General features: G+C 67.3%; 48 protein-coding genes and 1 tRNA gene (1 of these 49 running past the window's edge). 25 read left to right on the forward strand and 24 right to left on the reverse strand.

The window, feature by feature from the left end; genetic code table 11:
- Window positions 1–215 precede the first annotated feature (215 nt).
- Entirely contained in the window at window positions 216–803 is a 588-nt protein-coding gene (locus ACFE7F_RS02465) for a TetR/AcrR family transcriptional regulator (RefSeq protein ID WP_375402256.1), read from the reverse strand.
- 222 nt (window positions 804–1025) lie between these two features.
- On the opposite strand from ACFE7F_RS02465, the gene ACFE7F_RS02470 reads away from it, so the two are divergent.
- The 5 genes from ACFE7F_RS02470 (at window position 1026) to ACFE7F_RS02490 (ending at window position 6453) form a co-directional block, all read left to right on the forward strand.
- A complete protein-coding gene (locus ACFE7F_RS02470) occupies window positions 1026–3497 on the forward strand; it encodes a TonB-dependent receptor (protein WP_375402257.1) in 2472 nt (823 codons plus the stop codon).
- Window positions 3498–3762: 265 nt separating this feature from the next.
- Window positions 3763–3969: a dodecin gene (locus tag ACFE7F_RS02475; protein ID WP_375402258.1), complete on the forward strand. Its 207-nt coding sequence runs from the start codon at window positions 3763–3765 to the stop codon at window positions 3967–3969.
- 36 nt (window positions 3970–4005) lie between these two features.
- Entirely contained in the window at window positions 4006–4866 is an 861-nt protein-coding gene (locus ACFE7F_RS02480) for a fumarylacetoacetate hydrolase family protein (RefSeq protein WP_375402259.1), read from the forward strand.
- Window positions 4867–4878: 12 nt separating this feature from the next.
- Complete coding sequence (locus tag ACFE7F_RS02485; RefSeq protein WP_375402260.1) at window positions 4879–5826, forward strand: VOC family protein; 948 nt, start codon at window positions 4879–4881, stop codon at window positions 5824–5826.
- Window positions 5827–5868: 42 nt separating this feature from the next.
- Window positions 5869–6453, forward strand: coding sequence for a malonic semialdehyde reductase (locus tag ACFE7F_RS02490; RefSeq protein ID WP_375402261.1), 585 nt, complete (start codon window positions 5869–5871; stop codon window positions 6451–6453).
- Window positions 6454–7339: 886 nt separating this feature from the next.
- On the opposite strand, the gene ACFE7F_RS02495 is transcribed toward ACFE7F_RS02490, so the two are convergent.
- A protein-coding gene (locus tag ACFE7F_RS02495; RefSeq protein WP_375402262.1) for an IS3 family transposase occupies window positions 7340–8514 on the reverse strand; the annotation gives its coding sequence in 2 pieces (ribosomal slippage) (window positions 7340–8226 and window positions 8226–8514; 1176 coding nt in all).
- 137 nt (window positions 8515–8651) lie between these two features.
- Window positions 8652–8738, reverse strand: a tRNA-Leu gene (locus ACFE7F_RS02500).
- A gap of 108 nt (window positions 8739–8846) precedes the next feature.
- Between ACFE7F_RS02500 and ACFE7F_RS02505 the strand changes: the two genes are divergently transcribed.
- The 6 genes from ACFE7F_RS02505 to gltB all read left to right on the forward strand — a co-directional run bounded on the left by ACFE7F_RS02505 (window position 8847) and on the right by gltB (window position 17522).
- Window positions 8847–9800: a complex I NDUFA9 subunit family protein gene (locus ACFE7F_RS02505; protein WP_375402335.1), complete on the forward strand. Its 954-nt coding sequence runs from the start codon at window positions 8847–8849 to the stop codon at window positions 9798–9800.
- A 37-nt stretch (window positions 9801–9837) separates the two neighbouring features.
- Entirely contained in the window at window positions 9838–10638 is an 801-nt protein-coding gene (locus ACFE7F_RS02510) for an undecaprenyl-diphosphate phosphatase (protein ID WP_375402263.1), read from the forward strand.
- Between the two features lie 153 nt (window positions 10639–10791).
- Window positions 10792–12234, forward strand: a complete 1443-nt coding sequence (locus tag ACFE7F_RS02515; RefSeq protein WP_375402264.1) for an NAD(P)-dependent oxidoreductase — start codon at window positions 10792–10794, stop codon at window positions 12232–12234.
- Window positions 12231–12527: a hypothetical protein gene (locus tag ACFE7F_RS02520; RefSeq protein WP_375402265.1), complete on the forward strand. Its 297-nt coding sequence runs from the start codon at window positions 12231–12233 to the stop codon at window positions 12525–12527. The genes ACFE7F_RS02515 and ACFE7F_RS02520 overlap by 4 nt, the downstream gene beginning before the upstream one ends.
- Window positions 12524–13015 (forward strand): hypothetical protein, encoded by a 492-nt coding sequence (locus ACFE7F_RS02525; protein WP_375402266.1) that lies wholly within the window; start codon window positions 12524–12526, stop codon window positions 13013–13015. The genes ACFE7F_RS02520 and ACFE7F_RS02525 overlap by 4 nt, the downstream gene beginning before the upstream one ends.
- Window positions 13002–17522 carry a glutamate synthase large subunit gene (gene gltB, locus ACFE7F_RS02530; protein WP_375402267.1) on the forward strand — a complete coding sequence of 1507 codons (4521 nt, stop codon included), beginning with the start codon at window positions 13002–13004 and terminating at the stop codon, window positions 17520–17522. The genes ACFE7F_RS02525 and gltB overlap by 14 nt, the downstream gene beginning before the upstream one ends.
- Window positions 17523–17571: 49 nt before the next feature.
- Here gltB and ACFE7F_RS02535 read toward each other — a convergent pair whose 3' ends face one another.
- The 5 genes from ACFE7F_RS02535 to ACFE7F_RS02555 form a co-directional block, all read right to left on the reverse strand.
- Window positions 17572–17862: a hypothetical protein gene (locus ACFE7F_RS02535; protein ID WP_375402268.1), complete on the reverse strand. Its 291-nt coding sequence runs from the start codon at window positions 17860–17862 to the stop codon at window positions 17572–17574.
- Window positions 17863–18515: 653 nt separating this feature from the next.
- A complete protein-coding gene (locus tag ACFE7F_RS02540) occupies window positions 18516–20066 on the reverse strand; it encodes a hypothetical protein (RefSeq protein ID WP_375402269.1) in 1551 nt (516 codons plus the stop codon).
- Complete coding sequence (locus ACFE7F_RS02545; protein WP_375402270.1) at window positions 20063–20698, reverse strand: class I SAM-dependent methyltransferase; 636 nt, start codon at window positions 20696–20698, stop codon at window positions 20063–20065. The genes ACFE7F_RS02540 and ACFE7F_RS02545 overlap by 4 nt, the downstream gene beginning before the upstream one ends.
- Window positions 20695–21648, reverse strand: coding sequence for a glycosyltransferase (locus ACFE7F_RS02550; protein ID WP_375402271.1), 954 nt, complete (start codon window positions 21646–21648; stop codon window positions 20695–20697). The genes ACFE7F_RS02545 and ACFE7F_RS02550 overlap by 4 nt, the downstream gene beginning before the upstream one ends.
- A 177-nt stretch (window positions 21649–21825) precedes the next feature.
- On the reverse strand, window positions 21826–22359 hold the full coding sequence (locus ACFE7F_RS02555) for a hypothetical protein (RefSeq protein WP_375402272.1): 534 nt from the start codon (window positions 22357–22359) through the stop codon (window positions 21826–21828).
- A 74-nt stretch (window positions 22360–22433) separates the two neighbouring features.
- Between ACFE7F_RS02555 and ACFE7F_RS02560 the strand changes: the two genes are divergently transcribed.
- On the forward strand, window positions 22434–23102 hold the full coding sequence (locus ACFE7F_RS02560; protein WP_375402273.1) for a glutathione S-transferase family protein: 669 nt from the start codon (window positions 22434–22436) through the stop codon (window positions 23100–23102).
- A gap of 71 nt (window positions 23103–23173) precedes the next feature.
- Here the strand turns inward: ACFE7F_RS02560 and pepN are convergent, their stop codons facing one another.
- Window positions 23174–25762 (reverse strand): aminopeptidase N, encoded by a 2589-nt coding sequence (gene pepN, locus ACFE7F_RS02565; RefSeq protein ID WP_375402336.1) that lies wholly within the window; start codon window positions 25760–25762, stop codon window positions 23174–23176.
- A 95-nt stretch (window positions 25763–25857) separates the two neighbouring features.
- Between pepN and ACFE7F_RS02570 the strand changes: the two genes are divergently transcribed.
- The 3 genes from ACFE7F_RS02570 to ACFE7F_RS02580 are packed head-to-tail and all read left to right on the forward strand — an operon-like array spanning window position 25858 to window position 29991.
- Complete coding sequence (locus ACFE7F_RS02570; protein WP_375402274.1) at window positions 25858–27549, forward strand: M28 family metallopeptidase; 1692 nt, start codon at window positions 25858–25860, stop codon at window positions 27547–27549.
- Between the two features lie 2 nt (window positions 27550–27551).
- Window positions 27552–29150 (forward strand): M20/M25/M40 family metallo-hydrolase, encoded by a 1599-nt coding sequence (locus ACFE7F_RS02575; RefSeq protein WP_375402275.1) that lies wholly within the window; start codon window positions 27552–27554, stop codon window positions 29148–29150.
- A 4-nt stretch (window positions 29151–29154) separates the two neighbouring features.
- A complete protein-coding gene (locus ACFE7F_RS02580) occupies window positions 29155–29991 on the forward strand; it encodes an NAD(P)-dependent oxidoreductase (RefSeq protein WP_375402276.1) in 837 nt (278 codons plus the stop codon).
- Here ACFE7F_RS02580 and ACFE7F_RS02585 read toward each other — a convergent pair.
- Genes ACFE7F_RS02585 through ACFE7F_RS02595 form a run of 3 tightly spaced genes read right to left on the reverse strand, consistent with a single transcriptional unit; the run spans window position 29901 to window position 33980 of the window.
- Window positions 29901–30815 (reverse strand): DMT family transporter, encoded by a 915-nt coding sequence (locus ACFE7F_RS02585; RefSeq protein ID WP_375402277.1) that lies wholly within the window; start codon window positions 30813–30815, stop codon window positions 29901–29903. The genes ACFE7F_RS02580 and ACFE7F_RS02585 overlap by 91 nt on opposite strands.
- Window positions 30812–31813 carry a threonine aldolase family protein gene (locus ACFE7F_RS02590; RefSeq protein ID WP_375402337.1) on the reverse strand — a complete coding sequence of 334 codons (1002 nt, stop codon included), beginning with the start codon at window positions 31811–31813 and terminating at the stop codon, window positions 30812–30814. Before ACFE7F_RS02590 ends, ACFE7F_RS02585 begins: the two co-directional genes overlap by 4 nt.
- A gap of 40 nt (window positions 31814–31853) precedes the next feature.
- Window positions 31854–33980 (reverse strand): transglycosylase domain-containing protein, encoded by a 2127-nt coding sequence (locus ACFE7F_RS02595; protein ID WP_375402278.1) that lies wholly within the window; start codon window positions 33978–33980, stop codon window positions 31854–31856.
- Window positions 33981–34085: 105 nt separating this feature from the next.
- Here ACFE7F_RS02595 and ACFE7F_RS02600 point away from each other — a divergent pair, with 105 nt between their 5' ends.
- Window positions 34086–34688: an NADPH-dependent FMN reductase gene (locus ACFE7F_RS02600; RefSeq protein WP_375402279.1), complete on the forward strand. Its 603-nt coding sequence runs from the start codon at window positions 34086–34088 to the stop codon at window positions 34686–34688.
- On the opposite strand, the gene ACFE7F_RS02605 is transcribed toward ACFE7F_RS02600, so the two are convergent.
- Entirely contained in the window at window positions 34685–36082 is a 1398-nt protein-coding gene (locus ACFE7F_RS02605) for a glutamate ligase domain-containing protein (RefSeq protein ID WP_375402338.1), read from the reverse strand. The two genes, ACFE7F_RS02600 and ACFE7F_RS02605, sit on opposite strands and share 4 nt — an antisense overlap.
- Before the next feature lie 103 nt (window positions 36083–36185).
- On the opposite strand from ACFE7F_RS02605, the gene ACFE7F_RS02610 reads away from it, so the two are divergent.
- From ACFE7F_RS02610 to infC, 3 genes are all read left to right on the forward strand, one after another.
- Entirely contained in the window at window positions 36186–37001 is an 816-nt protein-coding gene (locus ACFE7F_RS02610; protein WP_375402280.1) for an LD-carboxypeptidase, read from the forward strand.
- A gap of 82 nt (window positions 37002–37083) precedes the next feature.
- Window positions 37084–39078 carry a threonine--tRNA ligase gene (thrS, locus tag ACFE7F_RS02615; RefSeq protein WP_375402281.1) on the forward strand — a complete coding sequence of 665 codons (1995 nt, stop codon included), beginning with the start codon at window positions 37084–37086 and terminating at the stop codon, window positions 39076–39078.
- Between the two features lie 63 nt (window positions 39079–39141).
- Window positions 39142–39672: a translation initiation factor IF-3 gene (infC, locus tag ACFE7F_RS02620; RefSeq protein WP_375402282.1), complete on the forward strand. Its 531-nt coding sequence runs from the start codon at window positions 39142–39144 to the stop codon at window positions 39670–39672.
- Between the two features lie 13 nt (window positions 39673–39685).
- Here the strand turns inward: infC and ACFE7F_RS02625 are convergent, their stop codons facing one another.
- Complete coding sequence (locus ACFE7F_RS02625; protein WP_375402283.1) at window positions 39686–42439, reverse strand: [protein-PII] uridylyltransferase; 2754 nt, start codon at window positions 42437–42439, stop codon at window positions 39686–39688.
- A gap of 221 nt (window positions 42440–42660) precedes the next feature.
- Here ACFE7F_RS02625 and ACFE7F_RS02630 point away from each other — a divergent pair, with 221 nt between their 5' ends.
- Window positions 42661–43584, forward strand: coding sequence for a manganese catalase family protein (locus ACFE7F_RS02630; RefSeq protein ID WP_375402284.1), 924 nt, complete (start codon window positions 42661–42663; stop codon window positions 43582–43584).
- Window positions 43585–43741: 157 nt separating this feature from the next.
- Here the strand turns inward: ACFE7F_RS02630 and mutS are convergent, their stop codons facing one another.
- The 7 genes from mutS to ACFE7F_RS02665 all read right to left on the reverse strand — a co-directional run bounded on the left by mutS (window position 43742) and on the right by ACFE7F_RS02665 (window position 49176).
- The gene (gene mutS / locus ACFE7F_RS02635; RefSeq protein ID WP_375402339.1) at window positions 43742–46318 is read right to left on the reverse strand and encodes a DNA mismatch repair protein MutS; all 2577 of its coding nucleotides are present in this window, start codon (window positions 46316–46318) and stop codon (window positions 43742–43744) included.
- A 34-nt stretch (window positions 46319–46352) separates the two neighbouring features.
- Window positions 46353–46631: a type II toxin-antitoxin system RelE/ParE family toxin gene (locus tag ACFE7F_RS02640; protein ID WP_375402285.1), complete on the reverse strand. Its 279-nt coding sequence runs from the start codon at window positions 46629–46631 to the stop codon at window positions 46353–46355.
- Window positions 46619–46798, reverse strand: coding sequence for an antitoxin (locus tag ACFE7F_RS02645; protein ID WP_375402286.1), 180 nt, complete (start codon window positions 46796–46798; stop codon window positions 46619–46621). Before ACFE7F_RS02645 ends, ACFE7F_RS02640 begins: the two co-directional genes overlap by 13 nt.
- Before the next feature lie 33 nt (window positions 46799–46831).
- Complete coding sequence (locus tag ACFE7F_RS02650) at window positions 46832–46981, reverse strand: hypothetical protein (protein ID WP_375402287.1); 150 nt, start codon at window positions 46979–46981, stop codon at window positions 46832–46834.
- Between the two features lie 119 nt (window positions 46982–47100).
- Window positions 47101–47994, reverse strand: coding sequence for a PEPxxWA-CTERM sorting domain-containing protein (locus tag ACFE7F_RS02655; protein ID WP_375402288.1), 894 nt, complete (start codon window positions 47992–47994; stop codon window positions 47101–47103).
- A 63-nt stretch (window positions 47995–48057) separates the two neighbouring features.
- A complete protein-coding gene (locus tag ACFE7F_RS02660; RefSeq protein WP_375402289.1) occupies window positions 48058–48351 on the reverse strand; it encodes a helix-turn-helix transcriptional regulator in 294 nt (97 codons plus the stop codon).
- A 285-nt stretch (window positions 48352–48636) separates the two neighbouring features.
- Complete coding sequence (locus ACFE7F_RS02665; protein ID WP_375402290.1) at window positions 48637–49176, reverse strand: hypothetical protein; 540 nt, start codon at window positions 49174–49176, stop codon at window positions 48637–48639.
- A 101-nt stretch (window positions 49177–49277) separates the two neighbouring features.
- Between ACFE7F_RS02665 and ACFE7F_RS02670 the strand changes: the two genes are divergently transcribed.
- Both ACFE7F_RS02670 and ACFE7F_RS02675 read left to right on the forward strand, forming a co-directional pair.
- Window positions 49278–51539, forward strand: a complete 2262-nt coding sequence (locus ACFE7F_RS02670; protein WP_375402291.1) for an NADP-dependent malic enzyme — start codon at window positions 49278–49280, stop codon at window positions 51537–51539.
- A gap of 5 nt (window positions 51540–51544) precedes the next feature.
- A complete protein-coding gene (locus ACFE7F_RS02675; RefSeq protein ID WP_375402292.1) occupies window positions 51545–52186 on the forward strand; it encodes a peptidylprolyl isomerase in 642 nt (213 codons plus the stop codon).
- Here ACFE7F_RS02675 and ACFE7F_RS02680 read toward each other — a convergent pair.
- Together ACFE7F_RS02680 and ACFE7F_RS02685 are read right to left on the reverse strand one after the other, a co-directional pair.
- Window positions 52183–52971: an SDR family oxidoreductase gene (locus ACFE7F_RS02680; protein ID WP_375402293.1), complete on the reverse strand. Its 789-nt coding sequence runs from the start codon at window positions 52969–52971 to the stop codon at window positions 52183–52185. The genes ACFE7F_RS02675 and ACFE7F_RS02680 overlap by 4 nt on opposite strands.
- 177 nt (window positions 52972–53148) lie before the next feature.
- Window positions 53149–54294, reverse strand: coding sequence for an acyl-CoA dehydrogenase family protein (locus tag ACFE7F_RS02685; RefSeq protein WP_375402294.1), 1146 nt, complete (start codon window positions 54292–54294; stop codon window positions 53149–53151).
- A gap of 150 nt (window positions 54295–54444) precedes the next feature.
- Between ACFE7F_RS02685 and ACFE7F_RS02690 the strand changes: the two genes are divergently transcribed.
- From ACFE7F_RS02690 to ACFE7F_RS02700, 3 genes are all read left to right on the forward strand, one after another.
- Window positions 54445–55272 (forward strand): SDR family NAD(P)-dependent oxidoreductase, encoded by an 828-nt coding sequence (locus ACFE7F_RS02690; protein WP_375402340.1) that lies wholly within the window; start codon window positions 54445–54447, stop codon window positions 55270–55272.
- Window positions 55269–56687, forward strand: a complete 1419-nt coding sequence (locus ACFE7F_RS02695) for an MFS transporter (protein ID WP_375402295.1) — start codon at window positions 55269–55271, stop codon at window positions 56685–56687. Before ACFE7F_RS02690 ends, ACFE7F_RS02695 begins: the two co-directional genes overlap by 4 nt.
- A 120-nt stretch (window positions 56688–56807) precedes the next feature.
- Complete coding sequence (locus tag ACFE7F_RS02700) at window positions 56808–57350, forward strand: CHAP domain-containing protein (protein ID WP_375402296.1); 543 nt, start codon at window positions 56808–56810, stop codon at window positions 57348–57350.
- Window positions 57351–57363: 13 nt separating this feature from the next.
- Here the strand turns inward: ACFE7F_RS02700 and msrB are convergent, their stop codons facing one another.
- Window positions 57364–57671, reverse strand: the 3' portion of a protein-coding gene (msrB, locus tag ACFE7F_RS02705) for a peptide-methionine (R)-S-oxide reductase MsrB (protein ID WP_375402297.1). It continues 184 nt past the right edge of the window; only the last 308 of its 492 coding nucleotides appear in the window; its start codon lies off the right edge, out of view — the gene reads right to left on this strand; the stop codon is at window positions 57364–57366.

Raw genomic sequence — 57671 nt, forward strand, 5'->3', positions numbered from 1 at the left:
CATGGTTGTGACGGACCTGGCCGTGTTCAGCCGTCCCGACCACCAATCGCCGTTCGAGCTGATCGAACTCGCGCCGGGCGTTTCGACATCCGACATCGCCGCGAGGACAACCGCGCATTTCCAGATGAACGGACATATCGGTCTTGCCTAACAGAGTGCGCGCAAGCGCAGCCCCAGCTGATCGATCTCATGAGTTCGCCAGGTTCGGCGCCGACCTACGCTGCATAGGCGCGCATGAAAGCGGCAATCCCCTCAGCGGTCGCCTTGTCGGAGATCGTCGCCGCCCCGTACAAGGCCTCTTCCAGCACACCCGCTTCGATCAGCCCCTTGAAGTGACGGGCGACCTGCTCGGGAGGTGCTTCGCGCAACTTACCTCGTTCCACCATGTCCGCAAAGAAGTTGCTCAGCTTTGACAGCGCGCGGCCGGGACCTTGATCAAACAGGTGCGGGCCGAGCGAGGAGCCAGCGCCCTCGTGGATCGCCGTTCGAGTGATCCTGAGAACCTCATCGCTCTGGATGAAGCCGCGATAAGCTGCGGCGAATTTGCAAAGCATGGCCCCGACGTCCTTCGCCTTGGGATCGAGCAGGTCCATGATCTGATCCCCGGGACCTTCGCTCGCGGTCTTCATCGTGGTTTCGAACAAGTCCTCCTTCGACTTGAAGTAGCCGTAGAGCGTGCCCTTCGAGCCACCGAGCCGACGAGAGATCATCGCCATGCTCGATCGCTCGAAACCATGTTCGCGGAAGACCCCGAGCGCGACCTCGATGATCGCCTGGCGTCGGTCCTCGGTCCTGACTCGCAACGTATTCTCCCAATGCAGGTGGACAGGCCTGTACGGTTTTACACTGATTCCGACAACCGACGTGCAGGCTGAAACCGTACGGCGCGGTTGATCAACGGACGCCGGCACTCCCCGGATGGAAGAAGGCGCGATGTGTCATAATCGGTCTCGGACCCGCATGTACGGTTTTTGCTTGACTAGGCGCGGATCACTCCTTTAGCACACCATACAGTACGGTTAAAAATGACCTGGATCACCGGGCAGATAATCGGAGAGGAATGTATGCGCGCTGCTTTGATGATTGGAGTCGCCTGGGGTGCAATCGCGCTCGTGTCTTCGCCGAGCTATGGTCAGCAGACCACGTCGCCTGATCCTTCCACGACCAGCCCGTCGACCGAGCCGAAGGTCGACTCTGCGGCGGCCGACACGGCCCAGGAAGTGCCTGCCAGCGGCCTCGGGGACATCATCGTCACGGCGCAGCGCCGGGAGGAGAACCTGCAACGCGCTGCCGTACCCGTCGATGTCATATCGCCATCGGCCCTGCTGAGGAGTGGCATCAGCAATCCAACCGCGCTTGGCTCGCTCGTGCCATCGTTGAGCGTCACCCCGGCGGGGGGTGGTCGTCCAAACATCTTCCTGCGCGGCGTCGGCAACTTCACGGCCAATCCGCTTTTCGACTCCTCGATCGCCTTCAACTACGACAACGTCTATTTAGGACGTCCCGGTTCGACGTCTGGGTTCTTCTACGATCTCGAACGGATCGAGGTCTTGAAAGGCCCGCAGGGCACCCTCTACGGCCGCAATGCCACAGGCGGTGCCATCAACGTGATCCCGGTGCGACCGAAAGCGGGTAAACTGTCCGGCTACCTGACCGCCAGCTACGGCAACTACGACTCGGTGACGGCCGAGGGCGCGATCAACCTGCCGCTCGGGCCGAATGGCGCGTTGCGCGTCTCAGGGAGCGTCATCGACCATGACGGATACCTCTCCGACGGCACCAGCGATGAGGAGACGCACGCGTTCCGCGTCCAGCTCTTGGGCGAGCTGACGCCCGATCTCACTGTTCGCGTGAGCGGCGATTACGAGAGTCTCGGCGGCCGTGGCGTAGGTGCCTACTATGTCAGCTCGTACCGCTTCAACCCGACGGCAGGGCAATATGTCGTGACGCCAAGCGGATTGGGGCCGAATGTCGGGCTGTTCGATCCCAGGGCTCAGGCATTCCGGCGCACCCTGTTCGGTGGCCCTGCGGGCCGAAGGCTGACCGACCTCCAGGACCTCAGCTATGTCGACAACGAATATTTCGGGGTCAATGCCGAGATCGCCTATCAGACCAGGTTCGGTACGCTCACGATCATTCCCGCCTGGCGCTCCGATACACAGGACAACACTAACAACACCCAGGGATTTCTGGCGAACGTCTTCCAGAAAGACGAGCAGTTCAGCACCGAGGCACGTTTCGCGGGCGATCGCGTCGGACCAATCGACTATACGCTCGGCGCGCTGTACTTTTGGGAACGGAACAAGGCGCGCTTCGCGGTCGGCCAACAGGCTCTCGCGAACTTCCAGGACAATCTCCAGAAGACGGAGTCGAAAGCGGTCTTCGCAAGGCTGACCGCGCACCTGACTGACGCGTTCCGGCTGGTCGGTGGCGTGCGCTACACGCATGATAGCAAGGATTTCAGCGGCACCGCCGATGGCTTCACCGTGGTCTGTGCCGCTCCGGCGTGCCCGACCGCGCCTCTGCTGCCGCAAGTGTCCTTCCCCACCCAATTCGGCCTGCCGCTTCCGGCATTCGGCGCGGTCGTCCCGCTGATCGGGACCGGGGCCCTTCTTGCACGCGGTCCGTTGATCGCGGTGGACAACACGCAGACCATGGACCGGATCACCTACCGCGGCGCGATCGAGGTCAACATCGCGCTGCAATCGCTGCTGTACGCCAGTGTGGAGACCGGTTTCCGGTCCGGCGGCCAGCAGCCGGTACGTGGGTTCGAGCAATACCAGCCGGAATACATCACCGCTTGGACCGCCGGCAGCAAGAACCGCTTCTTCGACAATCGACTGCAGCTTAACGTCGAGGCATTTCTGTGGAAGTACCGGAACCAGCAGCTCGCCTCGATCGGCGTGGATAGCACCGGACGCCAGAACTTCTTCGTCCGCAATATCGGTCGGTCGACCAATTACGGAGCGGAGGCGGAAGCGAGGCTGCTCGCCACGCCCACGACCATCCTCAACGCGCAGGTCCAGTATCTGCATACCAATTACGATCGGTTCACCTACGTCGTCCCGACCGGAAACGCGCCTCCCTTCACCGGCTGCGCCGCCGCGATCTCGCCGATGGCACCGACGACGCGGATCGTCGACTGCTCCGGCCGACCGGCGTTCAATTCGCCCAAATGGACGGTCAATCTCGGGGTCGACCAGACGTTCGAGATCGGCGACTACAAGCTGGTCGCCTCGGCGAACACGCAATACCGATCGAGCCGTTATGTCGGGTTCGACTTCGTGGCCGATCAGCTGGTCGGCTCGACCTGGCAGAGCGACGCGCAGGTGACGTTCGCGCCCGCGGACGACCGCTGGTCGGTGGCCGGCTTCGTGCGCAATATCGAGAATGACCGCTTTCTCCTCAACGCCAACACGCTCGCGATCGGCAGCGCCGTGGTGGCCCTTCCCAACGTTCCGCGCACCTATGGCGTGCGCGGATCCGTGAAGTTCTGAAGGCGGTGACCGCTTCCCCGCTCCCGCTTGACCTCTGCCGTCGGAGCGTCATCCCGACGTTCGGCGACGAGAGCGCGCCGATGATCCGGCAGGCTGCGGCAGAGGTGAACGGTCGACCGGCCTCATGGGGCGCCATTCCCTTCTCGGGCGATCGGACCCAGACGCGGTATCGGCGCGTAGGGAGGAGGCGAGGCCGTGCCGCCGCAGGCCGGCAACGCAACCGTGGGTCGCATGGGTTTCCAGCAGCATGACAGGAGAGAAAACCATGCCCGGGCACACGTACAAAGTGGTAGAGATCGTCGGCTCGTCCGAGATTTCGATCGAAGACGCCATCCAGGGCGCGGTCGGCAAGGCCGCCGAGACGGTGCGCAATCTTGATTGGTTCGAGGTGGTCGAGACCCGAGGACATATCGTCGACGGGAAAGTGCAACATTTCCAGGTGACACTGAAGGTTGGGTTCACGCTCGAATAGCAGGCTCTCACCCATCAGCAGCTAGGTCGAATTGTCATGAAACTTCTCCGCTACGATATCGACGGAATCGCCCGGATCGGTGCGCTAAAGGGTACGGGCGTGATCGACCTGATCGCCGCCGGAAGCCGCTGGACCACGATCCAAGCTATCGCCGGGGCCGGGCCGCAGGCCTTGGCCGAGCTGCGCGAGCGGGTCGAACGGGCGGAGCCGGCCCATGAACTCGCCGAGTTGAGGCTGCTCGCTCCGATCGAACGGCCCGGCAAATACCTCGCGATCGGAATGAACTACGCCAAGCATCTGGAGGAGGCCGACAGGCTGGGCGTTGCGCGCGCCAAGCACCAGACCTGGTTCAACAAGCAGACGACCTGCATCGCCGGCCCGTATGACGACATCGATCCCGGCGTGACCGAGAAGCTGGATTATGAGGTCGAGCTGGGGGCGGTCATCGGCGAGCCCGCCAAGCGGGTCGTGGAAGCCGAAGCCAAGAACCACATCTTCGGCTATTTCGTCGCCAACGACGTCTCCGCCCGCGACTGGCAGTTCCACACGCCCACATTCACGATGGGCAAATCCTTCGACACGCACGGGCCGATCGGTCCCTGGATCGTCACGGCCGACGAGGTCGGCGACCCGCACGATCTAAGCTTGCGGGCCTGGGTCAACGGCGAGCTTCGGCAACAGAACAACACGGGCAACATGATCCATAGTCTGTGGGCGCAGATCGCCTATCTATCCCAGGCGTTCACGCTCGAGACCGGCGACCTGATCGCGACCGGTACGCCGGAGGGCGTCGGGGTCGGTATGGAACCACAAACTTTCCTTCAGCCGGGCGACTTGGTCCGGTGTGAAATCGACGGCATCGGCGCGATCGAAAACCGCGTCGCCGCCGCTAGCTAGGAGTACAGACTGATGGCCGTTCTGAGCGCGATGTCCCTTACGCTGGAGGTTCCCGACCTCGATGTGGGCATCAAATTCTACACTGATGCGGGCTTGGTCGCGACCGTGGAAGGAGACGTGGCCCATTTGCGCTGTGACGGGCAGGACCGCGATTCGGTGCTGCTCTTAGGCGGCTTCCCGCAAAAGCGGCTGCACCATATATCGTTGCGTGCGGACGATCTCGACGGGATCGCGGCGGCGGTGCCTTCGGCGGGCGGGACCTTGGTCGCGGCGCCGGAGGGCTTTGAGGACAACGGGCTGTGGGTCGAGGACCCGAACGGGATGCTGATCCACCTGAGCGAGCATCCGAGCGACCCCGAACTCACCGCGGCCGAGACGCCGTTCGCGATCAACGCGCCGGGACATGTCGTGCGCTCCCGCCGCTCGGCGATGCTGCCGCAGCGTCAATATCCGCCGGCAAAGCCGCTCCGGCTCGGCCACATCCTGGTCTTCAGCCCGGACGTGATGGGGAGCGTCGAGTTCTTCACCACGGCATTGGGGATGGGGCTGGCCGACCACGCCCAGGACGTGATCGCCTTTACCTGCGCCACGAAGAACAGCGATCACCATGTCGTCGCCTTCGCCAAGTCGCCGGGCGTCGGCTTTCACCATGTGAGCTTCCAGGTCCACGACCCCGACGAGGTCGGTCGCGGCGGCCGTGCGCTGCTCGCCAAGTCGCAGCGCGGCGACTGGGGTTTCGGCCGGCACACCATCGGGTCAAACTTCTTCCACTACATCCAGGATCCCTGGGGCTCCTGGTTCGAGTACTTCTCCGACATGGACCATATCGACGATCATTCGCTCTGGACGCCAACGAACTATGGCATGGAAGACAGCCTGGCTTCGTGGGGTCCCGAAGTTCCGAAAGACTTCGTCCATAATTACGAAGTGGATCGCGAAGGCTCGTTCGCGCGCGCCTGAACGAACCATTCTGACATTGATCGAGACTGACGGGGGATGAAGATGCTGGACGAGGCCACGCTGGCGGCGCTGTTCACCGATGCGCGTTCGCAGAACGGGTGGCTTCCCGATCCGGTGAGCGACGAGGAACTGCGCGCCGCTTACGATATCGCGAAATGGGGGCCCACTTCCATGAACACGCAGCCGATGCGGCTCGTGTTCCTTCGCTCGGAGGAGGGGAGGGAGCGGCTGAAACCGGCACTGTCGCCGACCAACATCGACAAGGTCATGACCGCGCCGGTGGTGGCGATCATCGCCTTCGACGCGGAGTTCTACACACTGCTGCCCCGGGTGTTCCCGCATAATCCCAACGCAGCGTCCTATTTCACCGGCAACCCCGCCATCATCCAGCCGACCGCGTTCCGCAACGGCTCGATGCAGGCGGCCTATTACATGCTGGCGTTGCGAGCGGTAGGCCTCGATGTCGGCCCCATGTCGGGGCTCCATCCAGGCAAGGTCGATGCCGAGTTCTTCGCCAACTCGAGCTGGCGGACGAATCTGGTTTGCGGCATCGGCCACGGGGATCCAAATAAGGTCTTCGGTCGCTCGCCTCGGCTGGATTTTGGCGAGGTGGCGCAGATCATCTGAGAAGAAAGGCGAACGGGTGCCGATTGCGGTTAAGCCGGCAGGGCGGAAGCCCCGTAGTCGCACTGGTTCTTTCAACAGACTTGGTCCGGGTAGATGAACGACGCGGGACAACCCACTTGGACGCACGCGCTCCCGCATCCGCTGGACGATCGGGTACGCCCGCTCTGGGCCGACAGTGGAACATGGCGTGGATTTCTAGTCGCTGTGAAAGCTGGCCGGATCCGCACGCAGTTGCGGGCCATCCGCTCCGGCGTCGATCTGCTCGATGGGAGTGATCCGGTCCAAGCCGACGTTGCGAGGTCCTTTGTAACGGTGCCGGTCGTGTCGCGGTCAGCGGCGAGACGGCTACCGCCATTGAGAGGCCGGTAAAGGACCGCGCCTCCGGGGACCGTTGCGCAGGGGAGATCGCAAAGTGCTCGCGATCGGCAGAGCGCCGCCGTGCACGAGCCGCTCGCCAACCCACACCCCGATGCATGACGACTGCAGTCCCGCTATGACGATATGGAATTGCCGAGCCCCTTTCGGAATTGTTCGCCGAGATCGCGGCCCCCACGGGGTGTTTGAAACCGCCATGCGCTCCGCACCCCGGCGGCCGACGACATATCGCTTCCGACGGCACGCCCGGAACAACGGGCGTTATGGGGGTTCTGGCAATCGCTCAGCATCAGAGCGGATTGCAGTCTGACCATGCGGCGTCACGCGCCTTTCGCACAGACTCGCATGGCGCGTTTTGAAGGCGTACGATGCCGTTTGTGAACACACGAGTAAATTGTTGGTGCAGGACAGGTAAGGTGAGCAAGCAGGCGCGTCGACGGTCCGGTGGCCGGCCGCCCGATCCGACAAAGGATGCAGCGATTGATGTTCCCCCGATTTCGTGGACACGGGTTTAGGCCATGTGTCGTTTGGCCTGTTCCGGGGTCCTGTAGCCAAGGGCGGAATGGATCCTCCGGCGATTATAGTAGCCCTCGATATACGCGAACAGATCGCGTCTGGCATCCTCGCGCGTCGCCCATCGTCGCTGGTGGACGAGCTCGACCTTGAGCGTGTGGAAGAAGCTTTCCATGGGCGCATTGTCGTAGCAGCAAGCGGTCCGGCTCATCGACGGTTTGGCCTTCATCGCAATGAGTTGCTTGCCGTACGCCTCCGAGGCGTATTGGCTGCCGCGGTCGGAATGACAGATGAGGCCTTCGGCCGGTCGTTGCCGCTGCGCGGCCATCATCAAGGCGGCCAGCGGCAGCTCGGTACGCATGTGGTCGCGCATCGACCAGCCGACGATCCTGCGGGTCGCCAGGTCGAGCACGGCCGCAAGATACAGCCATCCTTCGCGGGTCGCGATGTAGGTGATGTCGGCCAACCAGACGCGGTTGGGTGCCGAGGCAACGAACTCCTGGTTCAGCAGGTTGGGCGCGATCGGCAGATGGTGGCGGCTGTCGGTGGTGCACGGCCTGAACCGGCGACCAGCTAATGCGCGGATGCCGTGGCACCGCATCAGGCGCGCGACGCGGCCACGACTGGCCGTCCTGCCTTCCGCGCGAAGCGCGGCATGCATCCTGGGGCTGCCGTAACGGCCATGATGCTCGGCATGGAGGCGACGTACATCGGCAAGCAGCGTCCAATTCGCCGCCGCGCGGGCGCTCTCCGGGCGATTACGCCAAGCATAATAGCCGCTGGCCGACACCTCGAGGACCCGGCACATTAGCCGGACCGGCCACCGGCCGGCATGATCGCGGATGAGTCGGAAGCTCATCTCGGCACCTCCGCGACAATGCCGATCGCTTTTTTTAGCATGTCGCGCTCCATGCGCGTACGGTCCAGCTCGCGCTTCAACCGCGTGATCTCCGACGCCTGGTCCGCCGGCGACGGCAGCGGCGACAACCCCGGTGACGACGCCGCCCGCGAACGCGCGCTCCCGCCGCGAACCACCGATCGCCAGTTCCGCAACATCGATGGCGAGATACCCACCTCGGTCGCCACCTGCATCAGCGGTCGACCGCTGCTCTCCAGCAGGGCAACCGTCTCCCGTTTAAACTCGGGAGAAAACTCCCTCCTCGTCTTCGGCATTGCACACCTCCATGCCCTCACGGGCTTAGCAAAGGTGTCCACGAGAACGGGGGAACATCAGTGGGAACTGGTGTGGGTTCTACGGGCGCACTGCCGCCTAACACAATAATGCAATCAACAACTTAATCGTTGGTTGCTGGTGCCCGGAAGAGGACTCGAACCTCCACGACCTTGCGATCGCCAGCACCTGAAGCTGGTGCGTCTACCAATTCCGCCATCCGGGCACGGGGTAGGGGGCGGGCCTTACGGGCGGCCGCTTGGCCTTGTCAACCGGGCCGCCGCTGGGGCAAGGCGCGCGGGAAGAACCCGCTTATGAGGATGCGCCGGGCGTGATCAGGGGCAAGTTGGTGACGCTAATCGGCGGCGGGGGCTTCCTCGGCCGCTATGTCGCGGGCGCGTTCCTGCGCGAAGGCGCTCGGCTGCGCATCGCCCAGCGCGATCCGCGTCACGCGCACGGGCTGAAATCGCTCGGTCAGCTGGGCGGGGTCCATGCGGTCGCGGCCGATATCGGGCGACCCGACACGGTCGCGCGCGCGGTCGCAGGCAGCGATGCGGTGGTCAATCTGGTCGGGCTGCTCGCGGGTGACTTCCGGCGCGCGCACGTCGACGGTGCGCGCAACGTCGCCCAGGCGGCGGCGTCGGCCGGCGTCGGCGCGCTCGTCCAGATCTCCGCGATCGGCGCGGACCCGGCCTCCCCGGCCGAGTACGGCCGTACCAAGGGCGAGGGCGAGGCCGCGGTGCTCGCCGCCTTCCCGCATGCCACGATCCTGCGCCCGTCGGTCGTGTTCGGGCGTGAGGACCAGTTCCTCAACCGCTTCGCCGGGCTGATCGCCAAGCTGCCCGTGGTGCCGATCGTCAGCCCGGCCACACGCTTCCAACCGGTGTTCGTGGGCGACGTCGCCGACGCCGTGGTCGCCGCCGTCGCCGATCCGGGCAGATACGGCGGCCGCACCTACGAGCTTGGCGGCCCCGACATCCTCTCGATGGCCGACCTCAACCGCTTCATCGCGCGCGAGACGGGGCGCACGCCGCATTTCGTCGAGCTGCCCGACAGCGTCGGCGCGCTCATCGCCAAGGCGGGGTTCCTACCCGGCGCGCCGATCACCTGGGACCAGTGGCTGATGCTTCGGCGCGACAACGTCGTCGGCGCGGACGCGCTCGGGCTGAATGCGTTCGGGATTACGCCGACGCCGATGGGGGCGATCGCGCCCGCCTACCTCGTTCAGTACCGCCGCGCCGGACGCTTCGGCCGTCGCGCCGCGCTCCGGGTCCGGGCGGACGCCTGAACCGCCCGATCCTCTCGCGCTCCGGGGAGCCGCCTACTTGTCCGACCTGATCGTCGCCATCCTGCTCGGCATCGTCGAGGGGATCACCGAATTCCTGCCCGTATCGTCCACCGGCCATCTCGTGCTCGCGACCGAGCTGATGGGCTACGATGCCGCACGCTGGGCGGTGTTCAACATCGCGATCCAGCCCGGCGCGATCCTGGCGATCGTCGTGCTTTACCGGCGCACCTTCGTGGCGGTCGGACGCGGGCTGTTGCGCCGGGAGGCGGGGGCGATCGCGTTCGTGCGCAATCTGTTGATCGCGTTCCTGCCAGCGGTGGCGCTCGGCCTCGCCTTCAACGACCAGATCGAGGCGCTGCTCGAGAATGCGGTGGTGATCGCCTGGGCGCTTATCATCGGCGGCGTCGCGATCCTGGTGGTGGAGAGACTGGCGAAGACCGACAACGTGCTCGGCATCGCGGGCGTGTCGACGGCGCAGTCGATCAAGATCGGCCTCGTCCAATGCCTGGCGATGGTACCCGGCGTCAGTCGATCGGGTGCTACGATCATGGGCGCGATGGCGCTGGGCGTCGACCGGCGGACCGCCGCCGACTTCTCATTTTTTCTAGCCATGCCGACGCTGACCGGCGCGACCGCACTGCAGCTGTTCAAGCACCGGGACGAGATTACGGCGGACGGCCTGCAGCTGATCGGGGTCGGGTTCGTCGCGTCGTTCGTGGTCGCGATGGCGGTGGTGAAAGCGTTCATGGCCGTCGTCACGCGCCACGGCTTTGCGCCTTTCGCCTGGTACCGGATTGCTGCCGGTACGGTGACCTTGATCGTGCTTGGAGGAAGATAGAGCCGGATCGGGACAAGATTGTGCCGCGTGTTAGCTCAGAGGCAATCTGTTAGCTTCGCCGGATTGACACAGGACAGGTAAACTGTCCCAAATCTTGTTTTAGTCGTGACAAACTGGCGTTGACGCGATATGCGCGATAGCCAGGAGGACGCGATGTCGGCCGAAACCATGTTGCAGTTCGTAGCCCGCGATCAGGCCTACCCGGATAAGCGCGCCGCGGGCGACCGCGCCGACGACTTCCGTGAGATCGCCGATCGCTACGCGAACGGTAGCGCCGAGGACCAGGCCGGCCGCTGTTCGCAATGCGGCGTACCCTATTGCACCGTCCATTGCCCGCTGCACAACCACATCCCCGACTGGCTTCGCCTCACCGCCGAGGGCCGGCTACGCGAGGCCTACGAGCTGTCGAACGCGACCTCGACCATGCCCGAGATCTGCGGCCGCATCTGCCCGCAGGACCGCTTGTGCGAGGGTAATTGCGTGATCGAGTTCACCGGCCATGGCGCGGTGACGATCGGATCGGTCGAACGCTTCATCACCGACAAAGCGTGGGACGAGGGTTGGGTCGAACCCGTCGCGATCGGTCGCCCTCGCGGCCAGTCGGTCGCGGTGATCGGCGCCGGGCCGGCCGGGCTGAGCGCGGCCGAATATCTGCGCGTTGGCGGCTACGACGTCCATGTCTACGACCGCCACGACCGCGCGGGCGGGCTGCTCACCTACGGCATCCCCGGCTTCAAGCTGGAGAAGCCCGTGGTGATGCGCCGCGTCGATCGGCTGAAGGCGGCGGGGATCGTGTTCCATCACGGCTTCTCGGTCGGCGTCGACGGCACCCTCGACGAGCTTCGGGCCCGGCACGACGCCGTTCTGATCGCGACGGGCGTTTACAAACCCCGCGCCGTCGACCTGCCCGGCGCAGGTCTGGACGGCGTGGTCGAGTCGCTCGACTTCCTCACCGCCTCCAACCGCATGGGGTTCGGTGACGCGGTTCCCACCTTCGAGAACGGCGCGCTGAACGCCCATGGTCGCCACGTCGTCGTGATCGGCGGCGGCGACACCGCGATGGACTGCGTCCGCACCGCCGTCCGCCAGGGCGCGGCTTCGGTCCGCTGCCTCTACCGTCGCGACCGCGCCAACATGCCGGGCAGCCGCCGCGAGGTCGCCAACGCGGAGGAGGAGGGCGTCGAGTTCGTCTGGCTCGCGGCCCCTACCGCCTTCGTCGGCGAGGGCCGCGTCACCGGCGTCCAGGTCGGCCGCATGCGGCTCGGCCCCGCCGACGCGACCGGCCGCCGCGCGCCCGAACCCGAACCCCAAGCCGCCGAGACGATCCGCGCCGACCTCGTTGTCAAGGCGCTCGGCTTCGATGCGGAGGACCTGCCCACTCTATGGAGCGCGCCCCAACTCGGCGTCACGCGCTGGGGCACCGTGCTCGTCGATGCCAAGACGATGATGACCGGCCTCGACGGCGTCTTCGCCGCGGGCGACATCGTCCGCGGCGCCAGCCTGGTCGTCTGGGCCATCCGCGACGGCCGCGACGTGGCGGCGAGCATGCACCGGTGGCTGAAGACTCGGGCTGTGAACGATAGGGTAGCGGCGTGAGGCTTGAAGTTAGCGAGGTGAGAGCAATCAAGGCGGCGGCGCTGTATGCCTTTGGGCCGGATGCCATCGTGCGGCTATTTGGAAGCCGGGTCGATGACGATCGGCGCGGCGGAGATATCGATCTGCATGTCGAGGTGCCGCCGGAAGTCGACGCGTGGGACGCACGCTCGCGTTTTGAAGCCAATCTGTTCGCTCGTATCGAGGAACAGCGCGTGGACGTCATCATCCGCAAGCGCGACGAGCCCGAGCGAGGCATAGACCTGATCGCTTATAGGGATGGTATTCTCCTATGACCCGAGAAGGTGAGATCGTCGTTCTGCAAGAGCATCTCGCCACGTGCGAACGGCTCGCGGCGACGCTGATGAAGGTACGAGGGCGGATTGGGAATCTTATCCCGATGTCCGCCGACCGGCTGCGCGCTCTGGATGACGACGCGCATGTGGACGTGCTCGCGTTCCTGAAAACCTACGAACAGTTCGAGGATACGCTGGGCCGGACGTTGAAGACGATCGCCATGCTGATGCAGTTCGGCAAGACCGAGCGGATGCAGCCCAGGGATGTCGCGTATCGCGCGGTCGCATTGGGAATTATTGAAGACGGAAAGGCGTGGGCCGACGCGGTGCGCGTCCGGAACGAGCTTGCGCACGAATACCCGCTAAACCCCGGCAAGCAAGCGGAGCAGATCGCCAAGGCTTGGGAGAAGAGCGCGACGCTGTTCGACACCGCACGCGTCATTCGTGATTTCGTCGAACGTGAAAGGCTGTTGCATGGCGACCTCTGACCTTCGCGACCAACGCGCCCGCCTCGCCCGCGACGGCATGTACCGCCCCGACCTCGAATCAGACGCATGCGGCGTCGGCCTCGTCGCCTCCACCAACGGCGAGCCTTCGCGCCGCGTCGTCCAGTCGGCCATCGATGCGCTCAAAGCCGTATGGCACCGCGGCGCGGTCGATGCTGACGGGAAGACGGGGGATGGCGCCGGGGTCCATCTCGACCTGCCGGTCGCCTTCTTCGACGATGCGGTCGCGGCGTCGGGGCACAAGCTGCTACCCAACCGGCTCGCGGTCGGGCAGGTATTCCTGCCGCGCACCGACCTGGGCGCGCAGGAGACGTGCCGCACCCTCGTCGAGAGCGCGATCATCGACGCGGGCTACACCATCTACGGCTGGCGGCAGGTGCCCGTCGACGTGTCGGTGATCGGCGCGAAGGCGCAGGCGACCCGCCCCCAGATCGAGCAACTGCTGATCGCCGGGCCCCTTCCGGAGACCCAGGACGCGGCCGAGTTCGAAAAGACGCTCTATCTCGTCCGCCGTCGCATCGAGCGCGCGGTAATCGCCGCGCAGATCCAGGGCTTCTACATCTGCTCGCTGTCCTGCCGCTCGATCGTCTATAAGGGCCTGTTTCTCGCCGAGAGCCTGTCCGATTTCTACCCGGACCTGAAGGACCACCGCTTCGCCAGCCGCGTCGCGATCTTCCACCAGCGTTATTCGACCAACACCTTCCCGCAATGGTGGCTGGCGCAACCCTTCCGCTGCCTGGCGCATAACGGCGAGATCAACACGATCCGCGGCAACAAGAACTGGATGCTCTCCCACGAGATCCGCATGGCGAGCATCGCGTTCGGCGAACATTGCGAGGACATCAAGCCCGTGATCCCCGCGGGCGCCAGCGACACCGCCGCGCTCGACGCGGTGTTCGAGGCGATCTGTCGGTCGGGCCGCGACGCGCCCACCGCCAAGCTGATGCTTGTGCCCGAGGCGCTGGACGAGGGCGGCGACACACCCCCGGCGCACGCGTCGATGTACCGCTACCTCGCCTCCGTCATGGAGCCGTGGGACGGCCCCGCCGCGCTCGCCATGACCGACGGTCGCTGGGCGGTCGCGGGGATGGACCGCAATGCGCTCCGCCCGCTCCGCTACACCCGCACCAACGACGGCCTGCTGATCGTCGGGTCGGAAAGCGGCATGGTCCCCGTCCCCGAATCCACCGTCGTCGCCAAGGGACGGCTCGGCCCCGGCCAGATGATCGCGGTCGATCTCGACACGGGCCAGGTGTTCGAGGACCGCGCGATCAAGGACCGCATCGCCGCCGAGGCCGATTACGCCGGCTGGATCGACGAGTTTCTGACGCTCCCCGATCTCCCCGCCGACGACACGATCGTCCGCTACCCCCGCGCCGAGCTCGCCCGCCGCCAGGTCGCCGCCGGCCAGACGCTCGAGGATCTGGAGCTGATCCTCGCCCCCATGGTCGAGGGAGCCAAGGAGGCGATCGGGTCGATGGGCGACGACACCCCGCTCGCGGTCATCTCCGACAAGCCGCGCCTGATCAGCCAATTCTTCCGCCAGAATTTTAGCCAGGTGACGAACCCGCCGATCGACCCCTTGCGCGAACGCTATGCGATGACGCTCAAGACGCGGTTCGGAAACCTCGCCAACATCCTCGACACCGCCGACCGGCGGGGCAGGGTGCTCGTGCTCGACAGCCCCGTGCTGACGGGGGCCGACTGGAACCGCCTCCACCGGCATTTCGGCCGCACCGCCGCCGTCATCGACTGCACGTTTCCGGCCGGCGGCGGTCCCGAACGCCTGCGCGCCGCCATCGCCCGCATCCGCGCCGAGGCCGAGCAGGCGGTGCGTGAAGGCCGCTCCGAACTGTTCCTGACCGACGAGAGCGTGTCGGAGGACCGCGTCGCGATCGCGGGCGTCCTCGCCGCCGCCGCCGTTCACACGCATCTCGTCCGCCGGGGCCTGCGCTCCTACGCCTCCGTCAACATCCGCACCGCCGAATGCCTCGACACGCATTATTACGCCGTCCTGATCGGCGTCGGCGCGACCACGGTGAACGCCTACCTCACCGAAGCCGCCATCGCCGACCGCCACCAGCGCGGGCTGTTCGGCGACCTGACCCTCGATCAGTGCCTGGCCCGCCACCGCACCGCGATCGAGGAGGGCCTGCTCAAGATCATGTCCAAGATGGGCATCGCCGTGATCTCGTCCTACCGCGGCGGGTATAATTTCGAGGCGGTCGGCCTATCGCGCAGCCTCGTCAACGACCTGTTCCCCGGCATGCCCGCCAAGATCAGCGGCGAGGGCTACGCCTCGCTCCACCTCAACGCCGCCGACCGGCACGAGGCCGCGTTCGACGGCGCGGTGGCGACGCTTCCGATCGGCGGCTTCTACCGCCAGCGCCACGGCGAGGAGACTCACGCCTATTCCGCGCAGCTGATGCACCTGCTCCAGACGGCGGTCGCGACCGACAGCTACCAGAATTATCTGCAATTCTCGCGCGGCGTCGCCGACCTGCCGCCGGTGTATCTCCGCGACCTCCTCCAGTTCAACTTCCCCGATGAAAGCGTCGCGGTCGACCAGGTCGAGGCCATCACCGAGATCAGGAAGCGCTTTGTCACGCCGGGCATGTCGCTCGGCGCGCTCTCCCCCGAAGCGCACGAGACGCTCGCCATCGCCATGAACCGCATCGGCGCGAAGGCCGTGTCGGGCGAGGGCGGCGAGGACCCGCTGCGGTTCGCTCCGCGCGAGAACGGCGACAACGCCAACTCCGTCATTAAGCAGATCGCGAGCGGCCGCTTCGGCGTGACGGCCGAGTACCTCAACGCCTGCGAGGAGATCGAGATCAAGGTCGCGCAAGGCGCCAAGCCCGGCGAGGGCGGCCAGCTTCCCGGCTTCAAGGTGACCGAGTACATCGCCAAGCTCCGCCACGCGACGCCCGGCGTGACGCTCATCTCGCCCCCGCCGCATCACGACATCTATTCGATCGAGGACCTGGCGCAGCTCATCTACGACCTGAAACAGATCAACCCGCGCGCCCGCGTGTGCGTCAAGCTCGTGTCATCCGCAGGGATCGGCACCGTCGCGGCGGGCGTCGCCAAGGCGCACGCCGACGTCATCCTCGTCTCCGGCCATGTCGGCGGCACCGCCGCGTCCCCGCAATCCTCGATCAAATACGCCGGCACCCCCTGGGAGATGGGCCTGTCGGAGGTGAACCAGGTCCTGACTCTAAACGGCCTTCGCGGCCGCATCCGCCTGCGCGCGGACGGCGGGCTCAAGACCGGGCGCGATGTGGTCGTCGCCGCGATCCTGGGCGCGGAGGAGTTCGGCATCGGCACGCTCAGCCTCGTCGCCATGGGCTGCATCATGGTCCGCCAGTGCCATTCAAACACCTGCCCCGTCGGCGTCTGCACCCAGGATCCTCGCCTCCGCGCCAAGTTCACGGGCTCCCCCGAGAAGGTCATCAACCTGATGACCTTCATCGCCGAGGAGGTCCGCGACATCCTCGCGCGCCTCGGCGTCCGTTCCCTGGACGAGGTGATCGGCCGTACCGAGTTCCTCCGTCAGGTCAGCCGCGGGGCCGAGCATCTCGACGACCTCGACCTGAACCCCATCCTCGCCAAGGTCGACGCCACCGACGCCGAGCGCCGCTTTTCGCTGTCGACCTTCCGCAACGCGGTCCCGGACAGCCTCGACGCACAGATCATCCGCGATGCGGCCAACGTCTTCTCGCGCGGCGAGAAGATGCAGCTCGCCTACTCCGTCCGCAACGTACACCGCGCCGTCGGCACCCGCCTGTCGAGCGAGATCCTGCGCATGCCCGGCCGCGACCGCCTGACCGACGGCCACGTCACGGTCCGTCTGCGGGGCAGCGCGGGCCAGTCTCTCGGCGCATTCCTGGTGCGCGGCGTCCGGCTGGAGGTGTTCGGCGACGCCAACGACTATGTCGGCAAGGGCCTGTCCGGCGGCACGATCGTCGTGCGGCCCGCCGTGTCGAGCCCGCTCAGCAGCCAGGACAACACGATCATCGGCAACACCGTCCTCTACGGCGCGACCAGCGGCCGCCTGTTCGCGGCGGGCCAGGCGGGCGAACGCTTTGCCGTCCGCAATTCGGGCGCGACCGTCGTGGTCGAGGGCTGCGGCGCGAACGGCTGCGAATACATGACCGGCGGCGTCGCGGTGATCCTGGGCGCGGTCGGCCGCAATTTCGGCGCGGGCATGACCGGCGGCATGGCGTTCGTGTACGACGGAGACGCCACCTTCGAGCGGCGGGCGAACGGCGACAGCATCGTCTGGGATCGGTTGAGGTCAGCGCATTGGGAGGGCGTGCTCCGCGACCTGATCGGGCAGCACGTCCAAGCCACCGACAGCAAGTGGGCGAGAGGCCTCCTCGACGATTGGCCTCGCGCGGCTGGGCGGTTTTGGCAGGTGGTGCCGAGGGAAATGCTGACGCGGTTGTCGCAGCCGCTCGACGACACCCCGGAGTTGGTCGCGGCGGAGTAGGGGTGAATTAGCTACCCAATTTAAGTTGTGAGTGATAGCTAACGAGCCATTATTGGCCGTTGCCGGTAGATACTGCAATTTCTAGATCAGTTATCATTATATCAGAATAAGTATCGGGGCGAAGTAGAAAGTAACGGTAACCCCCGCCACCCGACGCAAGCACATCAACTCGATACAGCTGCCCTATATGCAGTGCCTTATTCAAACCAACTTGCCTGAAACTTCGCGGCACTTTGCCGTACTGAATAAACTGCGCACTTGTACCATTGAGCTGCTCACTCTCGATTCTCCAGTGGGTGCTGGGTTGGTCAGCGACCATTTCGACGATGAGCAAGTTCACGCTGGCGGGGTCTCTACTGCCAAACCAACCTGGCAGATACGCTTCGAATGTCACGCTACCATTGCGTACAATCACATCAATCTCATACACCAGGCTACAGCTGTTCGACATAAGAAGAGCTGAAAACATAAGCGTTAGCCGACCGAACCTCATATTCTTACGCTGCGTTAAAGCGGTGTGTCTCGCAATAACGGCGGTACAAACCTTCTTAAATATCGCTTTCCTACAGCCCTCCACCCGTGTCATCTTTATCAGCGAATTGCCCCTGACCGGGCGTCCGCTCTTTCGCATCGTCAGCCGCAACCCCGTCATCCCAGCATAGGCTGGGATCGCGTCGTTCGAATGCGCCGCGCTCTCCCGGCCGAAGACCCCAGCCTGCGCTGGGGTGACGAGGGGAGGGCGAAAGCGCGTGCTAGCGTTACTTTCGTTACCTTCGCCGCCGCATTCCACAGGCGTCGTTGGGATGAACTTAGTGATCTTCCGCCCCGGCCCACCCCCTTCCGTCACCCCGGACTTGTTCCGGGGTCCATCGTTGTCCAAACCCGCAGCCCGGCTTGGACGCACGACGATGGATGCCGGAACAAGTCCGGCATGACGTTGGGAGAAGAACCATCGCGCGTCACCCCGGCGCAAAGCTGAATGCCCGATCCCCGTCAGCGCGGCAGGTGCAGCACCAGATACCCGTGCCGCTCGCGGTGCGGGTACGCCGCATCGATCGCGTCCGCGACGACGGGATTGTAGCGCTCGTCATACAACCGGCCGCCCCGGTCGCCGACCGTGACGAAGAAGCCGAACCGCCCGCTCCAGACGATCCGCGCGAACGCCGCCTCGTCATACAGTCCCGCATGGCCCAGCTCCGCCGCGATCGCTGGCTCCCACCGGACCGGCTGCCCGCCGCGGATCAGCAGCACCATGTCGTCCGCGATGACGGGCTTGGGTGACCGCGCGATCCGCGCGATGACGCCCGCATGGACCGCTTCGCGCGCCGTCAACTCGGCCCGGTCGTCGCCCGCCGCCAGCGACCGGCCGACTTGGATCGGCAGCCCGACCAGCACCAGCGCCACCAGCAACGGGCGCGGCCAAGCCCCGCCCTCGGCCGCCCTGATCACCGGGACCGCCCCGATCCCGACGAACACCGCGACGCCGTACAGCCATTCGATCAGGTAATTGTCGTTCGCCCCCGATTTCAGGATGGTCGGCAGCATCGCCGTCTTCAGGATCAGGAACGCGAGCATCAGCGCGACGGCGAACTCGTTCGGATCGACCGCGATCCGCCCGCGCATCGCGCCGAACGCGCTCGGCCGCAACCGCGCCCAGCTGGTTCCGACCGCCAGCGCGGCGACCGCGATCGTGACGATTTGGAACAGGACCACCGACAGCAGCAACAGCCCGCGCGACGGGTCGACCCGGTTCAGATTATACAACAGGACATGCCGGACGAACTCGCCCTGCGTGGCGATGCTGAGCACCACGAGCGCACACAGGCCCAGACCCATGCACCAGGCGAACAGCATCCAGGCCGCGCGCGGCCGCGCCAGCCACAGCGCGACGAAGGCCGCGGCCGGTGCCGCGACCGACGTCTGCTTGGTATAGACCGCCAGCACGAAGCACACCGCCGCCGCCGCGATCCGGACCGGCCGCTCGGCAGCGCGCAGCGTCAGCGCCAGTCCGGCGAGCGACAACGCGCCGGCCAGCATGTCGACGCGCATGTAACTTGCCCAGGTGACGATCGTCGGCGCGCTCGCGGCGCAGCCCGCGGCCACCAGCGACGCGAGGACGCGGACCCGCCGCCGCTCGCCGCCCGGCATCGCGGCGAACGCGAGGCGTCCGACCAGCCCGACCGAGACGAGGGTCGCCGCGAGCGAGACCGCCCGGCCTGCGGCTAGCCCGTCGCCCCCCGCCACCCACGCCGCCGCTGCGACCGCCAGGTGGTAAACCGGCGGGTAATGGAACACGATCGCGGGGAACACGCCGATCGGCGCGTATCCGCGACCGGCGACGACGTCGGTCATCTGCTGCCAGACGATGCCCTCGCCATAATCGAGCTCGTATGGATAGCCGACGTGGAACCACCCCATGGCGATAAGCCTGATCAGCGCGCACCCCAGCAGCCCGAGGACGACCATGACGCCGACGCGCGCCGCCCACACACGCCGGTCCTGCGCCACGTTTTCGGCCACCACGGCGGTTTCGCTGTCGGTCATCGCGGGCGGGCGACGATCAGCATCTGCTTGCCCATCGGCTTGAACGGCGAGCGCAGGTACGCGGCGATCAGCGGCGGCCAGACCGGCAGGCGGGACTTGACCGTCAGGGGCAGGAAGCGCGGCCGCACCTCGATCACGTCCCAGCCATGTGCGGTCAGCAGGTCGGGAAGGCTAATGTGCGAATAGACCGCGAGGTGCGTGTAATCGTCGAAATACTCCCGGTACGCATAACGGTAGTTCGGCTGAAGGATGGTCAGCGTGCCGCCCACCGACAGCGTCCGCGCGATCTCGCCGAGCGCCGCGACGAACGCGTCCCGCTCCAGATGCTCGAACAGGTTGGAAGCGAACGCGAAATCGACCGCGCCGTCGGCGATCGCGCCGAGATCGGTGACCGGGGTGATCAGCGCCTCGACGCCGGGCGCGACATGGTCGGCCAGCCCGGGCCAGCTATCCACCGCGATCCGTCGACGCGCGGTCACACTGTTGATGAAATCGCCGTACCCCGCGCCCAGATCGAGCACGCAGGCGTCAGGCGTGATCCGGTGACGAAAGACATACCGCCACAACGCCCGCCACACCGCGCCGCGCCGATGATCCTCGGTCAGCCGCGAGGCGTGGTAATCGCCGCTCATGCGAAGCGCTTCCAATCCGACAGGAGGCCATAGATCATGCGCGTCCCCACCGCGAACCCACGCAGATTGTCGACGTTGCCGCCCTTGCTGACGCCGATCCGGGCGTGGAAGGTGATCGGGCATTCGAGCAGCAGGAGCCCCCGGCGCAGCACGACGTCCAGGAAATGCGCATTGAACTCCAGGTTCACCGCCGGGTTCAGATGCGGCAGCAACCCGATCAGCGCGTCGCGGCGGCAAAGCTTGTAGGTGGTGCCGACATCGGTGATGGTGCCCCGGCCCAGATGCTTGGCCTCCAGCAATTTGCCCACGAACAAATTGCCGTAATACATGAACGCCGTCAGCTGGGTCAGGTACTGGCGCAGCGGCTCCACCGTGCGCGATCCGTTCACCACGTCCGCATGCGGCGCGTAGGCGAGCAGCTTCTCGATGTCGTAGGCGCGGAAGGTGCTGTCGCCCTCGCACAGCACGACGAATTCGGTGTCGTCGAACCGCACCGCCTCGCTCAGGCAGCGATGGACGCACCGGCCGTAACCCGGCGCCGGTTCGTCGAACGTCAGCGCGCCCGCCGCCTCGGCGCGGGCATAGGTGGCGTCGCGGCTGTTGTTGCTGACCACGATGACCCGTTCGACCAGGGGGTGAGCGAGGAAGTCCTCGACCGTCCCCGCGATGCTGTCCTCGTCGTCATACGCGGTCAGCGCTACGGTCACGCGGCGTCGCTGCACCGGCACGTAGCGGACTGGCACGTCGGGCTTTTTATGCTGGAGCATGTAGAGGAGGTCGAACAGCGCCAGCCCGATCCCAACCATAATCGGCACGCCGCTATACCAAACCAGCCACTCGGCCACCGGATCGAGCGCGGCGCGCAGGTTCAGCAGGTAGCGCGGGAAGACAAGCAGGATCCCCGCCGCGTACATCGCGAGACCGACGCAGAAGCAGAGCACTCCATACATCAGGAACGGCTTGTCGAGAGGATGGGTCGAGGCTCGAATTGGTTGACGGCCCGCCATTGCTGCTTTTCCCGGTCAGGCCGCGAGTGTCGCGCCGCCAGCCGGGGTTAGGGCGAAATGATTAACCAATTTCCTTCCGGCGGACCCGTCTATGCCAAGGACGACGGAGCCCGCTTATCCCTACCGCAGCGCCAGCCACCCCAGCCCCGCGAACAGCGCGAGCGCCCACCAGCCGCCGTCGGTGCGCAGCAGATAGCCGATGCCGACCACTCCCACCGCAACCATCGTCGCCCCTGCCACCCCCGGCGCGGCGATCCGGCCGAGCAGCCATGCCCCCGCCGCGAACGCAGCCCCGGCATTGACCGCGATCCACAGGTAGGACGATCCCGCACCGATCGATCCGAACAGCGGGATTTTGATCGTCGCAAAGCCGCGCATGCCGTTGGGGAACAGGTCGGCCGCCATATGCAGCCCGATCCCGAGGCCCAGCCCCGCCGCCACCGGCCAGGTCCGCCTGTCCGCCGCCGCGACCGCGATCGGCAGCACGCTGTGGAGCAGCGCGCTTCGGTGGCCGAGCCCGAGCGACAGGTCGAGGTCGGGGAGCGTCGTCCCCGCCCACGCCGCAGCGACCACCGCGCCCGCGACCAGCCACGGCGCGCCGCCGCCCACGAACGCCAGCGCGATCGCCGCGAGCAGCATCAGGAACGCGCTCACCGCATCTGCCTTAATCGTTGACTTCTCACGTCCGCCATCTTCCGTCCCAGCATCATCGTCCCTAACACGCCCTCATGTGGCAACTCCATCAGTTCCCCCTTTGTCCCTTTTCGCGCAAGGTCCGTCTCCTACTCGGCGAGAAAGGCGTCGGGTACGAACTGGTGCGCGAGTCCCCCTGGACGCGCCGCGATGAGTTTCTCCACCTAAACCCGACAGGCCAGACCCCCGTAATGGTCGGTCCCGATCAGGCGGTACTGATCGACAGCCAGGCGATCTGCGAATATTTCGAGGAGACGGTCGAGAAGTCGGCGACGATCAACGGCACCGCCATCCAGCGCGCCGAGATCCGGCGGCTGGTCAGCTGGTTCGACACGCAATTCTACCAGGACGTGACCGGCCCACTCCTCCACGAACGCGCGATCAAGCGCATCTCGCAGAGCGCACCTCCCGATGCTCGGGCGCTACGCGAGTCGATGAAGGCGGCAGTCGGTCATCTCGACTATACCGACTATCTGCTCGACCACCGCAATTGGATGGCGGGCGCGACGCTCTCGCTCGCCGACCTCGCGGCGGCGGCGCAGATCTCGGTGGTCGACTATCTCGGCGGCATCGACTGGAAAGGCCACGAACAGACCGCCCGCTGGTACCGCGGCCTGAAAAGCCGCCCGAGCTTCAGGCCCTTACTGTCCGAACGCATGGAGGTGATCGGCCCGGCTCCTCACTACGCCAACGTGGATTTCTAAAGCCCCTCCCCTTCAGGGGAGGGGTTTGGGGAGGGGAACGCACTCCGCCAGTGGAGCCCCGATAGACGCGCTCACCCCTCCAACGACTTGGAAGCCTGCTCGAACAGATCCCTCGACAACCCCGCCGCCCCCACGATCCGCGCCAGCTCCGTCCGCATCAGCGCCGCGCGGGGCCCGTCGAACCGCCGCCACCGCCCCAGCGGCGGCAGAAGCTTGGCCGCCGTCTGCGGGTTGAGCTTGTCGAGTTCCAGCAGCTGGTCCGCCAGGAACCGGTACCCCAACCCGTCGGCCGCATTGAACGCCCGCTGGTTGACCCCGAATGCCCCCACCAACGCCCGCGCGCGGTTAGGGTTCGAGAGCGTGAAGTCCGGATGCCGCGCCAGCACCGCCACCGCCTCTCCTGCATCGTCCCGCGACGAAAGCGCCTGCACCTGAAACCATTTGTCGAGCACCAGCGCGTTGTCGCGGTGGCGCAGATAGAAGTTGTCGAGCGCCGCCTCACGCAGATCTGACTCCCCGCTCGCCAGCACGGTCAACGCACCCATGCGGTCGGTCATGTTGTCCGCCGCCTCGAACTGCGTAAAGGCCAGCTTGTCCGCCTTCCCGCCCGGCGCGGCCGCCAGGAAGCCGAGCGCGACATTCCTGAGCCGCCGCCGACCCTTCGCTTCGGGCATATAGGCGTACGGCTCGCGCGGGCCGTCATAAGCCCCGCGCCACCGCTCGGCCAACCGCTCGCCCAACGTCCGGCGCAGCCCTTCACGCGCCCGGAAAATAGCGTCCGGATCGACCACTTCCATCTGGTCGCCGATGAAACTTTCGGACGGCAACAACACCGCCTCCGCCTGGAAGGCCGGGTCGAGATCCGGATCGTCGAGCGTACCCGCCACCGCCGCGACCACCGCGTCATGGTTGGACCGGTCGTCCTCCACCGCGTCGGCGACGAGCGCGTCGAGCATCAGTTGCTGCATCGCCTCGTACCGTGCGAATGGGTCGTCGTCGTTGGCCGAAAGGAAGGCGAGATCGGCGGCGCTCCGGTCGGACTCGATCACCACGGGCGCGGAGAAGCCGCGATTGATCGACAAAACCGGTCGCTCGCCCACGCCCTCGAACACGATCGTCTCCGCCGGATCGGCGAGCAACACCAGCCGCTCGTCGGTCAGGGCGCGGCCTGTCTCCGCGCCGAACAGTTTGACCTTGAGCGGGAGCAGCATCGGTTCCTTCACTGCCTGGCCTGGCGTAGGCGGGGTCGCCTGCGCCAGCCGCAGTCTCGCGCGGCCGTCATCATGCGTCAGGCTCGCCTGCACGCGGGGCGTGCCCGCCTGCGTGTACCAGCGCCGGAACTGGGCGAAGTCGACCCCGCCCGCATCCTCCATGCAGGTCACGAAATCCTCGCACGTCGCCGCCGTCCCATCGAACCGCTCGAAGTACAGATCAGACGCCGCCCGGAACTTCGCTTCGCCCAGGATCGTCGCCATCATGCGAATGAGTTCGGCGCCCTTGTTGTAGATGGTCGCCGTGTAGAAGTTCGAGATCTCCTGATAGCTGTCCGGGCGCACCGGATGCGCCAGCGGTCCGGCGTCCTCGGGAAACTGACCCGCGCGGAGCGCCCGCACGCCCTCGATCCGATTGACCGCCGCCGATCCCAGGTCCGCAGAGAAGCCCTGATCGCGGTAAACGGTGAAGCCCTCCTTCAGCGACAGCTGGAACCAGTCGCGGCAGGTGACGCGGTTGCCCGACCAATTGTGGAAATATTCGTGCGCGACGACTGCGGCGATCGCGTCGTAATCGTAATCGGTCGCGGTGTCCGGGTCGGCCAGGACATAGCGCGAGTTGAAGATGTTTAGACCTTTATTCTCCATCGCGCCGAAATTGAAATCGTCGACCGCGACGATGTTGAACACGTCCAGGTCGTATTCGCAGCCGTACGCCTTCTCGTCCCAAGCCATCGCCAGCTTCAGCGAATGGAGCGCATGATCGGTCTTGGCCAGATCCGCCGCGCGCACCCAAATGCCCAGCTCGACGGTGCGCCCGGACTGCGTCACGAACTCGCCCCGATTTACTGCCAAGTCTCCCGCCACCAGCGCAAACAGGTAAGACGGCTTGGGAAACGGGTCGTGCCACTCCGCCCAGTGCCGCCCGTCGTCAGTGTCGCCCTGCGCGACCGGATCGCCATTCGCGAGCAGTACCGGATAACGCGCCGCATCGGCGGTCATCCGCACCCGGTACACCGACAGCACGTCCGGCCGGTCCGGGAAGTAGGTGATCCGCCGAAAGCCCTCCGCCTCGCATTGCGTGCAGAGGATACCGTTCGACGCATACAGCCCCATCAACTGCGTGTTGCGCTCCGGCTCGATCGCCACCTCGATCTCGACGAGGTGCGCGTCGTCCGCGAGCGGGACGACCAGCCGCTCGCCGTCGATCCGCCAGTCATTCACCAGCACGCCGTCGACCCGCACCGATGCCGGTGTCTGGCCCGCGCCGTCCAACCGCAGCGGCTCGCGGTGCGCCCCGTTCCGCTCGACCGACAACCGGCTGCGCACCACCGTCCGCGCGGGATCGAGGTCGAAATCAAGCGCGACCTCGGGCACCAGCCATTCGGGCGGGCGGTAATCTTCCCGGAGCGTTACGGCGGGAGTGGCGAAGGCGGTCCGAATGTCCATGCCGCCCGATATAGACGGCGGGGTCGCGACCGCCACCCGGCTTGCGCGGACTACGACGCGTGCTAACCCCATGCCCGTAGCTAAGAAGGACGCCGATGTACCGCTTACCCTTGGCGCTTGCGCTGACCGCCTCCGCGACGACCGCTATGGCGCACGATCACGCAGCCCAAACTCCGCCAGCCAAGCCGGCGTCGGCCACACCCGCCCGGACGGTCGCGCAGCTGAATGCACTAGCGGCCACACCGCTGCCCGCCGATCAGGCGGCGATGAAGGCGCATGTGTTGTTCCTGGCCTCCGACGCGATGCGCGGCCGCGAGGCGGGCTCGCCCGAATACGACATCGCCGCGCAGTATGTGGCGGCTCAGTTCTACGCGGCGGGCCTCCGGCCCGGCGGCGAGGAGGGCGGCTATCTTCAGCGCGTACCGCTTGTCGCCTACAAGCTCGAGGGCGCGCCCGAAGCATCGGTTGGCCGGACGCCGCTCGTCCACGGCCAAGACTACATCGCCGGCCCGAACCCCGCGCGCGGCGAAACTCGCCTGACCGCGCCGGTGGTATTCGCCGGCTGGGGCGTCGACGCGCCCACCTACGGCCATGACGACTTCGCCGGTACCGACGTGCGCGGCAAGATCGTCGCGGTGTTCGGCGGCGCGCCTGCCCGTTTCGACGGCGAGGAACGCGCGTTCCACGGATCTGCCTCGACCAAGGCGCAGGCCGCCGCCCGGCGCGGCGCGGCGGGCCTCCTGATCATCAACAGCGCGCAGTCGGAGGCGCGCCGCCCGTTCGCGTCGCTCGTCGCGAACGCCGACCGCCCGCGCTACACGTGGGCCAAGCCCGACGGCACAGGCGCGACCGACGCGCCGGACACGCCTCAATTAGGTACGCTGAGCCAAGCGGGCGCGGCCAAGATCTTCGGGCCTGCTTGGCGTCCGATCGCCAAGCAGGCCGGCGACGCGAACGCGCGCTTCAAGCCTCTCTCGGCACCGGGCACGATGACGATCGCGACGCGCACGAGTTTCGCGCCCGCGCTGTCGAGCAATGTCGTCGGCCTGATCCCCGGTTCCGATCCCAAGCTCCGCGACCAGGTCGTCGTCCTGTCCGCGCATCTCGACCATATCGGCGTCGATCCTGTCGGCACGGGCGAGCCCACGCGCGACCGCATCAACAACGGCGCGATGGACAATGCGATGGGCATCGCCAGCCTGATCGAGGAGGCCAAGCGCTTCAAAGCCGATCCGAAACAGCCGCGCCGAACCGTCATGTTCCTGGCCGTCACCGCCGAGGAGAAGGGCTTGATCGGCTCCGATTATTTCGCCAACCACCCGACCGTGCCGCTCGCGAACATCGTCGCGGACGTGAACCTCGACATGCCGATCCTGACCTACCGGTTCGAGGACATGATCGTGTTCGGCGCGGACCGATCGACGCTCGGCCCGATCGTCCGCGATGCGGCTGCGAGCGTAGGCGTCACCATGTCGCCCGACCCGCTGCCCGAGCAGGGGCTGTTCGTCCGCTCCGACCATTTCCGCTTCGTGGAGAAGGGCGTGCCGTCGGTATTCCTGTGGCCGGGGCAAAAGGGTCCGGGTAAGGCGGCGTACGACGCCTTCTTCCTCAGCAACTACCACAAGCCTTCCGACGAGGTGACGTTGCCGATCGACTGGAGCCAAGGGCCGCGCTTCGTCGGCGTGAACTATGCCATCGCCCGCGCGGTCGCGGACGCGGACGAGCGGCCGGTGTGGAACAAGGGCGACTATTTCGGCACCTTGTTCAAGGGACGGATGGGAAAGTGACGATGCGCCTGCTGCTCCCGGTCCTGCTCGCGGCCGCGCCCGCGATGGCGGCTGATGTGTCGCTCTCGCCCGAGGAGGCCGCGCTTAAAGCGCACGTGGCCTATCTCGCGTCGGACGAATTGCGCGGCCGCGAGGCGGGGACGCCCGATTACGACAAGGCGGCCGCCTATGTCGCCGAACGCATGCGCGCGGCCGGGCTGGAACCCGGTGCGAAGGACGGCTGGTTCCAAGCCGTCCCGCTCGTCGTCGCCAAGCCTTCGGCCGAGCCGGTGATGACGCTGACCGGCGCGGGCGCGGCGCAGACGCTCGTGTTCGGGACCGACTACACGCTCCGCTCGACGCCTAGAGCCGCGGCGATCGACCTGTCCGCGCCCGTGGTCTTCGCAGGCTACGGCGTGGTCGACCCGGCGCTCGGGCTCGACGATTACCGAGGCCTCGACGTGCGCGGCAAGGTCGTCGCGATGTTCTATAGCGGTCCCAAGGGTCCGCCGTCCGAGGTCGCCGCGCATTTGGGCAACCGCGCCGACCGCGCGCGTATCGCCGCCGCGCGCGGCGCGGTGGGCGTCATATTCATCGAGTCGAACCAGAGCCGCGGCGTCATCCCGGTCGCGACCATCCACCGTAATTGGGACGCGCGCGCGGTCACTTGGGCGGGGCCCGACGGCCGCCCGCGCGATGGCGGCGCGCCGACGCTGGCGGTGATGAGCTGGGAAGGCGCGGCCAAGCTGTTCGCCGGGTCGAAGCTGAACTGGAGCAACGTGCTCGCCGCCGACAAGGCGGGCCGCGCGGTGCCGACCGGTCCGCTCGCCGCGACGCTCGGGGCCCGGCAGCGCTTCACGCTGGAGCGGCTGCCGAGCAGCAACGTCGTCGGGACCTTACGCGGCTCCGACCCCAAGCTTAGGCAAGAGTATGTCGTGCTGTCGGGTCATCTCGACCATATAGGCGTGACACGACCCGTGAACGGCGACGCGATCAACAACGGCGCGATGGACAACGCCATCGGTATCGCGTCGATGCTGGAGGTCGCGCGCCGCTTCCAGGCGCGCGGCGCGCGGCCGAAGCGGTCGATCCTATTCGTCGCGGTTACGGCGGAAGAAAAGGGGCTGATCGGCTCCGACTATTTCGCGACCTATCCGACGGTGGCCAAAGCGGCGGTGGTCGCTAACGTCAATCTCGACATGCCGATCCTGACCTACCGCTTCCGCGACTTGGTCGCGTTCGGCGCGGACCGGTCGGGCATCGGCCCGGTCACCGCCGCCGCTGCGCGCGCGCAGGGCTTCGCGCTCGTCCCTGATCCAGAGCCGGAGCAGGCGAGCTTCGTGCGGACCGACCATTACAGCTTCGTGCGCCAGGGCGTGCCGGCGGTCTCGCTGTCGCCTGGCCCCGGCGGCGACGGGGCGGCGGCGACCGCGCGCTTTCTGAAAGCGAACTACCACCAGCCCGGCGACCAGATCGACCAGCCGATCGACTGGACGGCGGGGGTGAATTTCGTGCGTGTCAACCATGCTATCGCCAAGGCGCTGGCCGATGCTCCGGATCGCCCTCGCTGGGTCAAGGGCGACTATTTCGGCACGCGCTATAAGGGTCCGATGGCGCGGTAGGGCGGTGCATCTCTTGATCTTCGGCCTCGGTTATACCGCAACCCGTGTCGCGGCGGCGTATTCCGAGCAAGGGGGCACGGTCGCCGCGACTACGCGCGACGGACGGGCGAGCACGGTCTGCTTCGACGATGCGCGCGCGGTCGGCCTGGAACTAGTCCGCGCGACGCACGTCCTCTCGTCGGTGCCGCCCGAGGACGAGGCCGATCCTGTCCTCCTCGCCTACGGCCCGCTGCTCGCGCGCAGCGCCGCCTGGCTCGGCTATTTGTCCTCGACGGGCGTGTACGGCGATACGGGCGGGGCATGGGTGGACGAGGCGACCCCAATAGGCACTGGTCGTCGTTCCGCGCGTACCCGCGCCGATGCCGATTGGCTCGCTCTCGGCGCGCGCGTGTTCCGGTTGCCGGGCATCTACGGCCCGGGCCGCTCCGCGCTCGACCGCGTGGCGGAGGGCAAGGCGCATCTGGTCGACAGCCCCGGCCAGGTTTTCAGCCGCGTCCATGTCGACGACATCGTCTCGGGCGTGCTCGCGGCACTCACCGCCCCGCCGGGCGCGTATAATCTGGCCGACGATCATCCTTGCGCGCAGAACGACGTGATCGCCTTCGCCGCGCGCCTGCTCGGCCTCGAACCGCCCGCTTTCAAGCCGATCGGGACGCTATCCCCGATGGCGCGCGCCTTCTACGCTGAGAATCGCCGTATCGCGAACGGCCGCGCCAAGCGCGTGCTCGGCTGGACGCCGCTCTACCCCGACTACCGCGTCGGCCTGCGCGTGCTGAGCGCGATCACCAGGCCTACGCCCGTCAACGCCGCGCCGCCCGCCGCCAGCGCCGACCAGCGATAGCCTTCGAACAGCGTCGACAGCAGCATCGCGATCACCGGCACGATCACACTCGAATAGGCGGCTTTGGCGGGGCCGATTACGCGTAGGATTCCGAAGTAGAGGGTGAAGGCCACCGCCGACGCGAATACGCCCAGATAGACGATGCCGGCGACGTAGCCCCAGCGCCATTCGAACACCGGCGGCCCGTCGAGCGTCCAGGCGAGCGCCGCGTCGAATGCCGCGCCGAGTAGCATCGCGGTGGCCAGCAGCGGTGCCGGGGCGAAGGAGCGGGCGGTCGCGGTCGCCTGCATGACGTTCGACGCCGATGCCGCCAGCACGCCGAGCAGCGTCCAGGCGATGCCGGCCGCGACCACGGCCGGCCCGTTCGGGTCGACGCGGATCTCGTGCGTGAACAACAGCGCCACACCCGCAACCGCCACCGCCGACCCGGCGATCAGCCGCCCGCCCAAGCGATGGCCGAGAAAGACGCGCGCGAGTAGCGCATTGGGCACGAGCAGCAGCGCGAACGTAACCGCCACCAGCCCGGAGGTAATATAATGTTCCGCCTGATAGACCGCGTTGAAGTTGCCGCAGAATTGCAGCAGCGCCGTCGCCGCCGCGAATAGCCATCCGCGCGCGCCGAGCGTCCAAGGATCGCGCCGCCACAGCGCCCATGCCGACATGACCAGCCCGGCGACCACGAACCGGTAGCTGACCGACCAAGTCGCGGGCACCACGCCCAACTGGTCGCGGATGACGATCCAGGTCGATCCCCAAATCAGCGTAACTATAGCAAAGGGAAGGAGGATCGTAAGGCGGGTAGATTGCGGCCGCGCCGCGCTCACAAGCTGCGGATCGCGTCGGCGAGCGGCCGGATCGCGTCCGCGCCCTGATCCCACGATACGACCAGCCGCACCTCGCCCGGACCCCAATCGTAGAAATCGAAGCCTTGGGCCCGCAGCGACGCGGCCTCGTCCGGTGTGAGGCGAAGGAACACCTCGTTCGCCTCGACCGGATGGACCAGTCGCCCCGCCGCCGCCTCGGCGAGCAGCGCCGCGCCCGCGTTCGCGCCGCGCGCGCAGTCGAGCCACAGGTCGCCTTCCAAATGCGCCAAAATCTGCGCCGCCAGGAAGCGCCCCTTGCTCAGCAGCATCGCGCCGCGCTTGCGGCGTTGCGCAGTGGCGAGCGCCAACTCGGGCCGGAAGAACACCAACGCCTCCGCGCTCATGCCCCCGTTCTTGACGAAGCCGAAGGACAGCGCATCCACGCCCGCGCGCCAGGTCAGATCGGCCACGCTTGCCCCTGTCGCGACGACCGCGTTGGCGAACCGCGCGCCGTCCATGTGGAAGCCGAGCCTGCGCCCTCGCGCCAGCTCGCCGATTGCCGCCACCTCGTCCGGGCGGTATACCCGGCCGTATTCGGTCGCGTTGGTGATCGACACGCAATGCGGCTGAACGCGGTGGACGTCGTTCGCGATCGCGTCGAGCACGTCCGTGATCGTGCCCGGCGTCAGCTTCGCGCCATCGCCGTCCGCGAGCATCAACTTCGCGCCGTGCGTGAAGAACTCGGGCGCGCCGCCCTCGTCGTTCTGGATGTGCGCGTCGCGGTGGCAGACGATCCCGCCATGCGGCGGGCACATCGCCGTCAGCGCCAGGCAGTTCGCCGCCGTCCCCGTCGGCACCCAGAACACGCGAACCTCGCGCTCGAACAAGTCGGAGAACCGCGCATCCAGCTGCTTCGAGAGCCGGTCGCCGTCATAGGCGGTGTCTTGCCCGTTCGCGGCGGCGATCGCGTCGAGGATGCGGGGATGGACCGGGGCGGCATTGTCGGAGAAGAAGCGCATGGCGGCGCGGGTAGGGGGCGGGCGGGGCGAGGGCAACCGACTAGAACTCTTCTTCCTCCTCGGGCGGCCGTCGCTCCTCGCGCTCGGGCGACGGTACCTCCTCACGGCGGTCGCGCGACGGGTTGACCGACACCGATCCATCCTCGCCGACGCTCAGGTTGATTCCCAAGCCTTCGAGCTCGCCTGCGATCACCGGCGCGACTTCGGAAATCGCGTCCTCCAGCAGATCGCCCTCCGTCACGTTCCCGTCGATCACCTCTTCGACCGGCGGCGGCGGCGCGGCCGCGATGTTCAATGCCTGCCCCATGAAGTCGCGCCAAATCCGCGCCGGCGCTCCGCCGCCTGTCAGCCCGGCGGGACGGTTGTCGTCCCGCCCGACCCAGACGCCGACCACCAGATCGCCCGCGAAGCCCACGAACCAGGCGTCGCGTCCGTCCTGCGTCGTTCCCGTCTTGCCGAACGACTCCACCGGCAGCGCCGCGCGGAAGCCGGTGCCGCGCATCGAAGAGCCGAGCAGCGACAGCATGTCGGCATGGATGCGCTCGGGCATGTCGCGCCCGCCACCGGTCAGCGTCCGGTACCAGCTCTTCTCGTCGGCCCGCGCCAGCCCGTGCGGCTGGACCGGATAGCGCCCGGCCGCGACCGCCGCGTAGGAGCCCGTCAGCTCGAGCAGCGACACGCCCGACGTTCCCAGCCCGATCGTCGCCTCGTTGGCGATCGGCGTCGACACACCCAGATCGCGCGCCGCCTTGATCACCTGGCGCACGCCGACATCCTGCGTCAGCCGCGCCGCCGCCACGTTGGACGACCGCGCGAAGGCCTGCGCCAACGTGATCGTCCCCAGATAGCGACCGTCATTGTTGCGCGGCTTCCATCCGGCGATGTCGACCGGCCGGTCCTCGACCGTCGAGGCGGGCGTCATCCCCGACCGGAGCGCCGCTAAATACACGAACAGCTTGAAGGTCGATCCCGGCTGGCGCCTGGCCTGCGTCGCGCGGTTGAAGCTCGACCGTTTATAGTCGCGCCCGCCGACCATCGCGACCACGCGCCCGTCGGGCCGCATCGCGACCAGCGCCGTCTGCAGCCCGCCGAGGCCCGCCGATCGGACGCTCCGTTCGGCGGCGCGTTGCAGGCGGCGGTTCAGCGTCGTCTCGACCGTCGCCTCCGACTGCACCTCGCCCGCGCGGTCGCGCGCTTCGGGCAGGACCCAATCGGCAAAGTATGTGCCGCTCGGCAGCGTGCCCGGCCGCTTGCCCAAGACGCGCTGCGGCTGCACCCGCGCCGCCTCGCTCGGGCTCAGGAAATCCGCATCGACCATCGCCGCCACGACCACCGCCTGACGTCTGCGCGCGCCGGACAGGTTGCTCGTGGGCGCGAGCCGCGACGGCGCCTTGAGCAGGCCCGCCAGCATCGCCGCCTGACCGATGTTGAGGTTCGCCGGCGTCCGCCCGAAATAATGCTTCGACGCTGCGGTGATGCCATAGGTGTTGTCGCCGAAATAGACGTTGGACAGATAGCGCGACAGGATCTCGTTCTTGGTCAGCCACGCTTCCAGCCAGAAGGCGATCATCATCTCGCGAATCTTGCGCGCCGCCGTCCGGTCCGAATCGAGGAATGCGTTCTTGGCGAGCTGCTGCGTGATCGTGGAGCCGCCCTGCCGCACCCCGCCCGCGCCGAAGTTGCTCCACGCCGCGCGTGCGATGCCGCGCGGTGAGATACCCCAGTGCGAGTAGAAGCCCCGGTCCTCGATCCCGAGAAAGGCGTTCCGAACATGCGCCGGCAGGTCGGCTGCATCGACCGGTCGGCCGATCACCGCACCGCGCCTGGCGATCGGCGCACCCCCGTCGTCGGTCAGCGTGATCGAGGGCGGGGTAGGGGGCTGCAGCGAGCGCGAAAGCGGCGCGGTGATCGCCAGCCAAGCGATCGCGAGTATCACCAGGAAGGTGCCGACGCCCAGCACGCGCCCGGTCCACCGCGCCCAGGCGCGGCGCGGCCGCCGTGTCGGCTGCGGGCGGTACGGGTCTTCGTCCGACCCCGCCCACAAGGGCCGACCGACCGGAGCCCGGGGTGCGAATACCGGATCGGCTCCCATTGGTGTGAGTGCCTCGGGCTCGCTCCCGCGCCGCATCCGCCCGCTGCCTTGTGTGTCGAATGGATGAGGCCGCATTCCGTCACTCTACTGTGCTAGTGATCTACTACACCAGCGTTCACCGCGTTTCTACCCCCGCGCTTCCCAATCCACCAGCGCGCGCCTAAGCGCCGCCCGGCTGTGATGAAGGAGTTCGAATTGACGGAGACGACGGGTGGACAGCCGCTGGTGGTGGGCATCGGCGGGACGATCGGCTCCGTCTCGTCGACCGAGCGCGCGCTCCGCATCGCGCTCGATGCGGCATGCGCGCAGGGTTTCCGCACCCGCATCTTCGCAGGCGACGACATGGCGCGGCTGCCGCTCTACGATCCCAAGGCGATCACCCGCACGGCCCACGAGCGCGAGTTCGTCGACACGGTGCGCGAGGCGTCGGCGCTGATCATCGCCAGCCCGGGCTATCACGGCTCGATCTCGGGCGTCGTGAAGAACGCGCTCGATCTGCTCGAGGAGACCGCCCGGGACGCGCGGCCCTATCTGGCCGACATGCCGGTCGGGCTGATCGCGACCGCTTACGGATGGCAGGCGACGGGATCGACGATCGCCGCGCTCCGATCGATCGTCCATGCGCTGCGCGGCTGGCCCACGCCGTTCGCCGCCGCGATCAACACGCAGATCACCAAGTTCGACGATGAGGGCGGGGCGAGCGACCCCGCGGTGCTGGAGCAGCTGCGCCTCGTCGGCCGTCAGGTCGCCCGCTTCGCGCCGCTGGCAGGCGGCGAGCACTAACGCGCCGCCAAGTCCCGCACCATGCCTTGCGCGAGCAGGCTGAGCGTGTCGTCGCGCGCGCCCATCACGACGATCCGGTCGCCCGGGCGCGCGGCTTCTACCAGCATCGTCGCCGCCTCGGCCCGGTCGGCGACGTAGCGCGCGTCGCGCCCGGCCGCCGCGACCCCGCGCGCGATGTCATTGCTCCCGACCTCGCGCAACGTGGTGCCGCCCTGATAGACGGGATCGGGCATCACCAGCACGTCGCCCTCCCGCATCGTGTCGGCAAAGGTCGCGATCAGCTCGCGGCCCATGACCTTGAGCGGGCCGTAGCCGTGCGGCTGGAACAGCAGCAATAACCGTCCTGGAAAGGCATGGAGTGTGTCGAGCGTCGCCGCGATCTTGTCCGGATTGTGCCCGAAATCGTCGATGACCGACACGCCCGCCGCCTCGCCGACCAGCTCCATCCGTCGTCTGAGCCCGTTGAACCCGCCGATGGCCTCCGCCGCTTCGCCGAGCGTCACGCCCGCAGCCATCGCCGCCCCGATCGCCGCGAGCGCGTTCGATACGTTATGCCGCCCGGGCACCTGCAACGCGACCGGCACCACCGCATCGCCCGCATGAAGATCGAACCGCACCCCGAACGGCTCCTCGCGCAGGTTCCGTGCGACGAGGTCGCCCGCGCCCTCGACCGAGAAACCCGTCAGGCGCCCCGGCGGCAGCGCTGCGCCGAGCGCCGCCGCGTCCGCATTGTCGGCGTTCACCACCGCCGTCCGCGACTTGCCCATGAAGTCGCCGAACAGCATCCGCAACTCGTCGAGTTCCTTATGATCGAGGCTGACATTGTTGAGCACCGCCACCTGCGGACGGTAGAGCGCGATCGAGCCGTCGCTTTCGTCCACCTCGCTCACGAACGCGGGTCCCGCGCCGACCAGGGCGCTCGCGAACGGCGCGTCGGGCTGCACGAAGTTTTTCATCACCGCGCCGTTCATGATCGTCGGATCGCGCCCGGTCGCGTGCAGGATCCAGCCGATCATCCCCGTTACTGTCGACTTGCCGCTCGTGCCCGCTACGCCAATCGGCAGCGCAGCGTCGTTGAACAGCTCGGCGAGCAGTTCCGCCCGCGACGCGCGCGCGCATCCGAGCCGGTTGGCCGCCGCGATGTCGGGTACGGTCTCCTCGACCGCCGCCGACGCGACGACCAGCTGGCCCGCGTCCGTCACGCCGCTCCCGTCCTGCGGGTGAAGCTCGACGCCGAGCGCGCGCAGGGCGTCGAACTTGGCGGGCACGCGGCCCTGGTCGAGCGAACGGTCCGACCCCGCAACCGCCAGCCCACGCGCGCGCAGAATCATCGCCAGCGGCATCATGCCGGACCCACCGACGCCGACCAGGAAGCAAGGCTGTTCGTTCACCATGCCGCGCGCGGTATCGGGGGCGGGGCGGGCGGGCAAGCCGCGCCCTCCCGCCCGACCTCGCGCCGCTCGACTTCCGGAGTTCGGAACGGCACATGGCGCCGCGATGAAGATCGCCGTCGTCGCCCCCGCCAAGCCGATCAACCCGCTGGTCGCGTCGCGCGTTTCCGCGTTCGCGGCCATTACGCACCCGGAAGTCGAACTCCTCATCCACCCGCAATGCTTCGTCAGCGAGGGTCATTTCGCCGGCTCCGACGCTGTCCGCGCCACCGCTTTTCTGGAGGTCGCGAACGACCCCGGCATCGACGCGGTGTGGTTCGCGCGCGGCGGTTACGGATCGAACCGGATCCTTGGGCACGTCATGCCCCGCCTCGGCCCGGCCGCGCGCAACAAGGCCTACGTCGGCTATTCCGACATGGGGTTCCTGCTCGGCGCGCTCTACGCCCGGCGGATCGGCCGCCCGGCGCACGGGCCCATGGCGATCGATATCGGCCGGCAGGGCGGCGACCGCACGGTCGCCCGCTCGCTCGGCTGGATGATCTCGCGCGACCGGAAGGGGTTGGAGCCGGAGCTGGGTGACCGTCCCGCCGCCGCGTTCAACCTGTCGATCCTCGCCGCGATGATCGGTACGCCCTGGCTCCCCGACCTCACCGACCATGTGCTGCTGATCGAGGAAGTGTCCGAACCGCTCTACCGCGTCGACCGGATGCTTTCGCAATTGGCCCACGCGACCCAGCTCAAGGGATTGGCGGGCGTCCGGCTTGGCGCGGTGACCGACATCCAGCCCAACGACCCGCCCTGGGGCGAGCCGCTGGACGCCATGGTCAAGCGCTGGTGCGCGGAGATGGGCGTATCGTTCCTCGGGGCGGCGGACATCGGCCACACCCAGACCAACCGCGTGGTCCCATTCGGCGTGGCGTGACCGCCCCGTCCGCCTTGCCTATGGCGGACGACACGACATAAGGCTCGGTGCACCCGCACAGCCGAGAAACGAGTTCGACCCGATGACCGCCATGTTCCGCATCACGCTGCCCGACGGCTCCGTCCGCGAGGTCGCGCCCGGAACCACCCCGGGCGACGTCGCCGCGGCGATCGGCCCCGGCTTGGCCAAGGCGGCGCTGGCCGCGCGGGTGAACGGCGCCCTCCGCGATCTCGGCCGTCCGTTCGACGGCGACACCGACCTAGCGCTCGTCACCGCGCGCGACGAGGCCGATGCGCTCGAGCTCGCCCGGCATGATTTCGCGCATGTGATGGCGGAGGCGGTGCAGCATCTGCATCCCGGCACGGAGATCACCTTCGGCCCGGCCACTTCCGACGGCTTCTATTACGACTTCGCGCCGAAGGACCGGCAGTTCACCGAGGAGGACCTGCCCGCGATCGAGGAGGAGATGCGCCGCATCATCGCGCGCAACGAGCCGTTCGTCCGTGAAGTGTGGACACGCGGCCAGCTGATCGACCGCTGGACCGAACAGGGCGAGCGCTTCAAGGCCGAGTGGGCGGCCGAGCTGCCCGAGGGCGAGGAGCTCACCATCTACCGGCAGGGCGAGTGGCTCGACATGTGCCGGGGCCCGCACATGCCCACGACCGGTCGCCTCGATCCGCAGGCGTTCAAGCTGACGCGTGTGTCGGGGGCCTATTGGCGCGGCGACCAGAAGAACGCGATGCTCAGCCGAATCTACGGCACGGGCTGGCTGAACAAAAAGCAGCTGGGCGAGCATCTGACCCGGTTGGAGGAGGCGGCCAAGCGCGACCACCGCCGCATCGGCCAGGACATGGATCTGTTCCATCTCCAGCCCGAGGCGCAAGGGTCGGTCTTCTGGCACCCCAAGGGCTATCTGATCTGGCGCGCGCTGGAGGCGTACATGCGCCGCCGCCTCGACGCGGCGGGCTATCACGAGGTCAAGACACCGCAGCTGATGGATGCGCGCCAATGGGAGCAGTCGGGTCACTGGGGCAAGTACCGCGAGAACATGTTCGTGGTCCCCGATGAGATCCCGAACACCGAGGATGAAGGCGCGGTTCTCTCCGGCGACGCCGACCTGATGGCGCTCAAGCCCATGAACTGCCCCGCGCACGTCCTGATCTTCCGCCAGGGCATCAAGTCCTACCGCGACCTCCCTGTCCGCATGGCGGAATTCGGCTGCTGTCACCGCAACGAGCCGCACGGCGCGCTCCACGGCCTGCTCCGCGTCCGCCAGTTCACGCAGGACGACGCGCATATCTTCGTGCGCGAGGATCAGCTGATCGACGAGGTCCGCGCTTTCTGCGATCTGCTCGACAGCGTCTACCGCGATCTCGGCTTCGACGCCTACGCCATCAAGCTCGCCCTCCGGCCGGACAAGCGGTTCGGGTCGGACGCGATGTGGGACTGGTCCGAACAGTCGCTGCGCGACGCGGTCGGGGCGGCGGGCCGCGACACGCCCGAGTTCGGGTGGGAGGAGCTGCCCGGCGAGGGCGCGTTCTACGCCCCCAAGCTCGAATTCCACCTTACCGACGCGATCGGCCGCACTTGGCAGGTCGGCACGATCCAGACCGACACCGTGCTTCCCGAGCGCCTCGACGCGTCCTATGTCGGCGAGGACGGTCAACGTCACCGCCCGGTGATGCTCCACCGCGCGATCCTGGGGACGTTCGAACGCTTCATCGGCATCCTGATCGAGCATCATGCGGGCCGCTTCCCGCTATGGCTGGCGCCTGTACAGGCGGTGGTGGCGACGATCGTGTCCGACGCCGACGATTACGCGTGCGAGGTCGCCGACCGATTGCGCGCGGCGGGCATCCGCGTCGAGACCGATCTGCGCAACGAGAAGATCAACTACAAGGTGCGCGAGCACAGCCTGGCCAAGATCCCTAACCTTCTCGTGCTGGGCAAGCGCGAAGCCGACGAGAGTACCGTCGCGCTCCGCCGATTGGGCAGCCAGGGGCAGGAACTCGTTGCGTTGACCGAAATCGTCGAACGATTGCGTGTCGAGGCGACCCCGCCGGACCTTTCACGTTAACCCGGAAGGCGCTATATCGGCGAGACTTAAATCCTAGGAGAAACTTCCATACCCCCTCCCACGATGCGCCGGCCGCAGCAGGCGCCGCAGATGAACGGACCTCGGTTCAACGAGTTCATCCAGAGTCCCAAGGTCCGCGTGATCGATCACGAGGGCGAGAATCTCGGCGTTATGTACACGCGCGAGGCGATGGCGCAGGCGAACGAACTTGGCCTGGACCTGGTCGAAGTATCGCCCAACGCCGACCCGCCGGTGGCCAAATTCCTTGATGTCGGCAAATTTAAATACGAGGCGCAGAAGAAGGCCAACCTCGCGCGCAAGTCGCAAAAGACGCAGGAGATCAAGGAGATCAAGATGCGTCCGAACATCGATGATCATGACTACGACACCAAGATGAAGAAGGTGCACGAGTTCATCGAGGAGGGCGACAAGGTCAAGGTGACGTTGCGCTTCCGCGGCCGCGAGCTCAGCCACGGCCAGCTCGGCATGGCGGTGCTCCAACGCGTGGCGGAAGCCACCGCCGAGGTCGCCAAGGTCGAGGCCTATCCCCGCATGGAAGGCCGGCAGATGCTGATGGTGCTCGCACCCAAGTAGCGGCGCGGACCGGTCAGGCCGCCGGGCCCGCCTGCTCGCCCGCCGCGGCGGCGAGCAGGCGGGCCTTCAACGCCCGCAGCCTTGTCTCTCCCTCGATCCGGTCGCCGGTCAGGTCGGTGATGTAGAAGATGTCCACCGCGCGCTCGCCGTAAGTCGCGACATGCGCCGAGTGGATCGTGACCTGCGACTCGAACAGCGCGAGCGCGAGCTGGTTGAGTAGGGCGGGGCGGTCGCGGGCATTGACCTCGACCACCGTGAAGCGGTTGGACGCGCGATTGTCGAGCAGTACGTTGGGCGCGATGGCGAAGGCGTCGGCGCGCGGGCGGGCCGCGGGCTTGGCCTGGAGCCGGTCCGACATCCGCCCCCGATTGGCGAGCGCGTCCTCGATCCCGGCGCGCAGGCGGGCGAGCTGGCCCTGTTCGGCGAAAGGCCTGCCGATCGGGTCCTGGACCAGGAAATTGTCGATCGCCATACCGTCGCGCGCGGTGTGGATGCGCGCATCGATGATGTTCCCGCCCGCCAGGTGGATCGCGCCGGCGATGCGATAGAACAACCCGGGGTGATCGGCGGCGGCGACGGTGACGAGCGTCGCGCCGCGTTCGGGGTGAACCTGCGCGTCGATCGCGAGGTCGGCCCCGTCGGCTCCGGCCATGAAGCGGGCGTTGTGGAGCAGCACCTCGTCGAGCTCGGCGATCCAATAGGCTTCGGGCAAGCGGCGGACATGCGCGGTGAAGCGCTCGTCATCCCACCCAAGCGCCTCGCGCAGTCGCGCCTGCTTGGCGGCGATCCGCTCGACACGGCCGCGTTGCTTATGGCCGAGGCGGAGCACCTCCTCCGCCCCGTCATACAGCTCGTTCAGCAACTGGCGCTTCCAGCCGTTCCACACGCCCGGCCCGACCGCGCGGATGTCGATGTTGGTCAGCACGAGTAGCAGCCGCAGCCGCTCGGGGCTCTGGACGGTTTCCGCGAAGTCGAGGATCGTCTTGAAATCCGACAGATCGCGCTTGAAGGCGGTGCGCGACATTAGAAGGTGGTGCCGCACCAGCCAGGATGCCGTCTCCACCTCGGCGGGGGTCAGGCCGAGCCTGGGGCCGATCCGGTCGACCACCTCCGCACCCAGCACCGAATGATCGCCGCCGCGTCCCTTGGCGATGTCGTGGCACAGCACCGCCACATAAAGCGCGCGGCGCGACACGATCTGCCGGACCACCCCGCTCGCCAACGGATGATCCTGCTTCAGCTCGCCTTTTTCCAGCCGTGCTAAAAGTCCGACCATCCGGATCGTATGCTCGTCGACGGTATAGTGATGGTACATGTCGAACTGCATCTGCGCGACGATGCGGCCGAAATCGGGCACGAAACGGCCGAACACCCCGGCCTCGTTCATCCAGCGCAGCACCAGCTCCGGATCGCGGGGCGAGGTCAGCAGGTCGAGGAACAGCGCGTTGGCGCGCGGGTCGTCGCGCTTCTCGTCGACCAGCTTGGCATCGCGCGCGGCGGCGCGGGTCGCCAGTGGATGCACCTCCAGCCCGTGCCGATCGGCGAGCGCGAAGATTTCGACCAGCCTCACCGGCTCCTCGGCGAAGAAGCCGTCGCTCGGCAGCGCCAGCCGCCCGCGGTCGAGCACGAAACCATGAAGCTTGGCCGGCCGCCTGCGGATCGTCGGCAGCTCGAACCAGCGCCGCCCACGGCCGGCGAAGCGTTCATCGAGATGAGCGAGAAAGACGCCCGTCAGCGCCCCGACCGACTTCGCCTGAAGAAAGTAATATTGCATGAACCGCTCGACCGCCGAGCGGCCGGGGCGGTCGTGGAAGCGCATCCGCGCGGCGACCTCGCGCTGGATGTCGAACGTCAATCGGTCCTCCGCGCGTCCGGTGATCAGATGGAGGTGACAGCGCACCGCCCAGAAAAAATCGTCGGCGCGATTGAACCGCCGGTATTCGTCCGGCGTGAACAGCCCGGCATCGACCAGATCCGCCGCGCGGCTAACGTCGAATACGTACTTGCCGATCCAGAACAGCGCGTGAAGATCGCGGAGCGCGCCCTTGCTTTCCTTGACATTCGGCTCGACTACGTACCGCGTGTCGCCCATCTTCAGGTGACGGGCGTCGCGCTCGGAGAGCTTGTCGGCGATGAACGCACGGGCCCCGTTCGCCTGGACCTCCGCCTTGAAGCGCCCCGCCGCTTCCGTGTAGAGCGCGCCGTCTCCGCAGACGTGCCGCGCTTCGAGAAGCGCCGTGCGGATCGTAACATCGGCCTTGGCCTGAGCGATCATCTCGCCCAGCGAGCGGCTGGAATGACCGATCTTGAGGCCGAGATCCCAGAGCGCGTAAAGCATGGATTCGATCACCCGCTCGGTATGCGGGGTTTGCTTGCCGGGCGTGAGGAACGCGATGTCGACGTCCGAGTGCGGGGCCATCTCGCCCCGGCCGTAGCCGCCGACCGCGAGCACGGTCAGCCGCCCGCCCGCGGTCGGATTGTGGACCGGATGCAGTCGCGTCGTCACCGCCTCGTGCAGGACGATCACCAGCTGATCGACCAGGAACGCCTGCGCGTTCGCCACTCGCAGCCCACGCGATGGCCGCTTCGCCAACCGCTGCGCGATCTCGGCCCGGCCCGCATCGAGCGCTTCCTTCAGCAGCCGCGCGATCCCGCGTCGGAGCGTACCCGCATCGCCATCGGGCAACGCCGCGACCGCGTCGGTCAGCGCACGCCGGTCGACGATCGCGTCCCGGTCGGCAAGGGCGGCGAACCGTTCAGTCGCCATGCCGGACTAACCGAATAGGCTCGGCGAGCTGTATGGTGGCGGGAGTGAACATCACACTCGACCTGTTTCACAAGCGCCGCTCGCGGGACAGCCCCTTTACACGTTGCCTGCGACGCTGTCGCCACTCATTCGGTCGCAAGTGAAACAAGGTGAACCGAGTGCAACGAGCGCGCTGGGCGCATCGTTCAGGCAATCCCCTACTCCGTACGGAGCGTTGTCCCATGTTCATGCGAGTCGACAAGCTGCAGGCCAACCTGCCGCCGCCCAAAAAGAAGGACCCGAACGCCGCCGCCGCGCTCCAGGAGCTGTTGGGCGGCAAATACGGCGAGATGTCCACGCTCAACAACTACATGTTCCAGTCGTTTAATTTCCGGTCCAAGTCGAAGCTCCGTCCCTTCTACAGCTTGGTCGCCGCCATCACGGCCGAGGAGTTGGGGCATGTCGAGCTCGCGTCGAACGCCGTGGCGATGCTCGCCAACGGTCCGGACGACGAGGCGGACGATACGGGCGACGGCGGCGACATTTCGGGCGCGCCGTATGCCGACATGAGCGACATGCGGTTGGCGGCGGCGTTCCTGTCAGGTGGGGGCGGCGCGATGCCCGTCAATTCGAACGGGCACGGCTGGAACGCCGACTTCGTGACCACCAGCGGCAACGTGGTCACCGACCTGCTCCACAATTTCCACCTGGAGTGCGGCGCGCGGCTCCACAAATTGCGCGTGTACGAGACATTGACCGATCCGACGGGGCGCGAGGTGTGCGGGTACCTGCTGGTGCGTGGATCGGTCCACGCGCACGCCTATGCGCTGGCGCTGAAGAAGATCACGGGCGTCGCGATCGAGAAGATGCTGCCGACCCCTAACATCGATCTATCGAAGATCCCCGAATGCCAAAAGTACCTGGACGAGGGCGCGCATCGGCGGCTCTACACCTTCAGCCCCAGCGATTATAAAGAGATGGCGGGCATCTGGACCGACGAGACCGCGTTGCCGGGCGACCCGCAAGGCCAGCTGGAAGTGATCGACGGGATGCCCGAAGGCGGCAAGATCCACGACCTGACGGGTACGCCGAGTGCCTTCACCCCGGACTACGCGCCCGAGGAGATGTTCGAGATCGCCGAGAAGCTATACAAAAAGTCGCGTTGAGTTAGCTTCGAACCCTCTCCCGCTTTCGCGGGAGAGGGATAGGCGCAGTACGCGCCAGGGTGAGGGCCGGACTTCTGCCGGAAAGGTCCACCCCTCACCCTCGCCGCGGCTACGCCACGTCTTTCCCTCTCCCGCTTTCGCGGGAGAGGGTTCGCGTTTAGCTCTCCCGCGCCATCGCTTTCAGTCGGTATAGAGCTTCGAGCGCCTCCCTCGGCGTGAGCGCGTCCACATCGAGCGCTTCCATTTCCGCCCGGAGCGGATCGGGCACAGGCTCCACCGCCGCGACCGCCGCGAACAGCGGCAGGTCGTCCAGCCCCGCCGCCAGCCCGCCGGTCTTCGCGCGGCCAGCCTCCAGCTTGGCCAGCACCGATTTGGCGCGCGCGACGGTTGCTGGCGGCATGCCCGCCAGCCGCGCGACCGCCAGTCCGTAGCTTCGGTCGGCGGGCCCTTTCGCCAGCTCATGGAGCAGCACCAGCTCGCCCTTCCACTCGCGCGCACGAACATGGCGGAGCGACAGCGCGGGCAAGCGTTCGGCAAGGCGCGTCAGCTCGTGATAATGCGTCGCAAACAGGCACCGGCAGCGATTATCGTCATGGACCGCCTCCACCACCGCCCAGGCGATGGCGAGCCCGTCATAGGTCGAGGTGCCGCGCCCGACCTCGTCGAGGATCACGAAGCTGCGCGGGGTCGCCTGCGCCAGGATCGCAGCGGTCTCGACCATCTCGACCATGAAGGTGGAGCGGCCGCGCGCGAGGTTGTCGGACGCGCCGACGCGGCTGAACAGCCGGTCGACGAGGCCGAGCGTGGCGCTGGTCGCAGGGACGAAAGAACCGGCCTGCGCGAGCACCGCGATCAGCGCATTTTGGCGGAGGAAGGTCGATTTGCCGCCCATGTTCGGGCCGGTGACGAGCCACAGCCTGGACTGCTCCGACAGGCGGCAATCGTTCGCCACGAAGCGGTCGCCGCATGCGGCGAGCGCCGCTTCGACCACCGGGTGCCGGCCGCCCTCGACCTCGAAGCAGGGGTGATCGACCAGACGCGGGCGAACCCATCCGCCCTCCGCCGCGCGCTCGGCGAGGCCGGCCGCGACATCCAGCCGGGCGAGCGCGTCGGCGGTGTCGGCGATCGCGTTGCGCGTGCCGAGCGCGGTGGCGGTCAGTTCCTCCAGATGTGCGGCCTCGGCGGTGAGCGCGTGACCGCCGGCCTGGGTCACGCGCATCGCGATCTCGTGAAGCTCGGGCGTGTTGAAGCGGACCACGCCCGCGAGCGTCTGGCGGTGGGTGAAGCCGCTGTCGGCGCGCATCAGCGGATCGGCAGCGCGCGCGGGCACCTCGATATGATAGCCCAGCACGCCGTTATGGCGGACCTTGAGCGAGGGGGTGTTCGTGCGACCGCGTAATTCGCCCTCCAGCGCGGCGATCGCGCGGCGCCCACCCGAGCCGACATCGCGCAGCTCGTCGAGCGCGGCGTCGTAGCCGGGGGCGATATAGCCGCCGTCGCCCGCCTCGATCGGCGGCTGCGGCACCAGCGCGCGCTTGAGCAGATCGATCAGCGCGCCGTGCCCGCGCAGGCGGGGAGCGAGTTCGGTCAGGAGCGCAGGCGACCGGTCCAGTCCCGCCAATCGTTCGCCGAAGGTCCACGCGCCATCGAGACCATCGCGCAGCTGCGCCAGATCGCGCGGGGAGCCCCGGCCCGCCGCCAGTCGGCCGAGCGCGCGACCTAGATCGGGGAGAGCGCGCAAGGTGGCGCGGAGCCGTTCGCGCAAAGCGGCGTCGTCATGCAGGAACGCGACAAATTCCAGCCGGCGGTCGATCGCCGCACGGTCGTGGAGCGGCGCGCCGATATCCGCGCCCAGCAGGCGCGCCCCGCCGCCCGTTACCGTCCGGTCGACCGCGTCGAGGAGCGAGCCCTTTCGCTCGCCCGCGGCCGTGCAGCACAGCTCCAGGCTCTCGCGCGTCGCGGCGTCGATCGCCATCGCGTCGGTCGAGGAATGGAGGACGGGCGGGCGCAGGAAGGGGAGGGCGCCCTTGCCGTTGTGCTCAAGATAGGCGACCAGCCCGCCCGCCGCGGCCAGCTCGGCGCGGCCGAACCGGCCGAAGCCGTCGAGCGTCGCGACCGCGTGCATCCGCTTCAGCCGCGCCTCGCCGCCCGCGCTGTCGAAGTCGACCTTGGGGCGGAGCGTCGTCGCGCATTCGGGCCAGGCGGTCGCCTCCGACGCGACCACCTCGGCGGCCGATAGCCGCGCCAACTCGGCGGGAAGCGAACCCGCATCGGTGCGGATCACCTCGAACCGCCCGGTCGAGATGTCGGCGGCAGCTAGCGCGAGCTCCCCTCCCGTTTCGCCGATCGCCACGCACCAGTTCGCCGCCCGTGCATCAAGCAGAGCCTCCTCCGTCAGCGTGCCCGCGGTGACGACGCGAACGATCCCGCGCTCGACCAGCATCTTGGACCCGCCGCGCGCCCGGGCGGCGGCGGGCGTCTCCGTTTGTTCGGCGACGGCGACGCGGTGCCCCGCCTTGATCAGCCGTGCGAGGTAGCCGGTCGAGGCGTGGACGGGGACGCCGCACATCGGGATGGGTGTCCCTTCGTGCTCGCCGCGCGCGGTGAGCGCGATGTCGAGGCACGCGGCCGCGATCCGCGCGTCGTCGAAGAAAAGCTCGAAGAAATCGCCCATTCTATAGAAGAGGAGCGCGTCGCCCGCCTCGGCCTTCAGCGCGAGATATTGGGCCATCATAGGGGTGGAGGCGTTCGCGGCCATGCCGGGCGCTTCAGCCGCGTTCGGGGCGTTGCGCACCGTGCCGGATGCCGAGGATGAAGACGCGATCCTTCTCGACCCTGTATCGGATGATGTAGGGCGGGACGATCACCAGTTCGCGACGCACGTCATCCGCCGGTCGACCGCGCTCCGAGAACTGTTTCAACGACTCGCCCGCGTTCCAGAGACGTTCGGCGATCCGCTCGGCGGCGTTGGGGTTGAATTGCGCGATGTAGGCCCTGATGCTTCTAAGCCTGAGAAGGGCCGCGCGCGTCCAGATTACCTCAGCCATTCCGGCGGCATGGGCTGTTCATCGGGCTTGCCCCAGTTCTGGAGCCACCCACGCACCTTCTCGTGCGGTACGACGCGCCCCGCCTCAATGTCCGCTTCCGCTTCGGCGTCCATCGCGGCGATCGCCTTTGGGTCGGGCTGCTCGAAGATAGCGGGCTCGTGCTTCATAGAACGGGCCATAAGCCGCCCGGCGGTGCTTGCCTAGGGCTCGTCCTCCGGTCCGACCTCGTGCAGCCCCGCCAACGTCCGGGCGGTCCATCCGTCCACCCGGTCGTCGGGATCGTTCACCGCAAGCGCCGTCGCGACGGATGGGGAACTCGCCGGCTCAAGCACGACTGCCATAACACGCATGAGTTGATTCCGCACCGGGGCGACGTAATCGCCAGCAACGGGAACGCGCTCTAAAACCAATTCGCCATGCCAAGCGCCGCCGTTCGGCTGTTTGACGACCAGTCGAACCGTCGTCACGGTCAGCGCGCCGGAACGGTTGAGGCGGTGGTCCGCGCCCGCGCCCGCCGCAGCGCGCCGCCGACCAGGCCGAAGCCGAGGATCATCGACGCCCAGGTCGCCGGTTCGGGAACCGCGCCGGGTACGCCGACGGCGGTCAGGAACACGCCCGAGGCTGAAGTATAGGTCACCCCTTCAGGCAAAGTTAGGCCGACTCTGGCGGTGCGGCCGAAATCGGCTATGCCTCCATCGTTCGCGATCGCGTAAAGTGTCAGCGCAAGGGACAGATCGGGCGTCGCGCCATAAAGATCATAGCTGACCGTAATACCGAAGTTATCTCGGATCGCGGACGTGATCTGGTGTGTGTTGAAGCCGCCTACGCCCGTGTTGACACTTCCGTTTTGATACAAGATGTTAAAACCAGCGCCGTTCGACAAACCTTGATTATAAAACGTGCCTTGAAGAATGTGCTGTAGGGTTGATGGGCTAGCTCCATTGATAAATTCGCCAATCGAAGAAAACGCCATGTTTATGGAAGTGATCGTGGTACTCGTCGCGCCAGGAATCGTGAAGCGTAGCGTATCGGAGAACCCAGCTTGCGCGTAGGCTCCCGTAGGTAGGCAGTTAATGATTTGATCGCAGGGGCGGTTGGTGGCCGCCGAGGCTTTCAGCTCGCCGGTGGCGAGGTTGGCGGACGCGAATGCGTCGGCGGTTCCCGTCGGGTATGGATCGAAACTAGCGGCGACACGAGCACCGACAGCACGCGAGCGGTCGCCATTCTTGACTGAGTAACGCTCTGAATCGTTTAGCCGGAAAGTATGCGAGGCGCTTGTGAACAAATCCAAGCCGTAATCTTGCGCCCCGGCCTGCTGCGCGCCGGTAACGGCGAAAATGGCCGCGAGTAGCTGCTTCCTCATCTTTTCGCTCCCTGCCGCCTGACGCGGCCGGGGAACGCTGGCGAAACCAGCCGCCCCGCGCCATCACTCGAATGGCGTATTTACCACCGGCATGCGCGCCAGGAGCCGCATCAGCTCCGCTTGCCGCGTAGTGTCGGTTTTGGAGAACAGGCGGCGAAGGTGGATGCGGGCGGTGGCCACGCTCATGGCGAGCGCTGCGGCGGCGGACTCGACCGAGTGGCCCGCCATTAGCGCTCCGGCCAGCTCCGCCTCGCGCGGGGTCAGGCCGAACGCCTGCGCGTAGAGCGCCGGGCCGCGCCGCGCGGCGATCGGGTCGACGATCGTGACGAGCGCGGCAGCCTCAAGGGGCGCGAGCATCCGGCGCGAGCGGGGAAGCGGATAGGCGACGAGCAGATAGGCCGCGCGGCCGGAGCGCCGCTCCGCCCTAACCGCTCCCGCAACCGGCCGGAGCGCGACGGCTCCGGCGATGACGGCCTCAACGCGCTTCTCATCATTGCAGAGGTGGCAGCGGATCGCGCCGTCGGTGACATCGAGACCCTCACCCCGCGCAAAGATCGCGCGCGCGGCCTCGCCGACTCGCGCGACGCGCCCGCGCTCGTCGATCAGCAGCGCGGCGTCGGCGCTGGCCGCGACCGCGCCTTCTCAGAAGCTCTGCTGGAGCAGCGCTGCGTGCCGGAAACCGAGCCGCAGTGCCCTCGCGATCTCGGGCGCGATCGCGCGAAACCGTTCGCGCGCGGCTGTAGGAGTAGGGCCGTCGGCGACCGAGCGGTACACGCTGACGGCCGCGCGCGTCGCGCCGTCGCCCAAGGGCGCTTGCAGCGCGACGTGGTGGTCCAGACCGATCGCCCCGCGCAGCCAGGACAGGTACTCGCGCGTTCCGGCACCGTTATCGCGGTAGTCCCGGTCCTCAAAGACGCAGGGGGCCGGCATTGCGAACGCGGCCGGAGTTTGCGGGTCGAGCGCACCGAACCCCGCGGCGTAGTCGTCGATCGCGCGGCTGACCGGCGAATGAAACGCGGCGCGCGTCAGCGTGCGCGTCCGCTCGTCGCCAATGACGAACGAGCCTCCCGACCCGCCCAGCGCCGCAACCAGCCGTTCGGTCCAGATTTCCCAGCAGTCGTCCAGGGCGGCGGCGTATGCGCCGTCCATCAACGCCGCTAATTCCTCGTCGAGGGCCGCCATCGAACCTCCAGACCTTCTGTCCGCGCGGCCATGGCCGCTGGCGGCTTCTACCATTGCCTGGCGGATCAAGTAAGAGGGGCGCGTCAGCACCGAGGCCCGCCATGTCCGACGAACCCAACCTTCAGTTTTCCGAGCGCGAGGCGCTATTGTTCCATTCGGAGGGGCGGCCGGGCAAAATCGAGATCGTCGCGTCCAAGCCGATGGCGACGCAGCGTGACCTGGCGCTCGCCTATTCGCCGGGCGTCGCAGTGCCGGTGCGCGCGATCTACGACGATCCGGCCACCGCCTACGACTATACCGCCAAGGGGAATCTGGTGGCGGTTATCTCCAACGGCACCGCGATCCTAGGGCTCGGCAACCTCGGCGCGCTCGCGTCGAAGCCGGTGATGGAAGGCAAGGCGGTGCTGTTCAAGCGCTTCGCCGATGTCGACTCGATCGATCTGGAGGTCGATACGGAGGACGTCGACGCCTTCGTCAACTGCGTCGCGCTGCTCGAGCCGAGCTTCGGCGGCATCAATCTGGAGGACATCAAGGCCCCCGAATGCTTCATTATCGAGCAAGCCCTGCGCGAACGGATGAACATCCCGGTCTTCCATGACGACCAGCACGGCACGGCTATCATCACCGCCGCCGGGCTGATCAACGCCTGCCTGCTCACGCGGCGGCGGATGGATGAGGTGCGGATCGTCGTCAACGGCGCGGGCGCGGCGGCGATCGCCTGCACCGAGCTCGTCAAGGCCATGGGCGTACGTCACGACAACGTGATCATGTGCGACCGTCAGGGCGTCATCTACCAGGGCCGCGAAGAGGGGATGGACCAATGGAAGTCCGCCCACGCCGCCAACACCGACCGCCGCACGCTAACCGAAGCGCTGCACGGCGCGGATGTGTTCCTCGGCCTGTCGGCGGCGGGCGCGCTCAAGCCCGAGATGGTCAAGGACATGGCCCCCGCGCCGATCATCTTCGCCATGGCGAACCCGGAACCCGAGATCCGGCCCGAGGTCGCGACCGCCGCGCGCCCCGACGCGATCGTCGCAACGGGCCGGTCGGATTATCCCAACCAGGTCAACAACGTACTGGGCTTCCCCTATGTGTTCCGCGGTGCGCTCGACGTGCGGGCGACTGCGATCAACGACCGGATGAAGGTCGCCGCCGCCCACGCCATCGCCGACCTGGCGCGCCAGCGCGTGCCGGAGGAGGTCGCGGTCGCATACGGCGTGCGCCACAGCTTCGGCCCCGAATACATCATCCCCGCGCCCTTCGATCCCCGGCTAATGGAGGTCGTGCCGATGGCCGTCGCGCGCGCGGCGATGGACTCCGGCGTGGCGACGCGGCCGATCATCGACATGGACGCCTATCGCCAGCGGCTGCGCGAGCGGTTGAACCCGACCACCTCCGTCCTCACGCTCGCTTACGAGGGCGCGCGCGCCCGGCCCAAGCGCGTACTGTTCGCGGAAGGCGAGGAGGAAGTGGTGCTGCGCGCCGCCATCGCCTTCAAGGAGGGCGGGCTCGGTACCCCCGTGCTGGTGGGGCGCGACGACGTATACGACCGGCTCCGCGCACTGGGCGTCGAGCAGCCGGAGGAGTACGAGCTCCATAACAGCCGCAACTCGCCGCTCGTCCCGTCGATGGTCGAGTTCCTGTACGGCCGGCTGCAACGACGCGGCTATCTGCGCCGCGATGTCGAGCGGATGATCAACCAGGACCGCAACAGCTTCGGCGCGGTGCTGCTCCAGATGGGGCATGCCGACGCGATGATCACCGGCGTGACGCGGACTTACGCGCACACGATGCGCGACCTGCGCCGCGTGATCGACCCCGCCGAGGGCCGCGTGCCGTTCGGCATACACCTGCTCGTCGGGCGAATGCACACCGTCTTCATCGCCGACACCACCGTCAACGAGCGCCCGACCGCCGAGGAGCTCGCCGACATCGCGGAACAGACCGCGCAGGTCGCCAGGCGCATGGGTCACGAGCCGCGCGTCGCGTTCCTGAGCTATTCCACCTTCGGCAACCCGGAGGGCAAGTGGCTGGAGAACATCCGTGCGGCCGTCGGGGTACTCGACGGGCGCGAGGTATCGTTCGAATACGAGGGCGAGATGGCACCCGATGTCGCGCTCAACCCCAAACAGCTGGCGAATTACCCCTTCGCGCGACTGTCGGGGCCGGCGAACGTCCTAGTCATGCCCGGGCTCCAATCCGCCAACATCTCCGCCAAATTGCTGCGTGAGCTGGGCGGCGACGCGATGATCGGACCGATGCTGGTGGGGATGGAAAAGCCCGTCCAGATCGCGCCCATGACCTCGACCGCAAGCGAGCTGGTGACGCTGGCGGTGCTCGCCGCGGGCGGGATCGCACGGTAGCCGGGGTGCGCGGATGGTCGGTGGCGGTATGCGCGGCGCTTGTGGCCGGCTGGGCCCCGGCAGTGGGACAGTCCGGGCTCGTCCGCGTCCGGCTGGAAACCTCGGCCGGGCCGATCACGCTGGCGCTCGACGCCCGGCGCGCGCCGATCACGACCGCGAACTTCATGGCCTACGTCGATGACGGCCGCTTCGACGGCACGGTCTTCTACCGCGCCGCGCGTAGCAAGGCCCGGCCGGGCGCAGGCTTTATCCAGGGCGGCGTCCGCACCGACCTGCGCCGCGCACTACCGCCGATCGATCTGGAGCCGACGAGCCGTACGGGCCTGCGCCACGTCGACGCGACCGTATCGATGGCGCACGGCACCTTCGACGCGTCGGCGACCGGCAATTTCGTCCTGACCGTCGGCCCTTCACCGCAGATGGACGCGCGGGCAGGCTTCACCGGCTACGCCGCTTTCGGCCGCGTGATTGCGGGCATGGACGCGGTCCGCCGCATCCTGGCGCAACCGTCGGGCGGCGGCACCGGCGCCATGCGTGGACAGATGATCCTGCGCCCGGTCAGGATCGCCCGCGCGGTCCGGCTCGACGGGGTGGCCAAGCCGAGCGGGCGGCCCAAGGTGTGGCTGATCCTTCGGGGCGGCGGCTAGGCGTCGATGCTGGTCCCGACCGCCGCATGGACCAACCCGCCATCGACCGTGATCGTGTCGCCCACCACGTAATCGCCCGCCCGACTGGCGAGATAGATTGCCGCGCCCGCCATGTCCTCGTCGACGCCGATGCGACGGGCGGGGATGCCGCGCGCCACTTCGGAGCCGTGGTCGCGCGCCGAGCGGTTCATCTCGCTGGCGAACGCGCCCGGGGCGATCGAGGTGACGTTGATCGCGTCGTCGATCAGCCGCGCGGCCATGCGCTTGGTCAGGTAGATCAGCGCCGATTTGGACGCATGGTAGCTGTAGGTGTCCCAAGGGTTGAGGCGCTGGCCGTCGATCGAGGTGATGTTGATCACCTTGGCCGGGCGCTCGCGGCTGGCGGCCGCTTTTAGCGCCGGGTGAAGCGCCTGGGTCAGGAAAAAGGGCGACTTGACGTTCAGGTCCATGACCTTGTCCCAGCCCTTTTCGGGAAACACCTCGAACGGCTCGCCCCAGGCTGCGCCCGCGTTGTTGACGAGGATGTCGAGCGCGCCCTCGGCCTCGGCATATTGCGCGGCCAGCGCCTGGCAGCCCGCCACGGTGGACACGTCCTGCGGCAGCGCGACGCAGTCGGGGCCGAGTTCGGCCGCTGCCGCGAAGCAGGCGTCGGCCTTGCGCGACGAGATATAGACCTTGGCCCCCTGCGCGATGAAGCCCGCCGCGATCATCTTGCCGATGCCGCGGCTACCCCCGGTGATCAGCGCCGTGCGCCCATCGAGGCGGAACAGGTTGGTCGTGTCCATCAATCTTCTCCTTCGTGTTTCCTTCCCTCTCCCGCTTTCGCGGGAGAGGGTGGCCGAGCGAAGCGAGGTCGGGTGAGGGCGGTTCACGACACGCACTGCCCTCACCCTGGCGCTTCGCGCCTGTCCCTCTCCCGCGGAGCCGAAGGCGGGCGTAGCCCTACGCGGGAGAGGGTTAGGTCAGCCACCGCGCTTCAGCGTCTCGCGGGCGATGATGACCTGCTGAATCTGGCTGGTGCCCTCATAGATGCGGAACAAGCGCACGTCGCGGTACAGCCGCTCGATCCCATAATCCGCGATATAGCCGGCACCTCCGTAGATCTGGACCGCGCGGTCGGCGACGCGGCCGACCATCTCAGACGCGTAGTATTTCGCGGCCGCCGACTCGAGCACCACGTCCTCCTGCCGATCCTTCTTGTCCGCCGTCTCGAGCACCAGCGCGCGCGCCGCCAGGGCCTCCGTCTTCGAGTCCGCCAGCATGCCCTGGATCAGCTGGTGATGGACGATCGGATTGCCGAACTGGTGCCGCTCCGACCCATAGGCGACGCAGTCGGCGATCAGCCGCTCCGCCACGCCGACGCATACCGCCGAGATGTGCAGCCGCCCCCGGTCGAGCACGCGCATCGCGATCTTGAAGCCTTCGCCTTCCGCGCCGAGACGATTGGCGGCGGGGACGACGACGTTGTCGAAATGAACGTCGGAGACCTTGGCCCCTTTCTGTCCCATCTTCTTCTCGGGCTCGCCCAGCGTCACGCCGGGCAGATCGCGGGGTACCAGGAACGCCGAGACGCCGCGCGCGCCCTTCTCCTCGCCCGTGCGCGCCATGACGGTGAAAAGGTCGGCCTTGTCGGCGTTGGTGATATAGCGCTTGGTGCCGCTTAGCCGGTAGGTGTCGCCGTCCTTGACCGCGCGCGTCTTTACCGCGCCGCTATCCGACCCGACATCGGGCTCGGTCAGCGCGAAGCTGGTGATGATCTCGCCGCTCGCGATGCGCGGCAACCAGTGCGCCTTCTGTTCGGGGCTGCCCGACATGACGAGCCCCTGGCTGCCGATCCCGACATTGGTGCCGAAGGTCGACCGAAAGGCGGGCGTGGTCCGCCCCAGCTCGATCGCGACCCGGCACTCCTCCGCCATCGTCAGTGCCAGGCCGCCATGCTCTTCGGGGATGGACAGCCCGAACAGCCCCATTTCGCGCATTTCCTGGACCACATCGTCCGGAATCGCGTCGGCGGCCTCGACATCGGCCTCCAGTGGGCGAAGCCGCTCGGCGACGAAGCGGCGCACGCCGTCGATCAACGCGTCGAAGGTTTCGGGGTCGAGGGCCACGCATCACTCCATCTTGCTGGACGCGTCCGGGCCTACCGAGCGCCGGCGCGCGGCGCAAGAAGCGCAAACCGCATCTTCGAACGGCGCTCGTTGCCCGTCGCGCATACCCATACTATGCTTGCCAAAAGGAGAGGCCCGGTGAGGTTCCCAATGCGGTTCGACGGCAAGCGCGCGGTAGTGACCGGCGGCGCATCGGGCATCGGTCGCGCAACCGCGCTCCGCCTGGCGGAGGAGGGCGCGCAGGTGCTGGTCGGCGACATCGACGCGGCGGGCGCGGCCGAGCTGGCGGACGCGTCGGACGGCCGGATCGCGTTCAAACGGTGCGACGTGACGCGCGCCGACGACCTCGAAGCTTTGATGAACCAGGCCGATGTGGACGGCGGCCTCGACCTTCTGTTCAACAACGCGGGCGCGGGCGGCGCACGCGAGGGGATCGACGCGGTCGAGCCGGGCGAGTGGGACCGCACGATGGCGCTCCTCCTCACCTCCGTCGCGCTCGGCACCCGCTACGCCGCGCCGCCGATGGCCAGACGCGGCGGCGGCGCGATCGTCAACACCGCCAGCGTTGCCGCGCTGGCGAGCGGCTTCGCGCCAACGGCCTATTCGGTCGCCAAGGCGGGCGTGCTGCACCTCACCAAGCTGTCGGCCGCCGACCTTGCCCGGCACGGCATCCGGGTGAATGCGGTCCTGCCGGGGTTCATCACCACCAATATCTTCACCCGCCATCTTGAGATCGCGGAGGAAGCGCGCGCGCAGGCCGACGGTATGATCGCCGCCGTCGCCGCCAAGGCTCAGCCGATCGCGCGCGCCGGGAGCCCGGAGGACATCGCGGCCGCGGTCTGCTTCCTGTTGAGCGACGACTCGTCGTTCATCACCGGGACCAGCCTGCTCGTCGATGGCGGCATGACGGTCGGCAGCCGCGCGAGTTGGGACCCGACATCGCCGACCCTGTTCGAAGCGCTGGACGCGTTCAAATGACCTCCGCCGCAGCGATCCCACCGAAGCGCACGCTATCCCAGCGCACTACGCTGACCTACGGCTTCGGCGCAGTGGCGTATGGCGTCAAGGACAACGGCTTTGGCACCTTCCTGCTGCTCTTCTACAACCAGGTCGTGGGCCTTTCGGCGACCAAGGTCGGCCTCGTCATCGCCGCCGCGCTGATCCTCGACGCGTTCATCGATCCGGCGGTCGGCTTCCTGTCGGACCGGACGCGCTCGCGCTGGGGACGGCGGCATCCGTGGATGTACGCGTCCGCGCTGCCGATCGGGCTCGGCTGGCTACTCGTCTGGAGTCCGCCGATGTGGAGCGAGGAGGCGTTGCTCGGCTGGCTGTTCGTGGCGGCGGTGCTCGTGCGCAGCGCCGTGTCGGCATACGAGGTGCCGTCCGTCGCCCTCACCGCCGAGCTGTCGAGCGACTATGACGAGCGCACGCGCGTGATGGCCTACCGATACCTGTTCGGCTGGATCGGCGGGCTCGGCGCGCTGTTCGCGGGCTATGCCATCTTCCTGACGCCCGATCCGGTGATGGCGGGCCGCGCGGGCTTTTGGACCTACGGAGTCGTCACCGCCGCGCTGATCGTCACCGCTATCCTGGTCTCCGCGATCGGTACGCACCGAGAAATACCTACCTTGCCGCAGGCGACCAAGAGCACCGGGACATTCAGCGACGAACTGCGCGAGATGGGGCAAAGCGTCCGCAACCGCGCCTTCGTGATCCTGATGCTCTCGGCGCTATGCATCTACGTCAATCAAGGGATCAGCTACGCGCTTTCGACATACCTCTACGCGCATGTCTGGCGGTTCGGCGCGGGGGCGTTCGCGGCGATCCCGGCGGTGCTGCTGGCAGGCGCGGTGATCGCGTTCCTGGTCACGCCCCGGATCGGTCGCCGCTTCGGCAAGCCCAAGGCGGCATGCTGCTTGGTCCTGGCCTCCGTCACGCTTCTGACAGGGCCCTATCTCCTCCGGCTGGCGGGGTTGTTCCCGGACCCGGGCGATCCGCGCATGCTGCCGCTCTATTTTGGGTCGGTGACCGTCCAGGCGGCGTGCAACATCTCCGCGATGATCCTGGGCGCGTCGATGATGGCCGACGTGGTCGAGGACGCCGAGGTGAAGACCGGCAGGCGGTCGGAGGGCGTGTTCTTCGCCGGGTCTTTCTTCGTTCAGAAATGCACCAGCGGGATCGGCATCTTCATCGTCGGCGTGATCCTCGATGCGGTGGCGTTCCCGGTCGGAGCCAAGCCCGGCATGGTGCCGACGCCCGTGATCGACGACCTGACGACCGTATTCGTGACGATCTACCTTACGTTGGGCGTGACCGGCGCGTTGCTCTTTACCCGCTTCCCGTTCGGCCGCGCGGAGCATGAGGATAGGCTGAGGACGCTCGCGGTGGACTGATCCAGGTCAGGTCGTCGGCACCGCAACACGGTTCGTCCTGGTTAGTTCCCACACCGCTTTTATATTTTATCTCTGCCTCGTAGCCAAACCGTCGAAGAGCAACCGAAGGCGGCGCTTACCTTGCAGATCAAGAATTTAGCAGCGCGTTTCGCGCTGGCGTTTTCGTGCGCCCTCGGTTTGACGACTCCGGCCGTCGCCCGCTCTTGGCAGTGCGCACCTTATGCGCGCGAGGTGTCGGGCATCCAGATCCGCGGCAATGCGGATACTTGGTGGGCCCAAGCGGCGGGCCGCTACGAGCGCGGCAGAACGCCAAAGGCGGGATCGGTAATGGCGTTCGAGGCGACCCGCCGGATGCGTGTAGGCCATGTCGCGATGGTGTCGCGCGTCGTCGGCGAGCGCGAGGTCCTGCTCACCCACGCCAACTGGTCCAGGCGCGGCGGGATCGAGCGCGACGTGCGCGCGGTCGACGTGTCGGCTGCCGGCGATTGGAGCGCGGTCAAGGTCTGGTACGGACCGCAGGGCGGGCTCGGCACGTCAAGCCACCCGACGCTCGGCTTCATCTACTCGGGCGAGGCACCGAAGACGGCCGACCTACCCGTTGTCCGCATGGCGAATCGCGGCGGAACGATCGGCGTCCAGGCGTTCGTCGACGACCGTTTCTAAACGCGCAGCACCCTCAAGCCGCGCGGAACTTCATCGCCGCGCCGTTCATGCAGTAACGCTTACCCGTCGGCTTGGGGCCGTCGTCGAATACATGCCCCAGATGCCCGCCGCAATTATCGCAGTGGACCTCGATACGCGCGATGAACATCGCTCGGTCGGTCTTTTCCCCGACCGCGCCTGGTAGCGGAGCCCAGAAGCTCGGCCAACCCGTGCCGGACTCGAACTTGGTTTTGCTGGAGAACAGCGCCTGGTCGCACCCGGCGCACCGGAACACGCCCGTGCGCTTTTCAGCGTTCAGGGGACTGGAGCCGGGCCGTTCGG

Source organism: uncultured Sphingomonas sp. (assembly GCF_964235535.1).
In the GTDB taxonomy this organism is placed as follows: domain Bacteria; phylum Pseudomonadota; class Alphaproteobacteria; order Sphingomonadales; family Sphingomonadaceae; genus Sphingomonas.

Bases quoted from the DNA above. Each gene is read 5' to 3' on its own strand.
- ACFE7F_RS02655 (WP_375402288.1), bottom strand. From the start codon at position 47,994: ATGAGGAAGCAGCTACTCGCGGCCATTTTCGCCGTTACCGGCGCGCAG.
- ACFE7F_RS02600 (WP_375402279.1), top strand. From the start codon at position 34,086: ATGAAGGAGTTCGAATTGACGGAGACGACGGGTGGACAGCCGCTGGTG.
- ACFE7F_RS02645 (WP_375402286.1), bottom strand. From the start codon at position 46,798: ATGAAGCACGAGCCCGCTATCTTCGAGCAGCCCGACCCAAAGGCGATC.
- ACFE7F_RS02480 (WP_375402259.1), top strand. From the start codon at position 4,006: ATGAAACTTCTCCGCTACGATATCGACGGAATCGCCCGGATCGGTGCG.
- gltB (WP_375402267.1), top strand. From the start codon at position 13,002: ATGGCGACCTCTGACCTTCGCGACCAACGCGCCCGCCTCGCCCGCGAC.
- ACFE7F_RS02560 (WP_375402273.1), top strand. From the start codon at position 22,434: ATGTGGCAACTCCATCAGTTCCCCCTTTGTCCCTTTTCGCGCAAGGTC.
- ACFE7F_RS02665 (WP_375402290.1), bottom strand. From the start codon at position 49,176: ATGGCGGCCCTCGACGAGGAATTAGCGGCGTTGATGGACGGCGCATAC.
- ACFE7F_RS02630 (WP_375402284.1), top strand. From the start codon at position 42,661: ATGTTCATGCGAGTCGACAAGCTGCAGGCCAACCTGCCGCCGCCCAAA.
- infC (WP_375402282.1), top strand. From the start codon at position 39,142: ATGCGCCGGCCGCAGCAGGCGCCGCAGATGAACGGACCTCGGTTCAAC.
- ACFE7F_RS02640 (WP_375402285.1), bottom strand. From the start codon at position 46,631: ATGGCTGAGGTAATCTGGACGCGCGCGGCCCTTCTCAGGCTTAGAAGC.
- ACFE7F_RS02590 (WP_375402337.1), bottom strand. From the start codon at position 31,813: ATGCGCTTCTTCTCCGACAATGCCGCCCCGGTCCATCCCCGCATCCTC.
- ACFE7F_RS02550 (WP_375402271.1), bottom strand. From the start codon at position 21,648: ATGTATGGAGTGCTCTGCTTCTGCGTCGGTCTCGCGATGTACGCGGCG.
- mutS (WP_375402339.1), bottom strand. From the start codon at position 46,318: ATGATGGCCCAATATCTCGCGCTGAAGGCCGAGGCGGGCGACGCGCTC.
- ACFE7F_RS02545 (WP_375402270.1), bottom strand. From the start codon at position 20,698: ATGAGCGGCGATTACCACGCCTCGCGGCTGACCGAGGATCATCGGCGC.
- ACFE7F_RS02490 (WP_375402261.1), top strand. From the start codon at position 5,869: ATGCTGGACGAGGCCACGCTGGCGGCGCTGTTCACCGATGCGCGTTCG.
- ACFE7F_RS02475 (WP_375402258.1), top strand. From the start codon at position 3,763: ATGCCCGGGCACACGTACAAAGTGGTAGAGATCGTCGGCTCGTCCGAG.
- ACFE7F_RS02605 (WP_375402338.1), bottom strand. From the start codon at position 36,082: ATGGTGAACGAACAGCCTTGCTTCCTGGTCGGCGTCGGTGGGTCCGGC.
- ACFE7F_RS02595 (WP_375402278.1), bottom strand. From the start codon at position 33,980: ATGCGGCCTCATCCATTCGACACACAAGGCAGCGGGCGGATGCGGCGC.
- ACFE7F_RS02610 (WP_375402280.1), top strand. From the start codon at position 36,186: ATGAAGATCGCCGTCGTCGCCCCCGCCAAGCCGATCAACCCGCTGGTC.
- ACFE7F_RS02570 (WP_375402274.1), top strand. From the start codon at position 25,858: ATGTACCGCTTACCCTTGGCGCTTGCGCTGACCGCCTCCGCGACGACC.
- ACFE7F_RS02575 (WP_375402275.1), top strand. From the start codon at position 27,552: ATGCGCCTGCTGCTCCCGGTCCTGCTCGCGGCCGCGCCCGCGATGGCG.
- ACFE7F_RS02650 (WP_375402287.1), bottom strand. From the start codon at position 46,981: ATGCGTGTTATGGCAGTCGTGCTTGAGCCGGCGAGTTCCCCATCCGTC.
- thrS (WP_375402281.1), top strand. From the start codon at position 37,084: ATGACCGCCATGTTCCGCATCACGCTGCCCGACGGCTCCGTCCGCGAG.
- ACFE7F_RS02695 (WP_375402295.1), top strand. From the start codon at position 55,269: ATGACCTCCGCCGCAGCGATCCCACCGAAGCGCACGCTATCCCAGCGC.
- ACFE7F_RS02470 (WP_375402257.1), top strand. From the start codon at position 1,026: ATGACCTGGATCACCGGGCAGATAATCGGAGAGGAATGTATGCGCGCT.
- ACFE7F_RS02660 (WP_375402289.1), bottom strand. From the start codon at position 48,351: ATGCTCGCGCCCCTTGAGGCTGCCGCGCTCGTCACGATCGTCGACCCG.
- ACFE7F_RS02680 (WP_375402293.1), bottom strand. From the start codon at position 52,971: ATGGACACGACCAACCTGTTCCGCCTCGATGGGCGCACGGCGCTGATC.
- ACFE7F_RS02540 (WP_375402269.1), bottom strand. From the start codon at position 20,066: ATGACCGACAGCGAAACCGCCGTGGTGGCCGAAAACGTGGCGCAGGAC.
- ACFE7F_RS02515 (WP_375402264.1), top strand. From the start codon at position 10,792: ATGTCGGCCGAAACCATGTTGCAGTTCGTAGCCCGCGATCAGGCCTAC.
- ACFE7F_RS02690 (WP_375402340.1), top strand. From the start codon at position 54,445: ATGCGGTTCGACGGCAAGCGCGCGGTAGTGACCGGCGGCGCATCGGGC.
- ACFE7F_RS02670 (WP_375402291.1), top strand. From the start codon at position 49,278: ATGTCCGACGAACCCAACCTTCAGTTTTCCGAGCGCGAGGCGCTATTG.
- ACFE7F_RS02625 (WP_375402283.1), bottom strand. From the start codon at position 42,439: ATGGCGACTGAACGGTTCGCCGCCCTTGCCGACCGGGACGCGATCGTC.
- pepN (WP_375402336.1), bottom strand. From the start codon at position 25,762: ATGGACATTCGGACCGCCTTCGCCACTCCCGCCGTAACGCTCCGGGAA.
- ACFE7F_RS02485 (WP_375402260.1), top strand. From the start codon at position 4,879: ATGGCCGTTCTGAGCGCGATGTCCCTTACGCTGGAGGTTCCCGACCTC.
- ACFE7F_RS02525 (WP_375402266.1), top strand. From the start codon at position 12,524: ATGACCCGAGAAGGTGAGATCGTCGTTCTGCAAGAGCATCTCGCCACG.